Genomic DNA, 55,383 nt, shown 5'->3' on the forward strand with positions numbered 1-55,383 from the left:
CATCAGGAGCTTTCGACATAGTCGTACTCATAGGCGGATGCCTATGCCTTATCGGCTATGCCACCTGTCCGGTCAAAACGGGGTGCGCTCCACCAGCTACGTGACGCTCGCACGCGGAGGCTACCTAGTTTGGGAGCGATTCCAAGCTTTCGTGTGAGCCCTACGCTACCGCTCGACCAACTCCACCACGACCCGCCCATGCCCATCAGGCTGGACGCTAACGACTTCGAAGCGCTGTGGAGGGGATCGGTCGATAAGGTCGACCCGATCGCCCTGATGGACCCTGGTGGCGCCAAGCTCGCGCTCTGCAATCGAGATCCGTGGGGCCGGCGCGGTGGAGATCAGGCGGAGGTCGTTCCGCTTCCGATTGAAAGACCTGTTGCCCAGCTGTACGCCGCCGGCTTGGCCGGCGCGCAACTCGAATACTCCGCGGGCTCGGACGACCTCGCGGTCTGGATCCGGCATCGGGTGGCCGTTGGGCGTGCGAACCTGGGGGTGCAGGACGAAGGCTTCAGCTGCCGTCGCTGTGATGGCCCCGTCGGCGATGGCGAGGAGGTCGTCAAAGATCGTCATGTTGGTGTTCCGGTGGAAGTGGCAGGAGGCGCTTTCGGAGCGCGCATATCGCGCGCTTCGAAAAGGTCTCTGGATGAGGTGGCGATCGGGATGACTCCCGACCGCCGCACCGTCGCCGCAGGCGAACGCAAGAAACGGTGCTTTGCGGACGGTGATCCCGTCCTCTCGCGTGGCGTCGGACCACGTTAGTGTGCCGGCGCCTCGCGGCGCTGGCATGCCGGCCCGTCAAGGAAGCCGGTCTTTTCGGGCGGGGAGAACGCCACCCTAGCCCGCGGATCAGTGGGCCGCGGGAATCGTTTTAGACGCCCGGGTTCTTGAACCAAGCGCGGTAGTCGACCCAGCCGGCGCCATAGTCGAGGCGGACCTTGATCTCGACACCGTCCACGTCCCATCCGGCCTTCGACTCCATCACCGGCCCCTCCTGGCCGGCGAGATGGGCGAACTCGAGCCCGTCAATCTGCGCCGGGTCGGCGGCGAGGTACCAAGCCGCCTTGTCGGCGAGGCGGTGCTCGACGATGAGCACGAGCTTCCCGGCGAAGGGATTCACATCGCTCACGGCGCGCGCTGCGATTTCTGCGAGGACCTGTTCCGCCACGGTCTCCAACTCAGCGGGAACGATGAGGAAGCGCGGGCGGACGCCGATGGCCTCGCCAGCCAAGCCGATCTGCCGACGCATGGCGAGGCGCGCAGCCGAGAGGCTGGCGACCGACAAAGCTGCGCCGGCACCGAGGTTGTTGTGCTCCGGCGAGAACACGGCGAAGCCATCCGACATTGTGGGATTGCCCTCGATGAAGGCGACGAGGCTCGCGAGTTCGAACTCGCGGGCTGACTGCCCTAGCCGCTGCGGGATGCGGGAAAAAATGTTGGTGTCATCATTGATCAGCAGCTGACGGGTGACGCCAATGATGCGACCAAACGTCGACAGCCCGTAGCCCTCGGCGTTCTCCCGGAACGTGCCGCGCTTATACTCACCATGCTCGTTCACCTTCAGGAGGCGGGGAGCGGACGAGAGATTGACGCTGTGATGCGTCTTAAAGTTCTCCAGAGTCGTCGGACGCGCGGTCTGCCGGATCTCGGTGTCGAGTTGCGCATAGCCCTCGCGCACGGCCATGCTGCCCGCTGCGACAATTATCGCGGGAAAGTCCGACGTCGCGTGGAGTGCGCGGGTGATGAGGCCCGCATGACTCAGGCCCGTCACGCTCTCGCCCCTTGCCCTCAGGAGGTCGCGCGCGTGTTCGGCCGGCAAAAGGTTGGCGTGCCGCCGCGCCCGTTCACTCAGCCGGTGGCCGGGGTTGGCGCGAGCGAACAGCGCTTCGCCCCGCGCCTCCAGGTCGCTGGCGCCGTCAGACGACGTGCGAGCCGGCGAGTGTGGGAAGGACGGCGTCTGCTCCTGGCGCGTCGCCATAGCTTCGAAGGCCGCGGCCCGGAAGTCGGCGATCGTCGTGTTGCCGTTGACGGCAGCCTCGATCGTAGCCGCATCCATGCCGGCGCGACGACCGATAAGGCCGATCTCGATGCCGCGCTGGCGCTCGGCGGCGACGGCGGGTGAAGCGGTCGAGGGGGCGGCGGTTACGTCGTTCATTGCAGTAGTCCTTTCGTGTGAGCGCGTGCGCGCAGCCGCGTCGGCCGGGATGGCGACGATCGACAGTTCCATCGGCAACCATCGCGTCGCCGTGAGCGTGGGAATTGCGTCGCCGGAGCCCTCGTCCCAAGTGTAGGTGTCCACCCGGTAGCCGACCGAGACGCTGAAGCCGTGACCGTCGCGGAGATCCTGCGCGAGGCTTTCGCCAAGGGTATTGCGAGACAGCTTCACGGTCCCGATTAGATTGCCGCCGGAAATGCGGGCCGATCCGGGCACTACAGTGCCGACGCGGTTTTCGATGGTGAAGGGGGCGTGCGAGTCGAGCACCGACATTCCATCGCAGCGCGACAGGTCGACAGCCGACGCGGATATCTCGAGGATTTCGGTATAAGCGCCTTCCGACCAGGAGCGCCGCGCGACCGCGGCGCCGCTGGACATAATCACGTCGACGGTTCTGGCGTCGTCGTTCCAGGTGCCGGTTCCGGTCGTGCCGGCGCGAGTGAAGGTGCCGGCGAGCGGCGGTCGCGTGGCGGTGGTGACGCTCAATTTGGCCTCCTCATTTTCGCTTTCAGGAGCGCGGCGTCGACTGCCGCAGTGGCGGCTGCCTCGATCCGGTCGGCGGCCTCGGTGATGGCGTTGGCGAACTCGCGCATCTCGATCGGCGACATTCCGAATTCGACTATGCCGAACTTGCTGGCGACCGCGATGCGGTCGAACTCGTTGACGAACATGCCCTCTGCGACCTTCGGCTGCTTGCGGTTACGCATGCGCCGCCGCCTTCGTGCACCGCTTCGCCTCGAGGAGGCGCGCCATTGCGACGCTGACCAACTGCGCGATGTCGACCGCCGTGCAGAACTTCCGGGCCTTCACGACCCGCAGCGCCGAGTCGGCGCTTTCGACGATCCGATGGTCGAAGCCGACTTCGGCCGGCCAAACGCAAACCCAGGGCTGGAAAGACCCCTCTTCGAGCACGATGCGCTCTAAGAGACTGGCGACGTCGGCGACGATCGCAAGGGCGACCTTTTGCGGGAGGTTCTTCCGAACCAGCGCGTCGGCGACGAGAAGCGCGACGGCGTCGCGCGTTGTGAACAAGCGCGGCTGTCGCTCCACGGCGACGCTTTGCATCGGCAGCGCCGATGCGAAGTTGCGGACCGCGTGCTCCGACTTTCCAATAACGTCACAAATCGATTTGGTGTCGAACATGAAGACCCCTGCGACCACGGTTGTCGCAGAAGTTCTCTCGCTGCCGGTCTGAATTTACAACGGGAAAGAACCCCCTATTTTGGCAGAAAAGTCAGTATATATAAAATATTTTCTCTATTATCAACTGAAAATAGGCGCGCGGACAAGGCGCGCGCCTCCTTATTTGGGGAATTACTTCTCGCTTACACAACTGTGGATAACCTGCTGATCGATCGAAGCCTGTCCCGACCGGCCGACGTTTCGCGAGAGTTTCGCCAGGACACGATGGGCAAGGGCATTCGCATCGCTAGCGATGTACGATCCGCGCCGCGCCGCCACCGGCGCGCGTTCCCGAACTACTTGCCGGTCCGCAACGTCGACGCCTTTGCAGAAAGACCGTCCGCAAGCTCGCCACGGATCGCGTCGCACACTGCCTGAATCTTCAGCTGCGCCGACCGATCGCTGGTCGCGCGGCGCGGCAACGCTTCGAATGCCTCCACAACAAGTGCGATGACCTCGTCCAGCGTCTCGGTCGCTTCCTCGATGTCGACAAGCTTCCGATCATCCCTCGCCATGTCGCGCTCGAGCGCGAGCCGGCGTTGCTCGCGGAGCCGGTCGCCAGAGGTGTCCGCCGCCTTTCGGCGCTCGCCGTCGACGGCATAGGCGATGTATCGACCGACGTTGGCCGTGACCGGATACGAGCCGTTTTCGTTGCGGATCACGATGTCCGCTTTCGACAAGCGCGAGAGGTGGCGGACGGAGACATCGAGAAGGGCAGCAAGCCCCTTCGCGGAAACGCTTTCAGGGATTTCGGCGGTCGGCATCAACTTGTTCCAATCGTTGGAGGATTCGGACGTGGACAGGCGATTCAGAAAGCTGAAAAAATGCTTCGATATCGCGCTGCGCGGTCCCCGCGGCTTCGTGCCAGACCCGGGGAAGGACCCAACGTGCCCCCCCCCGGGTGCCTCTCCCCGTGCGGTGCCCCTCACGACCGGTCGGGGGCGGGCTGGGCCCGACCCTCCGACAGCCCGCACGTCGTCGACCTTGGCGCGTAGCGCGTGTGACGGGGGCGGTCATGGATCGCCGCCCTCAGTTGCCGTCTCCGCTTCGACGCGATTGAGGAGACGCCGCACTACGGCCTCGAGTCGCGCTCTCGTGTTGAAGGCACGCAAGGCCGCCGCGACCTCGTCCTCCTCCAGGCCGTTCTCATAGAGCTTCCGCGCCATTGCGGCGCGACGCTTCAGCCAGAAGGCACGGCGCTCCTCCTCGGGCAGGGCGAGGGCGAGGCGCACGTTCCGCCGGACGAATGTCTCGGTTATCAGGTGCGGCGGCCCGTATCGGGCCAGCGGGCGTCCGCTGTCGTCGCAGGGGGCCCAGGTTTCGACGAGTGTCATGGCTTGAATTCCTCAACCCTGGCCTGGAATGCGCGTTCAAACTTCGCTGTCGCCTTGTGCTCAGGATCGCCCGGGAACCGGAGGATTTCCGCCGGCGAAGTCGGAGCCGCGTCTGTCAGTTCGAACGGCCATGCGATCGCCTCTGCCACCACGGCGTCGCGCGCCGCCATGATTTTTCGAACGTCGGCCGACAGGAGATCCAGGCCGCGCGCGACGAGATCGGGAGCCGCCCGTTCCAGCTTCGCGCGATCGCGAAACTTCTGGACGATGCCCTTCCAAATGATCAGGCGGTCTCCGTAGGAAGCGAACTCGCGAACTCGATTGACGACGTCATCCGCCAGTCGCGCGCGGCAGGCGTCGTCGAGCAGTGCGGCAACGACGGTGGCCGGCCTCTTGCGCGTATCGGCCTTTCGACCTTTCGGCTTCAACTCCACGATGCTCATGACGCCATCCTCCTCGTGCTGCTGGCAGGCTCCGGCCTGTCTGCGGCGTGTCGCGGCTTCTCGACGATCTCACGCCCGTTCTCGTCCTCGCGGTAGTCGCCGGAGCGCCAGAGGCGGTGCAGCGACACCAAGCGATCCAGTTCGGTCGGCGAAGGGTCCTGGTTGCGAGCGGCAAATCGAAGAAGGTCCAGCGGAAGCTCTGGGTCATCCTCGCGTTGCACGACGATCTCGAGCGCCTTGATCTGGCGGTCGTGACGCTCTTTGGGGTCGGTGACCGACTCGAACTCGAGGAGGTCATCCTCGATCACATCGAGATCCAACGATCTCCACCCGTCTACGCGCTCATAGAACTGGACGAGATCGCTGCTACAATCCACCGGCAGATAGCCGAAATTCGCATCCGCGATTTTCTCGAGTCGGGCGTAGAGGACGTCGACGCGATCCGACTCGTCGATTGGTTCTGGCTCGACGCGAGACGATGGATTCACTGGCTCGTTTGTGGGGCTCTCTCCGACGACGCCGACAGGCGAGGAAGGAGGAGAGAGCCCACCACATACAAGCGCGCCCGGCAGCGTATCGGCGGGTCCCGCGAATGCGGGCCCGCCTACAGCTCTGTGTACAGCTCTTTCGGCGGCAGGATTCTGCCGGTCATCGTAGGCGAGATCCTGCCGGTCAAAAGCATTTTCTCCGCTGTTTTGATCGGCGAGATCCTGCCGGTCAACGAAGTGCGGGATGTAGCGGTTCGCGTGCCCTTTGCCGCCGCGTCGATGGGTGAGGAACCCCGCGTCTTCGAGTTCTCTCAGCGCGTCGCGGACCGTCCGTGGCGAGGCGTTTGCGAGGCGACCGATCGTGTCCTGCGACGACCAGCACTCCTCATTTCCGCGGAAGAGGAAGGTCTCGACCAGGACAAATCCAACCGCGAACGCTCGCGGGCTCACAGCTTTAACAATCTGGCGATACCATGCATTCTTGTTGAATCCGGTCATTTCACCCAACCACCACCACGAGCGCCGACGCGATGACGATCCAAGCTACCGTTCGGTCGCGAAGTGAGGTAGCTTCCCACGTGAAGTGCTTTGCGAGGCCTTCCTTGCGGTCGGCCGCCCCTGCCCGGGCGCCGGCCGCATCCGTTTTGGGGGCGGCCATTAAGCGACCCTCTGCGGGCGTGCAGCGGCACGTGCGGCGATCCAAGCGTCGAGCTCGGTGGCTAGGAAGGCCTTGCGGCTCGTGCTGACCATGACCGGCACCGGAAATCCCGGTTGCTTCATTAGCTCCCAGAGAAGCGTCCTGCCGATACTAAGACGTCGGCAAGTATACTTGAGCGAAACCAGTTCCATTCGTTCGTTCCTTTTCGGTGACGTTCGAATGCCTAATTTCACCATCAGCAACTTGTTGGATAGGTGGAGTTTCGCGTCTCGTTCTCAGTCCGAAACTCCACCTTGCCGCAACGCCGGGCGGACGTGGTCGGCGAGGAACGTCAGGACGACCTTTGGTTCTGGTCGATCAGCGCCGAGCGCGTGCAGCATCATGGCGTCGATGAACCGCAGCAAAGGGCTCGTTGGGTTTGGATCACGTCGCGGGAGAGCAAGATCTGGATCTATGTGAGCAACCCAGGACCGAGCAAGCGCTTCGATAAGCGTGACCGTCTTATGCTCTAGCTTCCGCGGTGTGCGCGCTGTGGAAGGATCAACTTTTCGCAGAAGATTGCGTGAAGCTGCGGCATCAGACGACACGTCGTTCCAAATCTCTAACAGCTGCGCGAGGATCGGATCCCCTACCCCGTTCGGTGCATCGTCCTCGAAATTTTGGATGAGCCGAAGGCCGTTGACACCTACTCGCGCGACGATCGCTGCTTCGACACCCGCAAGCGTGCCTTCGGCTTTCTCAGCCATCGTCAGCAATTTCCGACGACGATCCGTCATGGCGGTCGCAACTGCATCCATGACTTCCTGTTTGAACGTGTTGTAGCGCTCATCGGTCATCAGGAATTTGGAGCGAGCCAGCGCGGCAAGCCACGCCTCACGCACGTCGGATCAGGGCGACGACGTTGCCCCCTCCTGCTGCTTTCCGGCCGGTCACGATCTCGCCTAGCCGTAGAGCCCAGGCGTCCAGTGCTGCGCGCTTCTCGGGCTCGTAGGCGTTGCGATTGTAGACTCCTGCGACGCCGCTTTTAAAGCCCGACACATGGTTCAGAACCGCCTCTATGATGTGGGGCAGGATGCCGATCTCCGCCATCTGCGTCGCAACCGTGCGCCTGAGATCGTGCGTGGTCCAAGGGTCCTCGAGCACCTGGAGCTTTAGGCGACAGGCGTGCGCCAGCGCGTTCGACGGCATGGGCTCACCGGTGTGTGCGAATAGTGGCGCCGCTCGATCGTCGTCGATCGCTGCGAGGCGGCGCTCGACGATCGCCAGGGCCGACGCGCTTAGAGGCACGACATGCGCCCGAGCATTCTTGACCCGCTCGGCCGGGATGGTCCACGTGCGTGCGGCGACGTCGATCTCCTGGCGCCGCATCCCCGACACTTCGCCGGATCTCTGCCCGGTCAGAAGGAGGAGGCGGAAACAATCGCGGGTGATGTCGCGCACTGCGGCGCCTGGGAGGGCGTTCCAGACCTTTCCGATCTCGGCCGGCGCGAGGACGCGATCGCGCGACACGGGCTTCGAGCGAGGCTTCACGCCAGCCGCTGGCGAGATGGCGAGGTAGTCCTCTGCGACTGCCCAATTCCCCAACTTCCGCACGACGGCCAGGAGCCGGTTCGCCGATGTCAGATGGCCGGCTTCCGCCTTCTTTTCGATGATGTCGAGGACGTCGCGCTTTGTCACCGCGGCCATCTTCTTCGAGCCGATCGCCGGGAGGACGTCGACGCGGAGAAGGCGGTCGTCCTGTTCCCACGACTTCTTCTGCCGTTTGGCGTAGCGCTCGATGTAGAGGTCAGCCAAGTCGGCGAACGTCATCGCCTCTTTTCGAGCGCGCTTTTCCGAGGACGGATCGTTCCCGTCCGCGATCGCCATCACAGCGTCGAGCGCCTTTCGGCGAGCCTTCTCCAATGGAACTGCTGGAAACTGGCCGATGGTGAGGCGACGCTTCTCGCCGTCATCCTCTGAAGTGTAGACGACGGTCCATGACTTCGCTCCAGTTGGCGAAACCCGCAGGACGAGACCACGCACCGTCTCGTCCCAAAAGTCGGTACGCGCTTCGACCTTCACGGTCTCTACGAAACGAGCGGTTAAGTTCTTCTTCGGCACGGACCACCTGACAAAAACGTCACTTCAAGGTGCCGGGGTTCCCAGGGGGTTCCAGAATGAGAGAACTCATGCGAACAGCGGCGAATGAGAGAGAACACTCAAAGCGCTTCTACGCAAGGGCTTGATGGATTTAAACGTGTTCGGTAGTGTCCGCTGAGATCCGACAGGAGGCCACTTTTAATCATGTGGTCGTGGGTTCGAGTCCCACCGCGCTCACCATTGTCCGTTGTGATGCTTCCCATTCCCAGTCGAGCGCCGCGACGTTCGGCATCGAAGTCTCCCGTCTTCGCATCGGGCCCAAACGCATCGTCGACAGTGATCACGTCTCGCCGATTTAATTTGACTTCGATGCTCATCTTTGCGACCCGATCACGCGTCGGTGATCCCTTCGGGTCGCGGTTTTGAGGGTTGGAACGTCCATGTTTTCCTTATCGCGCGTCCTGTCGAGTTCGGCTCTGATCGCCATCGTGCTGCTCCCGGCAATCGGTCGGTGTGACGACGGGATCGTCGTCTACAATGCCCAGCATGAGAGCCTGACGAAGGCGTGGGCGGAGGGCTTCACGAAGGAGACCGGCATTGCGGTGACGCTGCGCAAGGGCAGCGACACCGAGTTCGCGAACCAGATCGTGCAGGAAGGCAAGGCCTCACCCGCCGACGTCTTCGTCACCGAGAACTCACCGGCCATGGCGCTGGTCGATCGCGCAGGCCTGTTCGAACCGCTGTCGAGCGAGACGCGCGCCGAGGTGCCGGCCGCCTTCCAGCCCGCCAACGGACACTGGATCGGCGTGGCCGCGCGTTCCACCGTCTTCGCCTACGACAAGACCAAGCTCAAGGAGGCCGACCTGCCTGCCTCGATCGTGGACCTGTCGGACCCCATCTGGAAGGGCCGCTGGGCCGCGTCGCCCTCGGGCGCCGATTTCCAGGCCATCGTCGCCGCGATGCTGACCCTGAAGGGCGAGGACGCGACGCTCGCCTGGCTGACCGCGATGAAGACGAATGCCGTGCCCTACAAGGGCAACAGCACCGCGATGAAGGCCGTGAACGCCGGCGCGATCGAGGGCGCGGTCATCTATCACTACTACTACTTCGGCGATCAGGCGAAGACGGGCGAGAACAGCGGTAATGTCGGCCTGCATTATTTCCGCCATCAGGACCCCGGCGCGTTCGTCAGCATTTCTGGCGCCGGCGTGCTCGCGTCCAGCCAGCATAAGGAAGAGGCCGAACGCTTCGTGAAGTGGATCGCCGGCAAGGGCGGCCAGAGTGTACTGCGGGATGGCGACTCGTTCGAATATGCGGTTGGCGTCGACGCGGTATCGAACCCGGCGCTGACCCCGCTGGCCGATCTCCAGGCGCCGACGGTGACGCCGGATGCGCTCGATAGCGCGAAGGTCAGCGAGTTGATGACCAAGGCCGGCCTTCTCTAGCGTCGCCCGCGATCGACGGGCGGTTCGACGTCGGCCCGTCCGATCGCCACTGGCTCAGGGGCCGGCATGACCGCCATCTTCGACCTTTCCAAGCCTGCGAGCGATGCCGGAACGGTCCGCAGCGAACCGCTCGTGCGTCTGCGTCGTTCCGGCACGTCGCTCCTCCTGATGGCGACGCTGATCTCGGTCTTCGCGCTCGTTCCCCTCGGCTTCGTCGTCTGGATCGCAATCCAGAGCGGCTGGGAGACGATCGCGACGCTGGTCTTCAGGCCGCGCGTCGGCGAACTCCTCATCAATACGCTTCTCCTCGAAATCTGCACGCTGCCGCCGACCATCGCGCTCGCCGTGGCGCTCGCCTGGACGACGGAGCGCAGCGACCTGCCAGGACGTCGCTTCTTCGCCTGGCTCGCCGTGGCGCCGCTGGCCGTGCCGGCCTTCGTCCATTCCTATGCCTGGGTCTCGCTGATCCCCGATCTGCACGGCCTCGGCGCCGCGACGCTCCTCTCGGTGCTCGCCTATTTCCCCTTCCTGTTCCTGCCGATAGCCGCGCAGATGCGCCGTCTCGACCCCGCCCTCGAAGAAGCGGCCGCCGCGCTCGGCCACGATCCGTCTGCGGTATTTCTTAAGGTCGTGCTGCCGCAACTGCGCCTGCCGATCTGCGGCGGTGCGCTCTTGGTGGGCCTGCATCTCCTGTCGGAATACGGGCTCTACGTTATGATCCGGTTCGACACGTTCACCACCGCGATCGTCGATCAGTTCAAGTCCTCCTTCAACGGGCCGGCCGCCAACATGCTGGCTGGCGTGCTCGTTCTTTGCTGCCTCGGATTGATCGGCCTGGAATGGCTAGTGCGCGGCGACGAACGCTATGCGCGCGTCGGCTCGGGAGCGTCGCGCGCGCACCGCGCCGTCCGCCTCGGCCAGAGCGCTGGCGCGTGGCTCGCCTTGCACGGCGGTGTCGCGGCGCTCTCGCTCGGCGTGCCCGCGGTCACGCTTGGTCGCTGGCTCGGGCGCGGCGGATGGGAGATCTGGGCCGACGCCGCGCTCCTTTTGTCGCTCGGCTCGACGCTGGCGCTCGCCGTCGCCGGCGCGGCGCTGACGACGGTCGTGGTGGTACCCATGGCCTGGCTTTCGGTGCGGGCGCCCGGCCGGCTGCAGCGCGCGATGGAAGCCTGCCATTCCTATGTCGGATCGCTGCCGGGCGTCGTCATCGCGCTGGCGCTCGTCACCATCACCGTGCGCGTCGCCCTGCCCCTCTACCAGAGCGTGGCGACGCTTCTCGCGGCCTATGCCCTGATGTTCCTGCCGCGTGCCCTCATCGGGCTTCGCGCCAGCATCGCGCAGGCGCCGGTGGAACTGGAGCAGGCGGCGCGCTCGCTCGGCCGGACGCCGGGTCAGGCGCTCCGCCAAGTCACACTGCGCCTCGCCGCGCCCGGCGCCTGCGCTTCCATGGCGCTGGTCGCGCTGGCGATCACCACCGAACTCACGGGCACGCTGATGCTGTCTCCCAACGGCACGGAGACGCTGTCGACGCGCTTCTGGGCGCTCACGTCCGAGATCGACTATGTCGGCGCCGCGCCCTATGCGCTGCTGATGATCCTGTCGTCGCTTCCGCTCACAATTCTGCTCCATCGCATGTCGAACCGGGCGGCGCCGCGATGACGTTTCTTCGCCTCGAGGCTCTCGGCAAGCGATACGGATCGGTGCAGGCGCTCGGCGATGTGACGCTGGCGGTGGCCGCGGGAAGCCGGACCGCGATCGTCGGCCCTTCCGGGTCGGGAAAGAGCACGCTGCTGCGGCTCGTTGCCGGGTTCGACGCCCCCGACAGCGGCCGCATCGTGCTCGACGGACAACCTCTCGCGGAAGGCGCGCTCGTCGTGCCCGCCCATCGCCGTGCGATCGGCATGGTGTCGCAGGACGGTGCCCTGTTTCCCCATCTCAGCGTCGCCGACAACGTCGGCTTCGGCCTCGAACGCCGCGATCCCGGTCGGGCCCGGCGGATCGACGATCTGATGAACATGGTGGAACTGCGCCGTGAGCTGCGCGAGCGCCGGCCGCATGAATTGTCGGGCGGCCAGCAGCAGCGCGTCGCTCTGGCGCGAGCGCTGGCGCGCTCGCCGCGCCTGATGCTGCTCGACGAACCCTTCTCGGCCCTCGATACGGGACTTCGCGACACGATGCGCCGGGCGGTGGCAGATGTGCTCCAACGCGCCGGCGTGGCCTCGCTTCTCGTGACGCACGACCAAAGCGAGGCCCTGTCCTTCGCCGATCAGGTCGCGGTGCTCCGCGAGGGGCGGCTTGCGCAGGCGGGATCGCCGCAGAGCCTCTATTTCCAGCCGATGGACTCAGCGACCGCGTCGTTCCTTGGCGAGGCGGTCGTCCTCGACGCGACGATCCGGGACGGGCACGCCGATTGCCGGCTTGGTCGTCTGCCGGTGCACGGGGCGATCACCGACGGCCCGTCGCGGATCATGCTGCGTCCCGAGCAACTTCACCTCCGCCGAGGGAGCGACGCATCGGCTCCTCGGGGCCGGGTGACGGCCGTGGAGTTCGCCGGCGCCCATTCGCTCGTTCACCTCAGCTTGATGCGCGGAGAAAGCGGTACGGTGGAAACCGAGATCCGACTCCGCCTGCCGAGCCTCGACGCGCCCTCCGTCGGCGAGGTCCTCGGTCTCGCCGTCGCCGGCCGCTGCCACGTCCTGGGCACAGCAGCGGGCTAGATAGCACCTCGCGTCGTGCGGGGCGGATCGCGCGCAGGCGACGCACCACGCTCGCCGTCAGTGCCGGAAAACGAGTTCCATCCGGTCGGCGTGAAACCGGGTTCGTAGGAGCTGGACCGGCCGGTCGTCCGCGTCCACGTCGATCGCGAAGGAGACGAGGACGGTTCCGTCCGGCGAGGCCGCGAGATGCTCGGCGTCGACCGGCGACAGGCGCTCGGCCGTGACGCGGGTCTCGCGCCGCCGATAGTCCTCCAGCCCCTGCTGGCGCAGCGCCTGCGTCACCGACCCGCATTCCGCATAGGCCTGCACGATGCCGGGAAACCGGTCGGCGGAGAACCAGGACGTCGCCACCGACAGCGGCACGCCGTCCGCGACGTGCAGCGTTTCGAGCCGGTGCAGGGTATCGCCGGGCCGGCAGTCGAGGTGGCCGGCGGTGGTGGCATCTGCGCGCACCCGGTCGGCCCGAATCAGGCGGCCGCCGGGCTCGCGCGACTGGGCCAGCACGTTTTCCGAAAAGCGCGTGCGCGCCCCCACCGGATAGACGAGCCGTGCCGGCGCGGCGTTGACGAACGTGCCGCGACCCTGCTCGGCCCGCAGCAGGCCGTCGCGCGCCAGGGTCGCGATCGCGCGGCGCAGCGTGTGGCGATTGACCCCGAATCGTTCGGCCAGTTCGAGTTCCGGCGGCAGCCGGCCCGCCAACGATCCGTCGCGGATCCCGGCGCGCAGCAGATCGGCGACGCGCCGCCAGCGCGCCATACCGTCTTCGATCGTTTCCATCGGCCCTCGCGAATCGTCGTCCGTCATCATTGCGTCATCGGACGTGTCGTAACACAGTGCCCATAGAACTGGTTGTCTACACCATTATACCAATAAGGTTCTGAACATGGATGGTCTGGGCACCGATCCGATGCGTCGAAAGCGGCAGATGGAAGCCGTGGCCCGCTTCCCGGCCGCCGAGTTGCTCTCGGCCTATGCGGCGATGGCGGCCGGCGCGCCTGCCGCGCGAGCGGTGCGAGGCCCGGAGGTGGGGCTGGTGATGGTGCGTGGTCGGGCGGGCGGCGGCGGCCAGCCCTTCCACCTCGGCGAGGCCAGCGTCGTGCGCGCCACCGTCATGCTGGACACCGGCGAGGTCGGACACGCGACGATCCTCGGCCGCGACTCCGAGCGGGCGCGCGTGGCGGCCCATCTCGACGCGCTCTGGCAGCGCGACGACTGGCGTGATCGCATAGAGCAGGACGTCGTGGCCCCGGCCGAGCGCCTTCGCGCGCAGACCGAGCGGCGCGAAGCCGAGGAGGCGGAAGCCACACGCGTCGACTTCTTCACCCTTGCGCGCGGAGAAGACTGATGGCCGCCACCGATCGCAACAGCGTTCTCGGCGGGCTCGCCGACCCCACTTTGCAGTCGCAATTCATCTTTCGCGCGCTGATGCAGGCCTTCGCGGAGCCGGGAACGATCGCGGATTTCGGCCCGCTCGTCGCACCCCCGGGCGCGATCGAGCCCGGCGCAGCCTCGATTCTCGCTGCGCTGGCCGACGCCGATACGCCGATCTGGCTGGAAGAGCCCGACGCGGCGGCCGCGGGCTGGCTTCAGTTCCAGACTGGCGCTCCGATCACCGATGATCTCGCCTGCGCTTGTTTCGCGGTTCTCTCACGAACATCCGAGGTCTCGCGATGGGCCGAGCTTCCGGCGGGAACGCCCGACTATCCCGACCGCTCCGCCACCCTGATCCTGCCCGTCGAAGCGCTGGAGGGTGGATCGCCGCTCACGCTCTCGGGCCCCGGCATCGAGACGGCCCGCATCCTCGCGGCCCAAGGCCTGCCCGACGAGTTCCCTGAGGCGCTCGCTGCCAACCGCCGTCGCTTTCCGCTCGGCTTCGATCTCGTTCTCGTCGCCGGCACGCGCGCCCTCGCGCTGCCGCGCACCACCCGCATCCGGGAGGCCTGACCCATGTACGTGGCCGTGAAGGGTGGCGAGACCGCCATCCGCAATGCTCATGCGCTTCTGGCCGATCGCCGGCGCGGCGACCGGTCGGTGCCCGCGCTGACGCTGGAGCAGATCGCCGGGCAGCTCGCGCTCGCCGTCGACCGGACGATGGCGGAAGGTTCGCTCTACGATCCCGAGCTGGCCGCGATGGCGGTGCGCCAGTCGCGCGGCGATCTCATCGAGGCGATCTTTCTCATCCGCGCCTACCGCACCACGCTGCCGCGCTTCGGCGCGACCCGGCCCGTCGACACCGCGCGCATGCGCATCGAACGGCGCGTGTCGGCGACCTTCAAGGATCTACCGGGCGGCCAGCTGCTCGGCCCGACCTTCGACTATACGCACCGGCTCATCGACCCCGCCATGGCTGGCGACGAGCCGGTCGCCGAGCCCGAACGCCGGGCGTGGGACGAGACCGCCGGCACGCCGCGCGTCACCGACATTCTCGGCGACGAGGGGTTGATCGAGCCGGACGGCGAGGCAACAGGCGAGCCGGGCGACCTGACGCGCGATCCCGTCGCCTATCCGGTGGACCGCGACATCCGCCTGCAGGCGCTGGCGCGAGGCGACGAGGGGTTCCTTCTCGCGCTCGGCTATTCCACGCAGCGCGGCTACGGGCGCAACCACCCGTTCGTCGGCGAGGTTCGCATCGGCATGGTCGAGGTCGAGATCGACATGCCCGAGCTCGGTTTCGCGGTGTCGATCGGCGAGATCCGGCTGACGGAATGCCAGATGGTAACACAATTCCACGGCTCGGGCGACGAGCCCGCCCGTTTCACCCGTGGCTACGGCCTCGTCTTCGGCCAGAGCGAGCGCAAGGCGATGGCGATGAGCCTCGTGGACCGGGCGTTGCGCGCCGACGAGTTCGGCGAGGAGCGGACCGCCCCGGCGCAAGACGAGGAGTTCGTGCTGGAGCACTGCGACAACGTCCAGTCCACCGGCTTCGTCGAGCACCTCAAGCTGCCGCATTACGTGGATTTCCAAGCCGAACTCGCGCTGGTGCGCCAGCTCCGCCGCGAGCAGGCGGAAGCAGCGCACGGGCTCGCCCCCTCCCTGGACGAAACGCGAAAGGAGGCCGCGGAATGAACGCCCTGCCCGCCTACAATTTCGCCTATCTCGACGAGGGCACCAAGCGGATGATCCGCCGCGCGCTTCTCAAGGGCATCGCCATTCCGGGCTATCAGGTGCCCTTCGCCTCGCGCGAGATGCCGATGCCCTACGGCTGGGGCACCGGCGGCGTGCAGGTGACCGCCGCGATCCTCGGGCCGGACGACGTATTGAAGGTCATCGACCAAGGCGCCGACGACACCACCAACGCCGTCTCCATCCGCGCCTTCTTCGAGAAGACGGCCGGCGTCGCTACCACGACGCGGACGCACGAGGCGACGATCATCCAGACCCGGCACCGCATTCCCGAGGCGCCGCTGAAAGCCGGCCAGACCATCGTCTATCAGGTGCCGATCCCCGAGCCGCTGCGCTTTCTGGAGCCGCGCGAGACCGAGACGCGCACGATGCACGCACTGGAGGAATACGGGCTCATGCATGTGAAGCTCTACGAGGACATCGCCCGCCACGGCCACATCGCCACGAACTACGCCTACCCGGTGAAGGTCGAGGGCCGCTACGTGATGGACCCCTCGCCGATCCCGAAATTCGACAACCCGAAGATGCACCGCTCGCCGGCGCTGCAGCTTTTCGGCGCGGGCCGCGAGAAGCGCATCTACGCGCTGCCCCCTTTCACCGACGTCGCCAGCCTCGACTTCGAGGACCATCCGTTCGCCATCCAGCGCTTCTCGCAGCCCTGCGCGCTCTGCGCGGCCACCGCCGTCTATCTCGACGAGATCGTCACCGACGATCGCGGCGGTCGAATGTTCGTCTGCTCCGACACCGACCATTGCGAGACGCGGCGTGCCGAGGGCCACCACGGTCCCGGCCTGCCCGTCGGCGAGGAGACCGTCCGATGAGCGGCGAGCCCATCCTCTGCGTCCGCGCGCTGGAAAAGCGCTACGGCGCCCGGGTCGGCTGCACGGACGTCTCGTTCGACGTCTGGTCCGGCGAGGTCATGGCAATCGTCGGGGAGTCCGGGTCTGGCAAGACGACCCTTCTGAACTGCATCTCAGGCCGCCTGCCGCCCTCCTCGGGCGGGGTTTCCTACCGCATGCGGGATGGCACCTTGCGCGATCTTGCCGAACTCGGCGAGGCCGAGCGTCGCTTCCTCATGCGCACCGACTGGGGCTTCGTGCATCAGAACCCGATCGACGGGCTGCGCATGCGCGTCTCTGCCGGCGCCAATGTCGGCGAGCGCCTGATGGCGGTCGGCGAGCGCCATTACGGCCGCATCCGCGGGGCCGCCACCGACTGGCTCGGCCGCGTCGAGATCGACGCCGGGCGGATCGACGATCAACCGGTGTCCTTCTCGGGCGGCATGCGTCAGCGCCTGCAGATCGCTCGCAACCTCGTGACGCACCCGCGCCTCGTCTTCATGGACGAGCCCACCGGCGGGCTCGACGTCTCCGTGCAGGCGCGCGTGCTCGATCTCCTGCGTGGACTCGTCGCCGATCTCGGCCTCGCCGTCATCATCGTCACGCACGACCTCGCCGTAGCGCGCCTCCTGTCGCAGCGGATGATGGTGATGAAGAGCGGCCGCGTCATCGAGGCCGGTCTCACCGATCGGGTGCTCGATGATCCCCGCCATGCCTACACCCAGCTCCTCGTCGCCTCGATCCCGGAGTCCTGAGCCCATGTCCCCGGTTCTCCTGTCAGTCTCCGGCGTCGCGAAATCCTTCCGCATGCATCTTCGCGGCGGCGTCGAGCTGCCGGTGGTGCAGGGCGTCGCCTTCGAGGTCGCCGCCGGCGAATGCGTGGTGCTCGGCGGCCCCTCCGGCGTCGGCAAGTCGTCGATCCTGCGCATGGTCTACGGCAATTACGGCATCGATCGCGGCATCATCCTCGTGCACGACCGCGACAGCGGCGCGATGCGCGATCTCGGCGCCGGCGATCCGCGTTTGGTGCTGGATCTCCGCCGTTCCAGCATCGCCTATGTCAGCCAGTTCCTGCGCGCCGTGCCTCGCGTCTCCGCGCTCGACGTGGTGGCCGAGCCGATGCTGGCCGCGGGGCTGGGGCGAGAGCCCGCCCGCGAGGCGGCGCGCGGCCTGCTGCGTCGGCTGAACCTGCCGGCGGCGCTCCACGATCTCCCGCCCGCCACCTTTTCGGGCGGCGAGAAGCAGCGCGTCAACATCGCGCGCGGCTTCGCCACCGGGCATCCGGTGCTGCTACTCGACGAACCCACGGCCTCGCTCGATGCCGAGAACCGCGAGGTCGTCGTGGCGATGATCGGCGAGAAGCTGGCTGCCGGCACCGCCATTCTCGGCATCTTCCACGATGACGTGGTGCGCGAGCGCGTCGCCACGCGCCTCGTCGATGTTTCGCACTTTTCCGCTCGGCAGGCCGCGTGATGACCAAGCTTCGCGAGCACGAGCCCCTGATCCACCCGAGCGCCGAAGTCACCGCGTCGTCGCTCGGCCGCTTCACCGAGGTCGAGGCCCGCTCGCGGCTCTCGGAAATGTCGCTCGGCGACTATTCCTACGTGCAGCAGGACTGCTCGATCTGGTCGTCCACGATCGGCAAGTTCGCCAACATCGCCTCGATGGTGCGCATCAACGCGCCCAACCATCCGACCTGGCGCGCGACGCTGCATCATTTCACTTACCGCGCCGGCGACTATTTCAAGGGCGCGGAGGACGAGACGGAGTTCTTCGCCTGGCGCCGCGCCCACTCGGTGACGGTCGGCCACGACGTGTGGATCGGCCACGGCGCGACGGTGCTGCCGGGCGTCACGGTCGGCAACGGCGCCGTGATCGGCGCGGGCGCGGTGGTCAGCCGCGACGTCGCGCCCTTCACGATCGTCGGCGGCGTGCCGGCTCGCCTCATCCGCGAGCGGTTCGACGTCGGGGTGGCCGGAGGCCTAGAGCGGATCGCATGGTGGGACTGGCCGCACGACCGGCTGTTCGAGGCGCTCGCCGACTTCCGGTCGCTCGACGCCGCCGCCTTCGTCGCCCGTCATGCGGCGTGACGTGCGCGCGTCATACAACCTTCATCCAGCGGTCACCCACCGAACATCCGCAATGGTTACAACGCGTTGTGACAGAGTTGAGGAGACCGCGATGACCGCGATTCAGGTGTCGAACCTCTCGAAGCGCTTCGGCCGTACGCAAGCTTTACGAGACGTTTCGCTGTCGATCGGCAAGGGCGAGATGGTCGCGCTGATCGGCGCTTCGGGCTCGGGCAAGAGCACGCTGATCCGCCATCTGGCGGGGCTGGAGATGGGCGACGGCGCGGCCAGCCGCATCGAACTCTTCGGCCGCGTCGCGCAGTCGGGCGGCCGGCTCGGACCTCAGGCGAAGGAGCTGCGCGGCCGCGTCTCGGTGATCTTCCAGCAGTTCAATCTCGTCGGCCGCATGTCGGTTCTGACCAACGTCCTGCTCGGTCATCTCGGCAAGATCTCGCGCTTTCGCGGCACGTTCGCCCTTTTCAACCGCACCGAGAAGGCCGCTGCGAGCGCGGCGCTGGAGCGCGTCGGCATCGCCAAGACGGCACGCCAGCGCGCGTCCACCCTGTCCGGCGGCCAGCAACAGCGCGCCGCCATCGCCCGAACGCTCGTGCAGCGGGCCGAGATCCTCATCGCCGACGAGCCGATCGCCTCGCTCGATCCGGCCTCCGCGCGGCGTGTGATGGACGTGCTCGCCGACGTGAACGCGCGCGACGGCATCACCGTCATCGTATCGCTGCATCAGGTCGAGTTCGCCCGCCAGTACTGCCCGCGCACGGTCGCGATGCGTGACGGCGCGGTGATCTGGGACGGCCCGTCCTCGGCCCTGACCAACGCCTTCCTCGGCGAGCTCTACGGCGCCAGCGCGGGCGAACTCGTCCTCGCCGATGGCGCCGTTCCGCAACCGGCGTCCGCAACGGCACCGGCGCATAGCCCCAAGCAGCCGGTTCTCGAACCGGCCTGATCTTCCAGCCAACATCCCGGAGACGACATGAACGCGATCCTGAAAAGCCTGGCGGCGATTTCGCTCGCCTCGACCCTTCTGGCCGGCACCGCGCAGGCGGCCGATCCCCTCAATTTCGGCATCATCTCGACGGAGTCGCAGCAGAACCTGCGCTCCCATTGGGAGCCGTTCCTAGCCGACATGGAGAAGCAGACCGGCCTCGAGGTGAAGCCGTTCTTCGCGTCCGACTATGCCGGCGTCATCGAAGGCATGCGCTTCGGCAAGGTGCAGATGGGTTGGTTCGGCAACAAGTCGGCGATGGAGGCCGTCGATCGCGCCAAGGGCGAGATCTTCGCGCAGACTGTGCCGGAGAGCGGCGAAGCCGGCTATTATTCGGTGATCCTCGCGCCTAAGTCCTCGTCGATCAATTCGCTCGACGATCTCCTGACGTGCGACCACTCGCTGAACTTCGGCCTCGGCGACGTGAACTCGACCTCGGGCTACCTCGTGCCGATGACCTTCGTCTTTTCGGCCAAAGGCATCGACCCGAAGACCTGCTTCAAGAACGTGACGAACGCCAATCACGAGACCAACGCGATGGGCGTCGCCAACGGCCAGCTCGACGCCGCCGCCAACAACACCGAGAACATGGCGCTGATCGAGAAGAATCAGCCGGCCGCGTTCGAGAAGCTGAAGATCGTCTGGAAGTCGCCGCTCATCCCGTCCGACCCGATCGTCTGGTCGGCGGACCTGCCGGCCGAGACCAAGGAGAAGGTGAAGACGTTCTTCCTCACCTATGGCACGCCGCAGTCGAAGGGCGACGTGGCGGAGGAGACCAAGGTTCTCGCCGGCCTGCAGTGGGCGCCCTTCCGCGCCTCCACCGACGACCAACTGCTGCCGATCCGCGTGATGGAGACGTCGAAGTCGATCGCGCAGACGCAGAGCGATACGAAGCTCTCGGTCGAGGAGAAGGCTGCCAAGCTGAAGGATCTCCAGGCGAAGAAGGCGGCCTACGAGACCAAGCTCGCCGCGACGCCGCAGGGCTGACGCGACCGGTGCAAGACCCGGCAGCGCCGATCCTTCCGGGTCCGGCGCTGCCAAACCCTCGAGATCAGCCGCCACGACGGACGGACCGCCAGCCATGAGCCAAGCCACGAGCGTAGCGCAGGACGAGCGCAGACGAGATGCCGCACAGGGACGCAGCGAGGCCTCCGGCCGCGCCGCGACCTGGGCGACCTGGCTCGGCCTCGGCGCCGCCCTCGTCTGGGCGTGGGGCCCGGCCGAAATGGGGCGCTGGACCTACCTCTTCACCGATTCCGGCAACATGGCCGAATACGCGAAGGGCTTCCTCCGGCCCGACTTCGCGGACTGGCGCTTCTACGCCGAGGAGATGATCGTCACCATCCAGATCGCCATCTGGGGCACCGCGCTCGCGGTGGTCCTGTCGATCCCGTTCGGCATCCTCTGCTCGCACAACATGGTGCCTTGGTGGGTGCTGCAGCCGGTGCGCCGCCTGATGGATCTCTGCCGCGCCATCCACGAGGTGGTGTTCGCCGTGCTCTTCGTGGTGGCCGTGGGTCTCGGGCCCTTCGCCGGCGTCATGGCGCTCTTCGTCCACACCACCGGCGTTCTCGCCAAGCTCTTTTCCGAGGCTGTCGAAGCGATCGATCCGCGTCCCGTCGAGGCCATTCGCACCACGGGTGCCTCGCGTCTGCAGCAGATCATCTATGGCGTGATCCCGCAGGTGCTGCCGCTCTGGATCTCCTATTCGCTCTATCGCCTCGAATCGAACGTGCGCGCCGCGACCGTGCTCGGCCTCATCGGCGCCGGTGGCATCGGTCAGGTGCTGTTCGAGACGATCCGCGGCTTCTACTATCCGCAGGCCGCCGCGATTCTCCTGATCGTCGCGCTCACCGTGACCCTGATGGACCTCCTGTCCCAGCAGTTGCGCCGCCGGGTGATCTAGCATGCGCTATGCCGTCTACTACACGCCGCCTTCGGGCACTGCCCTCGCCCTCGCCGCCGCTGACTGGCTCGGTCGCGACGCTTTCGGGGAACGTGTCCCCCGCGCCCCGGATGCCCGCCACGGCGCGATCGTCGCCGAGCCGGCGCGCTACGGGTTTCATGCCACGCTGAAGGCGCCGTTCCGATTGGCAGAAGGGCAAACGGCGGAGGCTCTCGACCACGCGCTCGCGACGTTCTGCGCCGTCCGTTCCGGCCCCCGCATCGGTTCGCTGGCGCTCGCGCGGCTCGGTTCGTTCTTCGCTTTCGTACCCGAGACGCCGGACGCCGGCATCGCCGCGCTCGAAGCCGATGCGGTCGAGCGCTTCGAGCCGTTTCGCGCGCCGCTCACCGAGGCGGAAACCGCGCGTCGCCGCCCGGATCGGCTAAACGGCCGCCAGCGCGACCATCTCGCGCAGTGGGGCTATCCTCATGTTCTCGACCAATTCCGGTTCCACATGACGTTGACCGGCCCGTGCGACGACACGAACGGTTCGATCGAAGCCGAACTCACCGCACGGTTTGCCGGCTTCCTCGGTCGTGCTTACGTGCTCGAAGGGCTCGCGCTTTTCGTCCAACCCGATCCGGATGCGCCCTTCCGCTTCCACCGCTATCATTCCTTCGCGGCCGAAGCCGCTTCAGAGCCCGCGACATGACAGAACAGATCTTCCGCAACGCCTCGATCGTCCTCGACCGTGAGGTCGTTCGAGGCTCGCTGGTGGTGCGCGACGGGCGGATCGCCGCAATGGACGACGGCATGTCGAGCCTCGGCGTGGATCTCGACGGCGACGTCCTGATTCCCGGGCTTGTCGAGTTGCACACCGACCACCTCGAAGGCCACTACCTACCTCGGCCGAAGGTTCGCTGGAACATGATGGCGGCCCTGCAGGCGCATGACGCGCAGGTCGCGGCCTCCGGCATCACCACGGTGTTCGACGCGCTGCGCGTTGGCATGGACGAGGACGCGCATCTCGACTCGTCCGACATGCGCGCCATGGCCGACACGATCGAGGCGGCCTCGGTGGGCGGACGGCTGCGCGCCGAACACTTCATCCATCTGCGCTGCGAGGTTTCCGCGCCCGACGTTCTCGACGCGTTCGAGGCGATCGCCGGCGGTTCACGCATCCGGCTGGCTTCGCTCATGGACCACGCGCCCGGTCAGCGTCAGTTCGTCGATCTCGACACCTATCGCTCCTACTACCAGCGCAAGATGAAGATGACGGACGTCGAGTTCGAAGCCTTCTGCCGGCGCCGCATTGGCGAGTCGCAGGCGCATTCCGAACCCAACCGCCGGGCCATCGCCGCTCGCTGCCATGCCGACGGCATCGCCGTCGCCTCGCACGACGACGCCACCGCAGATCATGTGCGCGAGGGGCTGGAGATCGGCATCTCGCTCGCCGAGTTCCCGACCACGATCGAGGCCGCGCGCCTCTCGCACGAAGCCGGCCTCAAGGTTCTGATGGGCGCGCCCAACATCGTGCGAGGCGGGTCGCATTCGGGAAACGTCTCGGCGGCGGAGCTTCTGGCGAGCGGGACGCTCGACATCCTCTCTTCCGACTACGTGCCGTTCAGCCTCGTCCAGTCGGCGTTCCATCTGGCCGATGGCGGCGCGATCGATCTCCCCGGCGCCATCCGCCTCGTCTCCACAAATCCGGCCGAAGCGGCGGGCCTGCACGATCGCGGTCGGATCGAGATCGGCCGTCGCGCCGATCTCGTGCGCGTGCGCAAGGAGCCGGACCAGCCGCCCCTGGTGCTCGGCGTATGGCGGGAGGGTGCCCGTGTCTGCTGATCCCCGAGGGGGCGATGGAGCCGGGCGGCTCGTCGCCGTGGTCGGGCCGAGCGGCGCCGGTAAGGACACGCTGATCGCCGCCGCCGCCCGGCACTTCGCGGGGGATCTCGATGTTCGCTTCGCACGGCGCATCGTCACGAGGCCCGCCGACCGCACTGCCGAAGATCATGACACTCTCGACGAAGCCGGCTTCGAAAACGCCGATCGGAGCGGCGCCTTCTGCCTGACATGGATCGCACACGGATTGCGCTATGGTCTGCCGTGTTCGGTAGAAACCGAGATGGACGAAGGACACGTCGTCGTCGCCAACCTTTCGCGGCGGGCCCTGCCCATGGCCTTGGCCCGGTTTCGAAGGGTCGACATCGTCGAGGTGACGGCGCGCCCCGACATCCTTCTCCAGCGCATTCTCGCCCGCGGCCGCGAGAGCGCGGAGGTGGCGGCGACGCGGCTGGCGCGTCAGGTGCCCCTCGACTATCCCGCCAGCCTTCGGATCGACAACTCCGGCGACCTCGACGCCGCCATGTCGCATTTCGCCGCCTTCATCGAACGGGTCCGCGCGGATGGCCGGCGGGCTTCGGCGAACGGCTGACGCGATCAGCCGCCGAAGAATGCGAACTCCTCGCGCAGGCGCGCCATGTCGGCGCCCTCGCCAAGCAGCACGGCGGCCAGCAGCCGTGCCTTGATGCCCGCGAGGTCGCCCGCGAAAATGGCGCCCGCGCGCTCTGCATCCCTCCCACCACCGTTTCCGTAGACCGGCTTGGTGCGCCCTTCCGGACAGCGCGAGCAGATAATGACGGGAATGCCCGCCGCCACGATCTCGCCGATCGCCTGCGTGATCGCCGGCGTCGGGTTGCCGCGGCCGAAGCCCTCGACGACGATCGCCTTGGCGCCGGCGCTCGCGACGTGGCGGATCAGACGATCCGAGACGCCCATCGTCAGCTTCAGAAGCTCGACCTCCGTTTCGATGCGCGCGGGCGCATAGCCGCGTCGCAGAAGCGGGCGTCGATGGACGGAGACGACCGACCCGTCGACCTCGCCGAGCTTGCCGTGCTCGCCCGAGCGGAACGTGTCGGTGCGCGACGTGTGCGTCTTGGTCACGTCGCGCGCTGCGTGGATATCCTCCTCGAAGCAGATCACGGCGCCGAGCCCATGCGCCTGCTGCGACGCAGCCAGACGTACGGCATTCGCGATGTTGCGAGGGCCGTCGGTGTCCGGCGCGTCCGCCGACCGCTGGGCGCCGGTGAACACGACGGGTTTGTCCGAGCGCACGAGGAGATCGGCGAGAAACGCGCTCTCCTCCATCGTATCCGTTCCATGGGTGACCACGACGCCGTCGCAGTCGGCGCGACCCAGATGCTCGTTGATGCGCCGGGTCAGCGCGAAGGCGAGCGGCAGGTCGATCGCGGAGGAACCGACCTTGCAGAAATCGTCGACCTCCAGCGCGATGCCGTCGAGCGGATCGTGCAGCGTCGCCCGGAGGTCGGCACCCGACATCCCCGCGACGACATCGCCGCTCGCGCCTGCGGGCCGCGAGGCGATGGTGCCGCCGGTGGTGATGAGCTGGATCGTGGTCATGCGAAAGAATCCTGCGAGGAACGGGAGCGTACGGCTCGTTGCCGACCGGATCGGCGCGTCGGAGATGGGGCCCAAGATGCGTCGGCCGCAGCGCGACCGCAACGATCTTCATGGGTGCAATGAACTGGTGTCGCCAGGAGTTTAAATGATTCAGCGGCGTCTGCGCCGCCGCTTCATCGAGTGGATCGACGCCTATAGACGGCGGCCTCTCAGTTCCCTGCCTTTCAGGCCCTTTTTCGTGGGCGCACCGTGAGCGAGCAGGTAAAGAGCGTCAGAGCGTCGGCGAGAGCACGCCGGGCGCCTCACTCCTTCAACGACCTCCCGGGATGCCCGCATGGCCTTTGCGAAGATCGTGGTCCTCAACGGACCGAACCTCAATCTCCTGGGTTCGCGCGAGCCCGGCGTCTACGGCTCCAAGTCGCTCGCCGACATTGAGGTGGACCTGCGGAATCGTGCGGGCGGACGGGTCGAGCTGGAGTTTCGCCAGTCGAACCACGAGGGCGATCTCGTGACCTACGTGCAGGAGGCGGGACTCGCCGGCAGCGGCGTCATCCTCAATGCCGGCGCCTATACGCACACCTCCATCGCCATTGCAGACGCGATCAAGGCCTCGAAGGCGGTGGTCGTAGAGGTTCACCTCTCGAACGTCCACGCCCGCGAATCCTTCCGCCACCATTCCTACCTGTCGCCGGTGTGCAAGGGCGTCATCGCGGGCTTCGGCGACAACTCCTACCATCTGGCGCTGGAGGCCCTGCTGACGGGCTAGCGCCGCAGCGTCGTGCCGAGTTCACGGACCAGCACGTCGGCGGACCCTTACCGCGATAGGCTTCGACGCTGTGGATCAGGGCGAGAGCCGAGCCTTCGCGCCCTCTGCGAGAACCGTTAGAATCATCGCGCAGAAGGTGGCGCCGGCGTCGAGCACGCCACGCGAACGCTCGCCAAGCCGACCTGCGCGGCCGCTGCAGGCGACGAGATCGATCGTCGAGTCGCGCCCGACCTCGGCCGCCGCGGTCAGCGCATCCAGCGCTTCTGCGAAGGAGCGGCCCTCGGCCAGGGCCGAGTCGAAGGCCTCCACCGTAGGCGCGAGCGTATCGACCAGCGTCTTGTCGCCGATCTCCGCCGAACCAATCGACTGGACCCCCTCCAGCCCCCTGTGCGGCATCGTGGAAAAGGCGGCGGGATCGATCATGTCGCGCCCTTCGATCGCCTCGGCGAACTCGGTGACCATCATGCCGTAGAGCGGCCCCATCGAGCCGCCGATCTCGCCCATCAGCACCTTGCCAAGGGTCGTCATCGCGGCGTCGAACGTGGTGTCCGCCTCGCACAGGCGCTCGGCCGCCATGCCGAAGCCCTTGGCCATGTTCACGCCATGGTCGCCGTCGCCGATCTCCGACATGCAGGCCTTGTTCTCGACGATGCGCGCCGCCATCGCGAGAACGATCTCGCCGCCGCCGGCACTAAGAAAGGTCTGCATGGATCATGTCCTCGATCGGAGGTGTCGGCGCAGCGCGGGCGACGCGGCGTCCGCGTCGAGCAGCGATTTCAGTGAAACGCTGTATGGGAGACGGCCCGTTCTTCGGAAAGGTCAGAGGATCGTGTAGCCTCCATCGACCAGAAGGTCGGCGCCGTTGATCATGTCGGCGCCGCCAGAGGCAAGAAACACCGCGGCGGCGGCGATCTCGCCGGGATAGGCGAACCGCCCCACGGGAATGCGCGCCTTCGCCGCCTCGCCCTTCGCGCCGCCCCAGGCCGCTTTGCCGAGTTCCGTCAGGACGATCGTCGGCGAGATCGTGTTGACGGTGATGCCGTGCCGGCCCCATTCGGCGGCGAGCGTCTTCGACAGGCCGATGACGCCGAACTTCGAGGCGCAATAGGCGGCGTGCTCCTCAATGGCGACCGTGCCGGCCTGCGAGGCGAGGTTGACGATCTTGCCCCCCTTGCCGCGCGCGATCATCGCCCGGCCGGCGGCCTGCGAGACGAGGAAGGTGCCTTTCAGGTTGACGGCGATCGTCCGGTCCCAGGCGTCGAGCGTCAACTCGTCCGCCGGCGCCAGTGCGACGATGCCGGCGCTGTTGACGGCGATGTCGAGCCCGCCGAGTGCCTCGACCACGGCCGCGAGCGCGGCCTCGACGGAAGCGGGATCGGCGACGTCGCAACGAAGCGCGATGGCGCCGCCGCCGATCCGTCGCGCGGTGGCCTCGGCGGCTTCGGCCTGAATGTCGAGCACGGCGACGCGCGCGCCCTTCTCGGCATAGGCGGTGGCGATGGCGGTCCCGATACCCGAGCCTGACCCGGTGACGAGGGCCGACTTGCCGGCCAGCGAGAACGAGAGGTCGATGGAAGACGGTGCGTCGGTCATGGCAACCTTTCGGAAGCGGGTCGGAGTGGGAGCGGATAATCGCGAAGGCTTACGGAAACGGGACGAAGGCTCTCCCGCCATCGCACGACGCCGAGCCGAAGCGGCTTCGGCGGAGGGAACCTCCGGACGGACACGACCCGCCCATACGCTGCGCGCGAGGCCCGGTTTGGCTTCCGACTAATCTGACGGGGAAGCGACCTCGCGGATCGCGATGGCTGCAGGAAAGGGCTTCGGGCATGCAGGAACTCGGCGTCGGTCCGCGGCCGCGCGACGGGGGAGCGCTGTCGAACCAAACGCGGTTTCTATCGAAGGGGATGGACGACCGGCGGGGGGCGCACCGGCCGGCATCAAATGAAACCGACCTGCGACCTCGGCATGCTCGAGCCGCGTGGTATCTCCACGCGGCGCGCGCAGGCAGTCCTCCCGGGGGCGCGAGGTCGGCATCGTCGTTTCCTCCCGAGAAAGACCCGGACCTTCCGTCCCTTTGGCTTCCTGTTCGCGCCGTGCTCGACCGGCGTCCTTCGCGAGAGCTTCGAGCGCGGTCGAACGAATGTCAACGCTGCGGGAACGCCAGCATGCGACACCGGCAAGCGCCCGTGGTCGGTCGTCCCGTCCCCTCTGCCAGCAAGCCTCGAGCACACGCGCGATTGACCACCGGGGCATGGGGCTGGCACAGGTCGCAGATGACCATCAGCAGCGAGCGCGCGATCATGCAACCCTCTCGGGACGTCCGGCGATTGGTGGAGATCATGCGGGCGCTGCGCGATCCCGAGACGGGATGCCCGTGGGACGTCGCGCAGAGCTTCGACACGATCGTGCCCTACACGATCGAGGAGACCTACGAGGTCGTCGATGCCATCGAGCGGCGCGACCCGGAGGATCTGCGCGAGGAACTCGGCGATCTGCTGCTGCAGGTCGTCTACTTCGCGCAACTGGCTGCCGAGGAAGCGCTGTTCGACTTCGAGGACGTCGTGGAGACGGTGACGCGCAAGATGATCCGCCGGCATCCGCACGTGTTCGGCGACGAGACCGCGCGCACCGCCCGTTCGGCCAAGGGCCAGTGGGAGCGCATCAAGGCCGAGGAAAAGTGCGAGCGTCTAGAATTGCGGCAGCGCCGGCAGGCCGCATTGGAGACTGGCGTGTCGCTGCCGGGCGACTGGACTTCGACCATGGACGCAAGTTCGCACGACGGCCTGCTCGACGCCGTGCCCGGCGCGTTCCCCTCGCTGCTGTTGGCGCGCAAGGTTCAGGAGAAAGCGGCCACCGTCGGCTTCGACTGGACCGAACTTGCGCCGATCGTCGCCAAGCTCCGCGAGGAGACCGACGAGTTCGAAGCCGCAGCCGCTTTGGGAGACCGCGACGCGCAGGAGGACGAACTCGGCGACATTCTCTTCACGGCGGTCAATCTCGCCCGGCGTGCCGAGATCGATCCCGAAAAGGCGTTGCGCCGCACCGTCGCGAAGTTCCGCGGTCGATTCGCCGCCATGGAGGCGGCGGCCAAACGCGCGTCGTGTGAACTCAAGGATCTGTCGCTCGACGAGCAGGAAGCGCTTTGGGTGTCCGCCAAAGGCACCGCCGGCCCGCCGATCTAAACGCTCAATCCATCCGCACGTTGGGATAACGCGCGCCCATGCGCTGCAGGTCGGTGCGGGCCTGCTGGGTGACGTCGAGCACCAGATGCACGCCCCCGTCCTCAAGATCCTCGCGCTCGCGCACGATCGAGTTCTCGTAGAGCCAGGGCAGAAGCTGCATGCTGTCCGAGGGGATGTCGAGTTCCACCTGATCGGCGCGACCGGCGATGCGCCGCTCGATGTCGGCCAGCAGGGGTTCGAGCCCCTCACCGGTCAGCGCCGAGACCATGTGCACGGTTCGCCCGCCCGGCTGCGAGGCAGCCGACGCCTCCAGATGAGCGCGTCCGGTCTCGTCCAGCCGGTCGATCTTGTTCCAGATCTCGACCACGTGCTCGGCATCGCCGGTGTCGATCTCGAGATCGGCCAGGATCTTCTCGACGTCGGCTGCCTGTGCCCGCGCGTCGGGGTCCGACATGTCGCGCACATGCAGCACGATCTCGGCCTCCATCACCTCTTCGAGCGTGGCACGAAACGCCGCCACGAGATGTGTCGGCAGGTCGGAAATAAAACCCACCGTGTCGGAGAAGATCACCTCGGTGCCGTGCGAGAGCGCGATCCGCCGCAAGGTCGGGTCGAGCGTCGCAAAGAGCAGATCCTTGGCCAGCACGTCGGCACCGGTGATCTTGTTGAACAGCGTCGACTTGCCGGCATTGGTATAGCCGACGAGGGCGATCACCGGATGCGGGGCCTTCTTCCGCTTGGCTCGGTGCAGCGTGCGAGTGCGACGCACCTGCTCCAGTTCCTTCTCCAGCTTCTTGATCTTGTCCTGAAGCTGGCGACGATCCGACTCGATCTGCGTCTCGCCGGGACCGCCGAGGAAGCCGGCGCCACCGCGCTGGCGCTCCAGATGGGTCCACGAGCGGACCAGACGGCCGCGTTGGTAGTTGAGATGGGCCAGTTCGACCTGCAGCCGGCCTTCCTTCGTGCGGGCACGCCGACCGAAGATCTCGAGGATCAATCCGGTGCGATCGAGCACCTTGGTGTTGAGTTCCTTCTCGAGATTGCGCTGCTGCACCGGCGTCAGCGGATGATCGACGATGACGAGGCCGATCTTCTGCTCCTCGACGAGCGCCTTCATCTCCTCGACCTTGCCCGAGCCGAAGAGCGTCGCTGGCTGCGCCTTCGATACCGTGATGACGGCGCGCGCGACGATGTCGAGATCGATCGCCGCGGCGAGGCCCTCGGCCTCGATCAGGCGATCTTCGTCGGAGCGCTTCACGCCCTCCGCGACCTCCGCCGCGCTGTTGCGCTGCCGGAGAACGGGAACGAAGACCCCCGCCCTCGTTACCGCTTGACTGTGTTCGATCGGGCCTCTCGGCGCGCTGTCGCTATCGTGGTCGGTCAATCAGTCTTTCCCGGGCTCGTCCCCGCCTTCGTTCATGTTGACGGGCTGCGACGGCATGATCGTGGATATGGCGTGTTTGTAGACGAGTTGCGAGTGCCCGTCGCGGCGCAGCAGGACGCAAAAATTGTCGAACGACGTGACGACGCCGGTCAGCTTGACGCCGTTGACGAGAAAGATCGTCAGCGAGATCTTCTGCTTGCGGACGGTGTTGAGGAAGAGATCCTGGAGATTCTGGGCGCGCTCGGCCATGCGGGACGTTCCGATCTTGTTCTTGGCTTGCCCCGTCGATGACCGGCGGGATCCTGCTTGTTTCTTCTCGCGAGGCGATACCGCCCCGCGACCGTCGAACGATCTCCTCGATTCTCGCGAGGCGATGCATCCGTCGTCGTATATCTCGACCACGTCCCGCCCGGGCTTTCAAGCGAGGCGACCGCGCTCAGAAGAATTCGAGCCGCACCCGGAAGAACTGCTCGACCTGCCGCACCGATCCCGACAGCATGAAGATGACGACGCGGTCCTTTGGGCGTATGCGCGTCTGTGCGTTCGGACGCATGAAGACGCCGTTTCGCGAGACGGCGCCGATCCGCATGCCGTCGGGCAGGTTGAGGTCCTTCAGCGGCTGGCCGACCAGCGGCGAGGTTTCCAGCGCCTCGATTTCGATGACCTCGGCCAGCCCATTCTGCACCGAATGGACGGCCCGGATGCGGCCGCGGCGAACGTGCTGGAGAATGCGCGAGATGGTCACCGACTTCGGGCTGATCACCGCGTCGATGCCGACGCTCTTAGCCAGCGCCTGGAACGGGCGCCCGTTGAGCAGCGCCATGTTCGACTTGGCGCCCAGGCGCTTCGCCATGGCGCTCGACAGGATGTTGACCTGATCGTCGTTGGTGAGGCTGACGAGAAGGTCGGCGTCGCCGATTTCCGCTTCTTCGAGAATGGCGGGGTCGAGCGCGCTGCCGTGCAGCACGATGGTCTTCTTTAACTCGTCCGCGACATGCAACGCGCGGGCGCGATCGGCTTCGATGATTCGGAGCTTCGACGCGAGGCGCTGCTTCTCCATCGCCCGCGCCACCGCGACCCCGACATTGCCGCCGCCGGCGATGACGATGCGGCCGACGTCGGGCTCCTCGTGGCCGAACAGCGTCAGGGTGCGCCGGACGCGGATCTGCTCCACCACCACATAGGCGAGATCGTCGGCGTAGAGTTGATCGACCGAGTTGGGAATGAAGATCGCATCGTCCCGCATGATACCGACGACGGTGGCGCCGAGATCGGGAAACAGTTCCGACAGTTGGCCGAGCGGCGTCGCCAAGATCGGACAATCCTCCCGGCATTCGATCGCCAGCAGCGTGATCGCCTCGTCGGAAAAGCGCACGGTGTCGAGCGCACCCGGCAGGGCGATCCGGCGCAGCACCATCTGCGCGACCTCGAGTTCCGGCGAAATCACGACGTCGATCGGCAGGCTATCGCTTGAGAAGAGCGATTCGTGGCGGGTGTCGAGATAGGCCTGCGACCTGATGCGAGCGATCTTGGTCGGCACGTTGAAGAGCGAGTGCGCGACCTGGCAGGCCACCATGTTGACCTCGTCGTGCAGCGTCACGGCGATCAGCATGTCGGCTTCCGCCGCGCCCGCCTCGGTCAGCACCTCGGGAAAGGCGCCGTGGCCGACGATGCCGCGCGCGTCGATGGTCTCACGGATGCGCGCGATCAGCGTCGGCGACGTGTCGATCACCGTCACGTCGTTGCCCTCGGCGGCGAGGCTTTCGGCGATGCCGTAGCCCACCTGCCCCGCGCCGCAGATCACGATCTTCACGGTTGCCGTCCCTGCGCCGCGCTCAGATACCGAGCGATTTCAGCTTGCGGTGGAGCGCCGAGCGCTCCATGCCCACGAACTCGGCGGTGCGCGAGATGTTGCCGCCGAACCGGTTGATCTGCGCCACCAGATACTCCTTCTCGAACACCTCGCGGGCGTCGCGCAGCGGCAGAGCGAGGATGCGCCCGTCCGACTGGCTCGGCGTGCGCGGCAGCATGTCGCCCACCTCGTGCGGCAGCATGTCGGCCGAGATCGCCTCCGATCCGTCGGAGCGTGACAGGATCATCAGACGTTCGATGTTGTTGCGCAGCTGACGGATGTTGCCGGGCCAGTCGCTCGACTGCAGCACGGCCAACGCCTCGGGGCTCAGCGCCTTCGGCCGAATGCCCGTCTGCTCGCCGATCTGGCGCATGAACGCGTCGATCAACATGGGAATGTCCGCCCGGCGCTCCGAGAGCGGAGGCACCATGATCGGCACCACGGCGAGACGGTGGAAAAGGTCCTCGCGGAACGTGCCCTCGGCCATCAACGACTCGAGGTTCTGCGCCGTCGATGAGACGATGCGCACGTCCACCTTCACCTTCTTGGCGCCGCCGACGCGCTCGAAGGTCTGCTCGGTCAGGACGCGCAGGATCTTGTTCTGCGTCTCGCGCGGCATGTCGCCGACCTCGTCGAGATAGAGGATGCCGCCATGGGCCTCCTCCAGCGCGCCGACCTTGCGCTCGACGCCCGGCGGGGTCTCGGTGCCGAAAAGCTCGACCTCCATGCGCTCGGGCGTGATCGCCGCCGCGTTCAGAGCCACGAACGGTCCCTTGGCACGAGCGGAAGCGGCATGGATGGCGCGCGCCACCATCTCCTTGCCGGAGCCGGAGGGCCCGAGGATCATGACGCGGCTGTTGGTCGGCGCCACCCGCTCGATGGTCGAGCGCAGCTGGTTCATCGGGTGCGACTTGCCGAGGAGCTCCGGCGAATCGGACGAGCGGCGGCGCAGGTCGGAGACCTCGCGCTTGAGCTTGGAATTCTCCAGCGCCCGCTCGGCGACGATGACGAGGCGATCGGCCTTGAAGGGCTTCTCGATATAGTCGTAGGCGCCCCGGCGAATGGCCGACACGGCGGTCTCGATGTTGCCGTGGCCGGAGATCATCACCACCGGCACTTCCGGGTGCTGCGCCTTGATCGCGTCGAGGAGATCCAACCCGTCGAGCCGGCTGCCCTGAAGCCAGATGTCGAGGAAGATCAGCCGCGGCACGCGGTCGGCGATCGACTGCAGCGCGGTGTCCGAGCTCCCGGCGGTGCGGGTCTCGTGGCCCTCGTCCTCGAGAATACCGGCGACGAGGTCCCGAATGTCGGCCTCGTCATCGACGACCAGAATGTCCGATGCCATCAGCGTTCACCATCTTCGTTCGTGCGTGTTCGTTTCGCATCGGCAAGCCCAGTCTCGGACGTTCCGGTTGCGGGGAGTCGGATCCGGACGAGCGCGCCTTGCGGCTCGTTCGGGTTGTCGTCGAGCTCGATCGTGCCGCCGTGTTCCTCGACGATCTTGCGCACGATCGCGAGGCCGAGGCCCGTGCCCTTTTCGCGCGTCGTCATATAGGGCTCGAGCAACCGATCACGATCCTCCTTCGGGAAGCCACGACCATTGTCGGCGATCTCGACCACGTGGAGGCCGCCTTCGGTGCGGGCGAGGATCGCAATGCGACCGGCATGATCCTCCAGCGATTCCATCGCCTCGACCGCGTTCTTCACGAGGTTTCCGAAGGCTTGGCTCAGAAGGCGGATGTCGAAGGAGCCGAGCATCGGCTCGTCGCCGTAACGCGTCTCGAACGTGACGCCATGGTCGCCCATCTCGCGCATGAAGACCGCCTCGCGAAGAGCCTCGCGCAGGTCGCGGTCCTCCAGCTTGGGCTTGGGCATGCGGGCGAAGGTCGAGAATTCGTCGACCATCCGCCCGATGTCGGAGACCTGCCGGATGATCGTGTCGACGCAGCGATCGAAGACCTCGCGATCTCCCTCGATCATCTTGCCGTAGCGTCGTCGGATCCGCTCGGCCGAAAGCTGGATCGGCGTCAGCGGGTTCTTGATCTCGTGGGCGATGCGGCGGGCGACGTCGGCCCAGGCAGAGGAGCGTTGCGCGTCCACGAGATCGGTGATGTCGTCGATCGTGACGACGCTCGGATGGGCGCGCTCGCCGACATCCTGCGAGGTGACGCGGATCGTCAACACCCGCTCGCGCTCGCGCGCCCGCAGCTTGATCTGCTCCTGGTACTCGGGATGGCGGGACTGACGCGCGGCATCGTAGACGCCGGCAATCATCGGGAAGAGCGCCGCGAGCGGCTGGCCCATCGCCTCGTCCGAGGATTTCGCGAGAATGCGCTCCGCCGAAGGGTTCAGCATCGAGATCCGCGCGTCCTCGTCGACACCGATGACGCCCGCCGTCACGCCCGACAGAACCGCCTCTGTGAAGCGACGGCGCTCGTCGATCTGATCCTTGGCGTTGACCAGTTCATGGCGCTGGCTGCGAAGCTGCCGGATCATGGTGTTGAACGTGTTCGACAGCGATCCGACGTCGCCGTCCGAGGCGCGCACCGGCACGGAAACACCCAGATTGCCCTCCGATACTTCGTCTGCCGCCCCGATCAACAGGCGGATCGGGCGCACCAGACGGTCGGCGACGCCGATGCCCGTCCAGATCGCCGAGAGCAGCACGATCAAGGTGATGCCGAGATAGAGGAGCGCGAAGGCGATCTGCAGGTTGAAGCGGTTGGCCTTGAGGCTCGAATATTCGGCGGTGCGATCCTCCATCAGCCGAAGCGCCGAGATCACCTCGGGATCGACCACGCGCACCGTGTAGAGATAGACGTCGCCGAAAGCGCGCAGGCGCGTCACCGCGCCCACGAGATTGGTCACGCCCGGTGGAATGAAGACGAGATTGCCCTCCGCCGCCTGCTCCAACGCGTCGGTGGGAGGGGCTGGAAGGGGCCGCTCGACCGGCACTTCGGCTCTGAGGAAAGGCACGCCGTCGCTGGCGAGGAGTTGCGCGCCGAGGAGCGAACGCCCCTTGGCCTGCTCGGTCATCAACTGCTGGAACCCCGTGCGGTCGAGGTCGAAGAGTTGGCGCTGCGCCCCGAGGTCGAACGCCATCGACATGGTCGAGCCCTGCAGGTTGCGGGCGTTCTCGTTGACATAGGCCTTGGCGACGCTGATCGACGAATCGACGATCGTGCGCGTGCGGATCTCGAACCAGCGGTCGAGACCGAGGTCGAGCGTGATGCCGGCGACCACGGCGACGAGCAGCGCCGGCAGCGCCGCGACGATGGCGAAGAGCACGACGATCCGCACATGCAGCCGCGAGGCCGCCTTGCCGTGCTGCCGCGCCCGGGTCATCCGCAGCACTTCGCGCCCGATCAGCGTGCAGAGCAGCAGCACGAACAGGCCGTTGGCCGTCGAGGCGATGGTAACCACCCGGTCGGTCGGCGCGATCGGCGTCAGCCCCATGAGGACGACGAAGGAGATCGCACCGGTGACCAGCGCGCCGACCACGGCGAGAATGCCGGGCACCAGCATGAAGCGCCGGCGCTCTCCCCGCACCGGCATCTCTCCGTCCGTTGTCGTCGCCTGTACCGTCATTCCATGCCCACCGTGAATCACGTGGCATGATTGCAACTCATTGTGTCTAAAATGCAACGAAAAATTTCGTCGATCTTAACGAATTGAGCGAACGATGGAAATGTCGAGGTCGCGGATCTTCTTGCGCAGCGTGTTGCGGTTGACCCCGAGCAGATCTGCCGCCTTCACTTGGTTGCCCCGCGTTGCGGCCAGCGCGGCGGCGATCAGTGGATATTCGACCTCGCGCAAGATACGGCCGTGCAGTCCGGGCGGCGGCAGGTCGTTGCCGAAGGATGCGAAATAGTCCGACAGATAGCGCTCGACCGAGGCAGACAGGTCGATCGGCTTCGTCGCGTCGTGCTCGCCGCTCAGTGACTTCGCGTGGTCGTTTGCCAGTTCGTGCTCGATCAGTTCCGCCGAGATCTCGTCCTGCGGATAAAGCGCACTCAGCCGCCGCACGAGATTCTCGAGCTCGCGCACGTTGCCCGGCCAGTTGTAGCGGCGCATCACGTCGAGCGCGCCCGGCGTCAGCGTCTTGCGCGACAGACCCTCGCGCTGGACGATCGTGAAGAAGTGGTTCGTCAGATCGACGAGATCCTCGATGCGCTCGCGCAGCGGCGGAAGCCGGAGCGGCACGACGTTCAGCCGGTAGAACAGATCCTCACGGAACAGACCGCGCTGGATCAGCTGGCGCAGATCCTTGTTCGTCGCCGAGACGATGCGCACGTCGGTCGCGATCGGGGTGCGCCCGCCGACCACGGTGTATTCGCCCTGCTGCAAAACGCGCAGCAGGCGCGTCTGCGCCTCCATCGGCATGTCGCCGATCTCGTCGAGAAACAGCGTGCCGCCCTCAGCCTGCTCGAAGCGCCCGCTCGTTCGGCTCTGGGCGCCGGTGAAGGCGCCCTTCTCGTGGCCGAACAGTTCGGACTCGATGAGGTCGCGCGGGATCGCCGCCATGTTGATGGCGACGAACGGCCCCTTGCGGCGGCGGCCGTAGTCGTGGAGCGCGCGCGCCACGAGCTCCTTGCCGGTGCCGGACTCGCCGGTGATCGTCACCGTCAGGTCGGTCTGCATCATGCGGGCGAGAGCCCGATAGATGTCCTGCATCGCGGGCGATCGCCCGACGAGAGGAATGGCCTCGGCGCCCTCGTCCGGCCCGGCCAGCCGCGCCGGCGATTTCGGCTCGGCCAGCGCACGGCGCACGATCGAGACGAGTTCGGTGAGGTCGAAGGGCTTCGGAATGTAGTCGTAGGCGCCCTTCTCCGACGCCTTGATCGCCGTCATGAACGTGTTCTGTGCGCTCATGACGACCACCGGCAGATCGGGCCGGGTGTTCTTGATCTTCGGCAGCATGTCGAAGATGTTGCCGTCGGGCATGAGCACGTCGGTGATGGCGAGATCGCCGTCGCCCGAGCTGATCCAGCGCCAGAGGGTGGCGATGTTCGAGGTGACGCGCACCTCGAAGCCGGCGCGCATCAGGGCCTGCGAGATCACGGTCCGGATCGCGGCGTCGTCGTCCGCCACGAGAATCTGAGACGTCGCCATCAGCGGGGCCGCCTTCCCTGAATTTGGTTGGCCGGCTCGTCCGGCCGTTTCGGATCGGTCCAGGCCGGCATGAGGACGCGAAAGCTCGTGTGCCCCGAATGCGAGTCGCATTCGATCACGCCGCCATGGTCGCCGATGATCTTGGCGACGAGCGCGAGGCCGAGCCCGGTTCCGCTCGGTTTGGTGGTGACGAAGGGATCGAAGATGTGCTCGCGAATGTCGTCGGGCACGCCGACCCCGTTGTCCTCAACGATGAACTCCAGCGGCAGCGTGACGCGGGTCTTCGTGCCCGGCACCGACAGGCGCACGCCCGGCCGGAAGGCGGTGGAGAGGCGGATCTCGCCATCCTCGCGCCCGGCCACAGCCTCGCTGGCGTTCTTCAAGAGGTTGATGAACACCTGAACGAGCTGGTCGCGGTTGGCGTAGACCGACGGAAGCGAGGGGTCGTAGGTCTCGTGGATGCGAATGCCGCGCGCGAAGCCGCTCTTGGCCAGCGTCTTCACGTGTTCCAGCACCGAATGGATGTTGACGGCCGAGCGCTCGATCGGCCGCTGGTCGGAAAAGACCTCCATCCGATCGACGAGCTTCACGATCCGGTCGCTCTCCTCCTGAATCAGCCGCGTCAGCACGCGGTCGTCGTCGCTCGCCGCGGTTTCGAGAAGCTGCGCCGCGCCCTTGATCCCCGACAGCGGATTGCGGATCTCGTGGGCCAGCATCGCCGCCAGACCCGTGACTGTGCGCGCCGCCGAGCGGTGCGTCAGCTGGCGATCCATCTTGTCGGCGATCGAGCGAAGCTGGATCATCACCACGACATGCTCGGGACGATCCGTCATGCCGGACACGTAGACATCGACCAAGCGCTCGCCGCCGAGCCGCGGCGACGAGACGTCCACGCGGTACTCGCTGATCCGACCGTGGTTCAGGCGAACCTGGTCGATGAGCGCGAAGATCGGGCTGTCGAGCGGAATGAAGTCGCCGAGCTTGCGCTTGGCCAGGCTCGCCGCACCGGCCGAGAAGAACTGTTCGGCGTCGGAGTTCACGAAGGCGAACTGGTTGTCGGGGCCGAGCACAAAGACCGGATGGGGAAGCGCGTTGAGAACACCGGTCTCGGTGGGCGAGAAGCGCGCGTCGTCTGAAGGGGGCATCGCGTCAGGCAGCCTTTCGATCGGTCGCGTCGGGCCGCTCGACATCGGCAATGGTGCTTCGGCCGAAGAGAGCCTTCAGGCGGCGAGCCACGAGGGTCGGGTCGCCTTCGCGCAGAAGTGCCGACCGGTCGGCGGCGAGATCGCTCCCCGTGGCATCGGCGAACCCGTCGAGATACCAGCCCAGGTGCTTGCGGGCATGACGCACGCCCACCGTCGCGCCGTAGTGGCGCAGCATCGCCTCGTAATGTGCGGCGACGAGGTCGGCGAGGCTCCGACGCCAACTCGCTTCGCTCATCTGCCCGGCGAGAACGGCCGGAAACCACGGACGCCCGCAGGCGCCCCGGCCGACCATGACGGCATCCGCGCCGCTCGCTTCGCGCATCGGTGCGAGTTGCTCCGCCGTCACGAGATCGCCGTTGGCGACCACGGGAATCGACACTGCCGCCTTGACGGCCCGGATCGCAGTCCAGTCCGCCGCGCCCTCGTAGAACTGGTCGCGGGTTCGCCCGTGCACCGTCACCAGCCGGATGCCGGCGCCTTCCGCTCGGCGGGCCAGTTCGGGTGCGTTGATCGAGGTCCGATCCCAGCCAAGCCGCATCTTCAGTGTCACCGGCACGGTGCCGGCGCCGCGCACGGTCGCCTCGATCAGGCGTGTCGCCTGATCGAGATCGCGCATCAGCGAGGCGCCGGAGAGACCTCCCACCACCTTCTTGGCTGGGCATCCCATGTTGATGTCGACGAGATCGGCGCCCTCGCCCGCGACGAGCCGCGCGGCGGCTTCCATCGCATCGGCGTCGCGTCCGGCGAGCTGAACGGCATGAAGCCCCTGCCCGTCCGCGCCCGCCCGCATCCGGCTCTCCGCATCGCCCTTCAAGATCTCGCCGCTCGCCACCATTTCGGAATAGACCATCTTCGTTCCGAACGAGCGGACGAGCGTTCGAAACGGCACATCGGTGATGCCCGAGAGTGGCGCCAGAAAGACCTGCGCAAGCGGCTCACCCGCGAGGTGAACGACCCATGACTCCGCATGTGACTTGGACTCGCTCAATTGCGCGTCACCTCGAGCAGATGGCGATAGATTCGTCAGCATGGATGTACCATATCGAGGCATGCCCATCTGACAAGCAAAATGGCGTCATCTGCACAAAAATTGCTGCGCTGCGTCGTCGCCTGCCGGAGGCTTCGCCGTTTGGAAAAGGTCGCCGCGCAAGCTTGTTCGATCCTTTGGTTTGTGGTCTTCGCAGGGCCGCACAGAGGGAATGCGATGCGGAAGGCGGACATCGGGGTGATCATCGTGGCGGCCGGGCGCGGCGAGCGGGCCGGCGGACTGGTGGGCGGGCCGAAACAGTACCGTCCGATCGGCGGGCGCCCCGTCATCGCCCACACGGTTGCGGCCTTTCTCCCGTCGGAGCGGATCGGCCGCATCGTGGTCGTCATCCACGCCGACGACGGCGCCCTCGCCGCCGACGCGCTCGCCGACCATCTCGACCGGATCGAGTTCGTCGTCGGTGCCGCCACGCGTCAGGCGTCCGTGCGCTGCGGTCTTGAGGCGCTCGCGTCCGATCCGCCGGGCGTCGTCCTCATTCACGATGCGGTTCGCCCGTTCGTCACGCCGGACCTCATCGAAGCCGTGGCGCTCGGCGCCGAGACGGACGGTGCCGCGCTTCCCGTTCTGCCGCTCGCCGACACGATCAAACGAGGGGTGAATGGTCTGGTGGAGGGAACCGTCGATCGCGCCGGCCTCTTTGCCGCACAGACTCCACAGGGCTTCCGCTATGATCTGATCCGCGACGCCCATGCTCGCGCGTCCGTCGAGGCCGATGCCACCTTCACCGACGACGCCTCGATCGCGGAATGGATCGGCCAACCCGTCAGCCTGATCCCTGGTTCGTCCGACAACGTGAAACTGACGCTCGCCAGCGAAATCGCCGCAGCCGACCGCCATCTGAAGGAGACCGCCTTGATCGACGTTCGAACCGGAAACGGATACGACGTGCACCAACTCGTGCCCGGCGACCATGTGACCCTCTGCGGTGTCCGCATTCCCCACGATCAGACGCTCCTCGGCCATTCCGACGCCGACGTCGGTTTGCATGCCCTCACCGACGCACTGCTGGCGACCTGCGGCGCCGGTGACATCGGCACGCATTTTCCGCCGAGCGATCCGCAATGGCGTGGTGCGTCGTCGGACCGTTTCGTCCGGCACGCGGTGTCTCTGGTGACGGCGAAGGGCGGCCGGATCTGCAACGTCGACATCACGCTGATCAGCGAAGCCCCGAAGGTCGCGCCGCACCGCGAGGCCATGGTCCGAGCGATCGGCGACATGACGGGCCTGTCGCCCGATCGTATCTCGGTCAAGGCGACGACGAACGAGACCATCGGCTTCGTCGGCCGCCGCGAGGGTATCGCCGCGATCGCGACGGCCAGCGTCGTCTACGGAGACTGAACCCATGGCGGGGACGATCGATGAACTTGCAGGGAAGGTCGTGCGGCGTCTGCAGGCGGGCGGGCTGATGCTCGCGACGGCGGAGTCCTGCACCGGAGGCCTCGTCGCAGGCGCGGTGACCGGCATCGCCGGATCCTCCGCCGTCCTCGATCGCGGCTTCGTCACCTATTCGAACGCGGCGAAGACCGAAATGATCGGCGTTCCCGCCCCTCTCATCGAGTCGGAGGGGGCCGTCTCCTGTTCCGTCGCCGAGGCGATGGTAAAAGGCGCGTTGGCTCACTCGCGAGCCGACGTCGCAGTGGCGATCACCGGGATCGCCGGTCCCGGCGGCGGATCGACGGCCAAGCCGGTCGGCCTCGTTCACTTCGCAGTTGCAACCGATCGAGCGATCCTTCATCGAGAATGCCGGTTCGGCGACATCGGGCGAAACGCGGTGCGGGAAGCGAGCGTCCGGCAGGCGCTGGAATTGATCCTGGAGATCACCCCGTCCGCAACTGACTAGCGCTGCAGACGGGGCGGCCCTATCCAACCTCGACCCGTGCCGATAACCGCTAAGCGCCCGCAGCGGTTTTCGGATAGATCCGATCGGCGCGCTCCTCGAAAGCCGTTGCAAAACGCCGGAACGCATAGTCGAACATCGAGCCCATCAGGAGACCGAGCGTCCGGCTCTTGAATTCGTAGTCGATGAAGAACCCGACTTCGCAACCAGAAGGATGCGGGCGGAAGGTCCAGCGGTTTTCGAGATAGCGGAACGGCCCGTCGACATACTTGACGTCGATCTCGTGATCATCCGGCCGCAAGAGAACCTGCGAGGTGAACGTCTCGCGGATCATCTTGTAGGCGACCGTCATGTCGGCGATGAGCAGCGTCTTGCCCTCGCGCTCCCGTCGCGACCGCACGACAAGGCGTTGGCAGAGCGGTAGAAACTCCGGATAGGACTCGACGTCCGCAACGAGCGCCAGCATCTCGTCGGGCGAGTGATGGACGATGCGAGTGTTGTTGAATTTCGGCATCCCGAAACGTCAGCTCACGCCGCCACGGACGGCCGCGCCAACCGCGCCGCCTTCAACTTCTCGAAATCCTCGCCGGCATGATGAGACGAGCGGGTCAGCGGGCTCGAAGCCACCACGAGAAACCCCTTGGTGTAGCCCACCGTCTCAAAGGATTTGAACTCCTCGGGCGTCACATACCGAATGACCGCGTGGTGCTTGCGGGTCGGCTGAAGGTATTGACCGATCGTGAGGAAATCGACGTCCGCAGTCCGCAGATCATCCATGAGCTGCAGCACCTCGTTCCGCTCCTCGCCGAGCCCGACCATGATGCCGGATTTCGTGAAGATCGTCGGATCGAGTTCCTTCACCCGCTGCAGCAGGCGAATGGAATGGAAATACCGAGCGCCCGGACGAACCGTCAGATAGTTGGACGGCACCGTTTCGAGATTGTGGTTGAAGACGTCGGGTCTTGCGGCGACGACCGTTTCGAGTGCTCCCGGCTTACGCAGGAAATCCGGCGTCAGAATCTCGATCGTGGTTCCAGGCGCCGAAGCGCGGATCGCACGGATCGTCTCGACGAAATGCTGCGCGCCGCCATCGGGGAGGTCGTCGCGATCGACCGATGTGATGACGACGTGGCTGAGGCCCATCTTCGCCACTGCTCGACCGACGCTCGCCGGCTCGTCGCGATCCAGTGCGTTGGGCATGCCCGTGGCGACGTTGCAGAACGCGCAGGCACGCGTGCAGATGCCGCCCATGATCATGAAGGTTGCGTGCTTCTTCTCCCAACAACCGCCGATGTTGGGGCAACCGGCTTCTTCACACACGGTGACGAGATTGCCGGCCTTCACGATCTCACGGGTTTCTTGATAACCCGCCGAGACCGGAGCCTTGACCCGAATCCAGTCGGGCTTCGGGAGAACCACCGAGTCGGGCTTGCGAGCCTTTTCGGGATGACGTGGACGGGGCGGAGCCCCGGCCACGGAGCGACTGTCCAGAACGGTGACCATGAAGCCTACTTAGGATAGGCCACCGCCGGACGCAACGCGGACTACGCGCGGCCGCGAATGGCACGCCACAGGAAGATAAGGATGCACGCGCCGACGATGGCGACGATGAACTGCACGACCAGCGACGGAGCGGTGTAGACGCCCAGCAGGCCGAGAATGAAGTTTAGGAACAGCGCACCCACGATGCCGAGAATGATGTTGGTGAGAAGGCCGACATTGGCCTTCATGATCTTTTCGGCGATAAACCCGGCGAGACCGCCAAGGATAATCGACATGATAATTCCGACGCCGTTCATACCCAACTCCTATTCAACCTGCGGCACTTTTGCTCGCCCGAAGGGTAGATGGACGAAAATATGGCGGGTCAAGGTAGCGTGATGAGAGAATCCGGCATCGACAGCTCAAAATGCAACGAGGCCGACGTCTCTACATGTGAATGACCTTGCCGTAGGCGTCGAGAACGCTCTCGTGCATCGTTTCCGACAGGGTCGGATGCGGGAAGACCGTGTGCATCAGCTCTTCTTCCGTCGTCTCCAATCCCATGGCGATGACGAAGCCCTGGATGAGTTCGGTGACCTCCGCCCCCACAATGTGAGCGCCGAGCAATTCGCCGGTCTTGGCATCGAACACGGTCTTCACCATGCCCTCGGGCTCGCCGAGCGCGATCGCCTTACCGTTGCCGATGAAGCGGAAACGACCGACTTTGATCTCCCGCCCCGCCTCCTTGGCCTTGGCCTCCGTCAGGCCCACCGAGGCGATCTGCGGCTGGCAGTAGGTGCAGCCGGGGATCTGCGTCTTCTTCAGCGGATGGGCGTCCAGACCCTTGATCGCCTCGACGCAGATCGTGCCCTCGTGCTCCGCCTTATGTGCCAGCATCGGCGCGCCTGCGACGTCGCCGATGGCGTAGACGCCCTCGACATTCGTGCGGCCGAACGCGTCGATCTTCACCAGACCACGCTCGACCGCAACGCCGACGCCTTCGAGGTTCAGACCCTCGGTATTGCCCTGAACGCCGACCGCCGAGATCAGTCGCTCGGCGTTCAGCACCTGTGTCTTGCCGCCCTGCTCGATCGTCACTTCGACGCCATCAGCGGACTTCGAGACCTTCGCCGCCTTCGCGTCGACGAGGATCTTCATCCCCTGCTTCTCGAATTGCTTGCGCGCCGTCGCCGCGATCTCGGCATCCTCGACCGGCAGGATCTGCGGCAGCAGCTCCACCACCGTCACCTCCGCGCCCATCGTGCGATAGAACGAGGCGAACTCGATGCCGATCGCGCCCGAGCCCATGACGATCAGCGACTTCGGCATTGCCGCCGGCTTCATCGCCTCGAAATAGGTCCAGATTCGATCGCCGTCGGGCTCGATGCCGGGCAGCACGCGCGGCCGGGCACCGGTCGCGACGATGACATGCTTGGCCTTGTAGGTTCCGTGGCCGAGCACACCCTTGGGCACGGGGTTCTGCGGCTGGACCGGGGGCTTCGACGGATCGCCGACGGAAACCTCGACGGGCCCGCCCTTGCCGGCCTTGGTCAGCTTCGCCTCGCCCCAAATGATGTCGATCTTGTTCTTCTTCATCAGCATGGCGACGCCGCCGTTCAGCTGCGCCGAGACGCCGCGCGACCGCTTCACCACCGCTTCCATCTGGAACGACGGCCGGGCGATCTCTAGGCCGTAATCCCCGCCATGCTCCGCGTAGTGGAAGACCTCGGCCGAGCGCAGCAGCGCCTTCGTGGGGATGCAGCCCCAGTTGAGGCAGATGCCGCCCATGTGCTCGCGCTCGACCACCGCCGTCTTGAAGCCCAACTGCGCCGCTCGGATCGCCGCGACGTATCCGCCTGGTCCGCCGCCGATGATGAGGATGTCGTAGGTGTCGGCCATGGCTGGAAGTCCACTTGGGTTCGAGCAATTCGAAGGTCGCGCGCTCGCGGCGGGCGACCTCAGGAAATCGGCAGCAGCATCGGGCGCAAGGCCTCGGCGATGGCGCGCCCGAGCTTGGCGGTGTTCTCGGCGTCGAGATGGATGCCGTCGAGAGGAGTCGCGGTGCAGATGCGGGACGCGGCGACGTGATCGCAACCCTTTTCGGCCGCGAGCGCCGCATAGGCTGCGTCAAAGCGCTGCGACTCCTCGAGGGCGAACCCGAACATGGCATCGAAGGCCGCGTCGGCGGTCGGCACCAGAGCCGGCGGCGAGACGAGCAGGATCTGCGGTGAGTCGTAGGCAAAGGACGACGCAAACGAGCGCACGATCTCGATCAGCCGAGCGATGCCTTCGCTCGCCTCGAAGGCCCGTCCGCCGCCGGTATGGCGCTTGAGGTCGTTGCTCCCGAGCGCGATGACGAGAATGTCGACGGGCTCGTGCGTCGCCAGAAGCGTCGGGAGGACACGTCCGCCATTCCGGTCCGCTGCGGCAAGCGGGTCGTCGTAGACGGTCGTGCGCCCGTTCAGCCCCTCCGCGATGATCCGCACCTGCGAACCGAGCTCGGCTTCCACGACGGACGGCCAGCGGTCCGCATAGGCATGGCGCCCCGGACCTGCGGCATCATAGCCCCAGGTCAGAGAATCGCCGTAGCACAGGATGGTCTTCATCCCCGGATCTCCCAGTCGGCCGAGCGGCGCGAAGGTTCGTAGGGTCAGACGAGCATGCTCATCGGGTTCTCGATGAGCGCCTTGAACGCCGAGATCAGTTCGGCCCCCAGCGCTCCGTCCACCGCGCGATGGTCGGTCGAAAGCGTCACGGTCATCACCGTCGCCACCGTCACAGCACCGTTCTTCACCACGGCCCGCTCCTCACCGGCGCCGACAGCCAGAATGGTCGCATGCGGCGGGTTGATGACGGCTGAGAAGTCCTTGATCCCGAACATGCCGAGATTGGAGACCGCGGTCGTGCCGCCCTGGTACTCCTCGGGCTTCAGCTTACGCGCGCGCGCCCGCTTGGCGAGATCCTTCATCTCGTTGGAGATGGCCGACAGCGTCTTCTCCTCGGCGCGCCGGATGATCGGCGTGATCAGCCCGCCGTCGATCGACACGGCCACGCCGACATCGGCGTGACGATGCTTGAGCATGGCGTTCTCGGTCCACGAGACGTTGGCGCTCGGCACGGCCTTCAGCGCGCCTGCCATGGCCTTGATCACCATGTCGTTGACGGACAGCTTATAGGCCGGGCGGTCACCCGCTTCGGTCTTCACGATCGGAGCGGCCGCGTTCAACTGCTTGCGCAGAGCCAGCAGCGCGTCGAGTTCGCAGTCGACGGAAAGGTAGAAGTGCGGGACCGTCTGCTTGGACTCGACGAGGCGCTTGGCGATCGTCTTGCGCATGCCGTCGTGCGGGATCTTCTCGTAGGATCCGTCGGCGAAGAGCTTGAGCACGGCGTCGTCGCTCGCAGCCTTCGGCGCGGGTGCGGCCTGGGGCGCTGCGGGCTGGGTCTCGCGCGGCGCCTCGGTTGTCGCTTTCGACGCAGGTGCCGCGGCACTCTTGTCGAAGCCTTCGACGTCGGACTTCACGATCCGCCCGTGCGGACCGGATCCCGTCACCACCTGAATGTCGACGCCCTGCTCGCGGGCAATGCGACGCGCCAGCGGAGAGGCGAAGACACGGTTGCCCTTGTCCCCGTCCTTCGGCGTCGCGTCCGAAGCACCGGCGGTCTTGGCCGTCTCGGCAGGCCGCTGGTCACCGCGCGCGCCGACGTTCTTGGCATCGGCGGTCGTGCCGACCACGGCGGCGTCGGCCTTCGGCGAGTTGGCGGCCGGTGTCGCGCCGCCTGCGGTCGCTGCATCCGCGCTCTCACCCTCGGCCACGAGGATTGCGATCACCGCGTTGACCTTCACGCCTTCGGTACCGGCGGGAACGAGGATCTTCGCCACGGTCCCCTCGTCCACCGCCTCGACCTCCATGGTCGCCTTGTCGGTCTCGATCTCGGCGATGATGTCGCCGGAGGAGACCTTATCGCCCTCCTTAACCAGCCACTTGGCAAGGTTGCCTTCTTCCATGGTCGGGGAAAGAGCGGGCATCGTGACGTTGATGGGCATTAGATGCCTCCCGATAGGTCTGGTCCCTTGACCAACTCAAGACGATATTGACCGAACTGGACACCAATGGTCCGGGCAAAGACATAGTTGAAGGCAGCGAAGCCGTAGAAGAGACCGATGATCCAGAACGCCGCAAGGGCGGCAACCGACTTATGAAGGTCCACGTAGCCGACCATCGTGCCGAGAAAGCCGAGCAGGAACCCGATCGTTGCGGATGCGATCACCGCGGCCAGAAGCCCTAGAAGCGTGCCTTTCCAGTAGATGGAGAAGGCGATGCGCCAAGTATCCGCTGCTCTGGCCATCTCCTCCTCAGCGGTAGCAGACGGCTTTGACCGCCTCGACCACTTCCTTGGCCGAGGGCAGCGCCAGCTTCTCGAGGTTGGCGGCATATGGCATCGGCACGTCCTTGCCGCAGACCTTCAACACCGGTGCGTCCAGATAGTCGAAGGCGCGGACCATCAGTTCCGAAGCGATGTGCGAGCCGATCGAGTTCTGTGGCCAGCCTTCCTCGACAGTGACGCACCGGTTGGTCTTCTTCACCGAACGCACGATCGCGTCGATATCCATCGGGCGGATGGTGCGCAGATCGATGACCTCCGCGTCGATCCCCTCGGACGCCAGCTGCTCGGCCGCGGCGATCGCATAGGTCATGCCGATGCTGAAGGAGACGATCGTCACGTCCTTGCCCTTGCGGTGAACGCGGGCCTTGCCGATCGGCACCGTCCAGTCGTCGCTCTGCGGCACCTCAAAGGACTGTCCGTAGAGGATCTCGTTCTCGAGGAAGATGACGGGGTTGGGGTCGCGGATGGCCGACTTCAGCAAGCCCTTGGCATCGGCCGCCGTGTAGGGCTGAACGACCTTGAGGCCAGGGATGTGGCTGTACCAGGCGGCATAATCCTGGCTGTGCTGTGCGGCGACGCGCGCGGCGGCGCCGTTGGGGCCGCGGAACACGATGGGACAGCCCATCTGCCCCCCCGCCATGTAGAGCGTCTTGGCGGCCGAGTTGATGATCTGGTCGATCGCCTGCATGGCGAAGTTGAAGGTCATGAACTCGACGATCGGACGCAGGCCGCCGAAGGCCGCGCCGACGCCGAGACCGGCAAAGCCGTGCTCGGTGATGGGCGTGTCGACCACGCGGCGGGCGCCGAACTCTTCGAGTAGGCCCTGGCTGATCTTGTAGGCGCCCTGGTACTCGGCGACCTCCTCGCCCATGAGGAAGACGGCCTCGTCGCGGCGCATTTCCTCGGCCATCGCGTCGCGCAGAGATTCGCGCACGGTCTGCGACGCCGTCTTGGTGCCGGCCGGCATTTCCTCGGCATAGTCGCCATCGGCATCGTCGGGCTCGGGATGCGACATGCCCTGCGCCGGAACGGGTGCCGGCTTCGACTTGTCGCCCTCGGCGGCAGTCGGCTTGGCCTCTGCCGGCGCCTCTGCCTTCGGTGCTTCGGACTTGGCAGCCGAGCCGATGTCGGAGGCGGTCTCGCCCTCGGCAAGCAGGATCGCGATGACCGCGTTGACCTTCACGCCTTCGGTGCCCGCGGGAACGACGATCTTGCCGAGAACGCCTTCATCGACGGCCTCGACTTCCATCGTCGCCTTGTCGGTCTCGATCTCGGCGATCACGTCGCCGGGTGCGACGCTGTCGCCTTCGTTCTTGACCCATTTGGAGAGGGTTCCCTCTTCCATCGTGGGCGAGAGGGCGGGCATCAAAATCTCGGTCGGCATGGCGCCCTCTTACTCTGCTGCCTGGGGGATCGCGTCGGCGTAGATGTCGGTCCACAACTCCGACACGTCCGGCTCGGGATCGTTCTGGGCGAATTCGGCTGCGTCGGCGACGATGTCGCGGACTTCCTTGTCGTAGCCCTTCAACTCGTCTTCGGTCATCCCGTGGCCCTCGACGAGACGCTGGCGCACCTGCTCGATCGGGTCATGATCGGAGCGCATCTTCTGCACTTCGTCGCGCGTGCGATACTTTGCGGGATCGGACATCGAGTGGCCGCGATAGCGGTAGGTCATCATCTCGAGGATCATCGGGCCCTCGCCCTCGCGGCAGTGCTTCATCGCAAGGTCGCCCGCAGCCTTCACGGCGCGAACGTCCATGCCGTCCACCTGAATGCCCGGGATCTTGAAGGAGATGCCGCGATGGGCGAAGTTCGTCTCGGCCGAGGCGCGGTTCACCGAGGTGCCCATGGCGTAGCGATTGTTCTCGATCACGTAGATGACCGGCAGCTTCCACAGCGAAGCCATGTTGAAGCTCTCGTAGACCTGCCCCTGGTTCGCCGCGCCGTCGCCGAAATAGGTGATGGCGACCGAGTCGTTGCCCTTGTAGCGGTTCGAGAAGGCAAGCCCGGTGCCGATGGAGACCTGCGCGCCGACGATGCCGTGGCCGCCGTAGAAGTGCTTCTCCTTCGAGAACATGTGCATGGAGCCGCCCTTGCCCTTCGAGTAACCGGAGCGGCGACCCGTGAGCTCGGCCATGACGCCGCGCGATTCCATGCCGGTGGCCAGCATGTGGCCGTGGTCGCGATAGCCGGTGACGACCTCGTCGCCCTCCTTCATCGCCATCTGCATGCCGACGACGACCGCCTCCTGACCGATGTAGAGGTGGCAGAAGCCGCCGATGAAGCCCATGCCGTACAGCTGACCGGCCTTTTCCTCGAAGCGACGGATCAGCAGCATGTCGCGATAGGCGCGCAGCTCCTCGTCCTTCGAGAACTCCGCCGGCGCCGGCGGATCGAAGCTCTTCAGGGTCCTGACGATTTCGGCGGAGGATGCGGCGTCCTGCGCGGCGACATCGACGCCGCCGCTCTTCTGCTTGCCCGAGGCCATGGAGGCTTCCTATCCCTTGACGCCCACTCTCAGTGGACCAATTTTCGCCAACTATACCGGCGGCTATTGGGTCGGCAAGGACAGGAACTCACATTAACTGGAAAACGGTTGATATGCTGCTTTGCAGCATTTTTGAACCGCAATCCGGTTATTCGGCTGCGTAGCCTTTCGGCATCAAGATGGTGATCTCGTCGTCGTTGGACATATTCAGCGCGCGTCGTGCACGCTCGTCGATCATATCACGTTCGAGCGTCCCGTCGCTGAGGAGACGTACGCGCTGCTCCAGGCCTTTTCTGTTCGCCACGAGCCGATTGTACATCTGCGTCTTCCGGGTCAGCTCCGCCGCCATCTGGGCACCAGCTTCCACACCGTAGCGCCCACTCTGCGATTGCTGCGTGAAATAGACGAGACACGGCAGCGTAATGGCCGGGACGATCAGCGGCTTGAGCCACGATTTGCGCTTCTGGCGGGTCTGCATCGGCGTTCTCCTGCCGTATCAATCTACCCGCGCGTGGTTTACGCCGTGTTAAGGCTACCGGACGTTCCCCAGCCGGCACGCTATCGGCGGGAGCAACGCAGCCAAGCCGACCAGCGATTTGAGCTGGTTGAAACCGATCGGGCGAACATGGGTTTACCGGGCCGATCTTCGGCCTTTGCTTGCCGCATTGTCCGAACGCGAAAGCCGACCCGGCTGTCACTGGAAATGCTCCATCAGGTAGCAAACGAGGACGCCGCCGAATGGCCGAACGAAGCGAGCACACGAACGAGGAAACGCAGCGGCGGCACGACGAGGAGCCGACAGGCCTGACGAGCCGCGAACTCGACGAGGTGGACGAGCGCCACAGGCTGCGGCCGCTGGCGGTCTACGAGCTCGTTCGCCAGGAGGGCGAAGACGAGCTCAGCCGTCCGGCCGCCAGCTTGTGGTGGTCTGGTCTCGCCGCCGGTCTGTCCATCGGGTTCTCCGTGCTGACGCAGGCCGTTCTTCGCGTGAATCTACCGGACGCTTCCTGGACGCCGCTCGTCACCAGCTGGGGCTACTCGGTCGGCTTCCTGATCGTCATCCTCGGTCGGCAGCAATTGTTCACCGAGATCACCCTCACCGCGACCCTTCCCGTGCTCGCGGCGCCACGATACGCGCTTGTCGTGTCGCTGCTTCGCCTCTGGGCGATCGTCCTTGCGGCGAACTTCGTGGGAACGGCGATCTTCGCGGCCGGCATCGCATGGGACGTCATCGCCATGCCCGAGATCCGCGAGGCGGCACTGGCCATCTCGCGCGAGGCCGTCTTCGAGGGATGGGCGACGCTGTTTCTGCGGGCGATCGTCGCGGGTTGGCTGATGGCGACCGTGGTATGGCTGCTCCCGTCCGCGCAGCATTCGAGCTTCGTGACCGTCGTCCTCGTCACGACGCTGATCTCGATGTTTCATCTGGCCCATGTCGTGGCCGGATCGGTCGAGGCGATGGCGCTCGTCTGGAACGGCGAGCTCGGCTTCGGGGCGGCGCTGGCGAACTTCTACATGCCGGTGCTGCTCGGGAACGTCATCGGCGGTGCCGCGCTCTTCGCGCTGCTGACCTACGCTCAGGTCGCGACCGAGATGGTCGAGGAAAACCCATCGAAGATCAAATAAAAAGGGGCGCCGCGGGACGCCCTCTTTCCCGATCGTCGGTGGTTTGTGATCAGCGCGTGCGCAGGATCGAACGACCGGCATAGACCGCCTGGTCGCCGAGTTCTTCCTCGATGCGCAGAAGCTGGTTGTATTTGGCGAGCCGGTCCGAGCGTGCCAGCGAACCGGTCTTGATCTGCCCGCAATTGGTCGCGACGGCGAGATCGGCGATCGTCGAATCCTCCGTTTCGCCCGAGCGGTGCGACATGACGGCCGTGTAGCCGGCGCGATGCGCCACGCTCACCGCATCCAGCGTCTCCGACAGCGTGCCGATCTGGTTGACCTTCACGAGGATGGAATTCGCCACCTTCTTCTCGATGCCCTCGCGCAGGCGCGTCGAGTTGGTCACGAACAGATCGTCGCCGACGAGCTGGACCTTCGAGCCGATCTTGTCGGTCAGGCTCTTCCAGCCCGCCCAATCGTCCTCGCCCATGCCATCCTCGATCGAAATGATCGGATAGGCGCCGGCGAGCTCGGCAAGGTAGGACGCCATGTCCTCGCCCGACAGCTTCCGTCCCTCGCCTTCGAGGTCGTAGACGCCGTTCTTGAAGAACTCGGTCGAGGCGCAGTCGAGCGCGAGGTAGACGTCCTCGCCCGGCTTGTAGCCGGCCTTTTCGATCGATCCGAGCACGAAGTCGAGCCCGGCCTTAGCGGAAGCGAGATTGGGCGCGAAGCCGCCTTCGTCGCCCACGTTGGTGTTGTGGCCGGCGTCCTTCAACGCTTTCTTCAGCGTATGGAAGATTTCGGCGCCCATGCGCAGGGCTTCGCGGAAGTTCTCCGCGCCGACCGGCATGATCATGAATTCCTGGAAGTCGATCGGGTTGTCGGCATGCGCGCCGCCGTTGATGATGTTCATCATCGGCACGGGCAGGACATGCGCCGAGGCGCCGCCGACATAGCGGTAGAGCGGCAGACCGGCCGAATCGGCCGCGGCCTTTGCCACCGCCAGCGACACGCCGAGAATGGCGTTGGCACCGAGCCGGCTCTTGTTCGGCGTGCCGTCGAGCGATCGCATCACCGAATCGATGCGGATCTGGTTCTCGGCCTCGAAGCCGACGACGGCTTCCAGGATCTCGTTGTTGACGGCCTGCACCGCCTGCTGGACGCCCTTGCCGGCATAGCGCTCGTCGCCGTCGCGAAGCTCCACCGCCTCGTGCGCGCCGGTGGAAGCACCGGAGGGAACGGCCGCGCGGCCCATTGAGCCGTCCTCGAGGAAGACGTCGACCTCGACCGTCGGATTGCCGCGACTGTCCAGGATCTCCCGGCCGATGATGTCGATGATCGCCGTCATGCTCGTCTCCCGTTGGATATGGGGCTGCGTTGCCGCCTTCTAGAGCATCGGGCGCCGAACGGAAACCGCCCGGCGCCTGCGTTCAGAAGCCTTTCGCCACCGCGTCGAACGCCTGCAGGCGGCGCAGCAGTTCCGGCATCGCGTCGAGCGGCACCATGTTGGGTCCGTCCGACGGCGCGTTGTCGGGATCCTCGTGTGTCTCGATGAAGAGGCCGGAGACGCCGACGGCGACGGCGGCGCGCGACAGCGTATCGACGAAGCGCCGCTCGCCGCCGGAGGAGCCGCCCTGCCCGCCCGGCTGCTGCACCGAATGCGTCGCGTCGAACACGACCGGCGCGCCCGTCTCGGCCAGGATGGGAAGCGCGCGGAAGTCCGAGACCAGCGTGTTGTAACCAAAGGAGGCGCCGCGCTCGGTCAGCAGAACGTTCGGATTGCCGCTTTCGGTGACCTTCGCCAGCACGTTCGCCATGTCCCAAGGCGCGAGGAACTGACCCTTCTTGATGTTGACGACGCGGCCCGTACCAGCCGCCGCGATGAGGAGATCCGTCTGACGGCAGAGGAAGGCGGGGATCTGCAGGATGTCACAGACCTCGCCCACGACCCGGCACTGTTCTTCCGTGTGGACGTCGGTCAGCACGGGCACGTCGAAGGTCGATGCCACCTCCGCGAACACGGGAAGCGCGCTTTCGAGACCAATGCCGCGCCGACCCTTCAGGCTGGTGCGGTTGGCCTTGTCGAAGCTCGCCTTGAACACGTAGTCGATGCCGAGATCGCCGGTGATGCGCACCATGCGCTCGGCGATCATCATCGCGTGGTCGCGGCTCTCCATCTGGCAGGGGCCGGCAATGAGCGCGAACGGACGGTCGGCGGCGAAGCTCGCGCGCTTGGCGCGGACGGTGGTGTTCGGGGTCATGGGATGTCCTCGAAGATGAGGAACGGGCCGGCGCCCGATCCGAGAATGGAATGCCGTGTGGCACTGTCGCCGTATGAGTGAGCCGCGGCCTCGCTCTGCGCGACGGAGAAGACGAGACCCGACCGCGCGTCGCCCTGGGGCGTCTGATCGCTGGGGTCGAAGCGGAATGGCGAGTGATCGTATGTGCCGCCACGGACGGCATCCAGCTTGCCCGGCGAAAGGCGCTCGGGATCGAGCACGATTCCGGCGAGCCCGCATGCGCCGTTGGGATGGCGCGTCAGCACCGAGCGGTCGGGACGGTCTCCGGTCGGTTGGCAGAAGAAGAGCAGCGGCTCGGCGGGGCCGGACTGCGCGAAGGCAAGGCTGAAGGACACGCGGCCGCGTGTGCCGTCCGGCTGCTGGAAGTCTCGGCCGAAGTCGAACAAGTCGCCTTCCGAAAGGCCTTTGGCAACGAGCCTGTCCCGATCCGCCGCCGCATCCTCGGACCGCAAGGCTATGCCCGAGAGACAGGGCATCGCACGGTCGGCTCGCACGCTCGCATCGTGGCGCACGAACGTCGCGCCTTCGCGCAGCGCCCGTTCGTAGGCCTCGGCGTCACCGACCGCCAGAAGCTCGACGTAGCAGCCGTCCGCCAGAAAGATGCAGGCGTTCGCCGTGCCGAACGGGTGCAAGGCATCGGGCGCGACGAGAAAGCCGAAGTTCTCGAACCAGCGGCGTGCCTCGTCAAGCGAATCGACGGCCAGCACGACGTGGTCGACCTCCCGCCCTTCCAAGCCCGATTCAAACGTCATCAGACGAGCCGGGACCGCTCCATCGCCGCCTCGATGAAGGAGGCGAAGAGCGGGTGCGGCTCGAAGGGCCGGGACTTCAGCTCGGGATGATATTGCACGCCGATGAACCACGGATGATCCGGCAGTTCCACCGTCTCGGGCAGCAGACCATCCGGGGACATACCTGCGAACGTCATGCCGGCCGCCTCCAGCCGCTCGCGATAGGTGCGGTTGACCTCGTAGCGGTGGCGATGGCGCTCGTTGATGACGGTGTCGCCGTAGATCGCGGCGATGCGTGAGCCCGCCTTCAGACGCGCCTCGTAGGAGCCGAGCCGCATCGTGCCGCCGAGGTCGCCCTCGCTGGCGCGCTGCTCCAGCTCGTTGCCCTTCATCCATTCGGTCATGATGCCGACCACCGGCTCGGGGGTCGGACCGAACTCGGTGGAACCAGCCTCCGAGACGCCCGCCAGCGAGCGCGCCGCCTCGATCACCGCCATCTGCATGCCGAAGCAGATGCCGAAATATGGCACGTTGTGCTCCCTGGCGAACTTCGCTGCGAGGATCTTACCCTCCGAGCCGCGCTCGCCGAAGCCGCCGGGCACCAGGATGCCGTTGACCCGCTCCAGATAGGGGGTCGGATCTTCCTTCTCGAAGACCTCCGACTCGATCCAGTCGAGCTTGACGCGCACCTTGTTGGCGATGCCGCCATGCTGCAGCGCCTCGATCAGCGACTTGTAGGCGTCCTTCAGCCCCGTGTACTTGCCGACGACCGCGATCGTGACTTCGCCCTCGGGATTGGTGATGCCGTCCACCACCTGGTGCCAGCGATCGAGCTTGGGCTTCGGCGCGGGGTCGATGCCGAAGGCCGCGAGCACCTCCGTGTCGAGCCCCTCCTGATGGTAGGCGATCGGCACGTCGTAGATCGTCGCGACGTCCAGCGCTTGAATCACGGCGGATTCTCGCACGTTGCAGAAGAGGCTCATCTTGCGACGCTCCTCCTTCGGGATCTGCCGGTCGGCGCGCACGAGCAGGATATCGGGCTGGATTCCGATGGACCGAAGCTCCTTCACCGAATGCTGCGTCGGCTTGGTCTTCAGCTCGCCGG

At 66.2% G+C, this 55,383-nt stretch carries 58 protein-coding genes (1 of these 58 only partly in view); 22 read left to right on the forward strand and 36 right to left on the reverse strand.

Annotation, left to right across the window (positions count from 1 at the left end; all coding sequences use genetic code 11):
• The first annotated feature begins 198 nt into the window (after positions 1–198).
• Positions 199–762 carry a hypothetical protein gene (locus GGR04_RS12130; protein WP_183200159.1) on the forward strand — a complete coding sequence of 188 codons (564 nt, stop codon included), beginning with the start codon at positions 199–201 and terminating at the stop codon, positions 760–762.
• A gap of 109 nt (positions 763–871) precedes the next feature.
• Here GGR04_RS12130 and GGR04_RS12135 read toward each other — a convergent pair whose 3' ends face one another.
• The 10 genes from GGR04_RS12135 to GGR04_RS12180 form a co-directional block, all read right to left on the reverse strand.
• Positions 872–2,701 (reverse strand): prohead protease/major capsid protein fusion protein, encoded by a 1,830-nt coding sequence (locus GGR04_RS12135; RefSeq protein WP_183200160.1) that lies wholly within the window; start codon positions 2,699–2,701, stop codon positions 872–874.
• Positions 2,698–2,886, reverse strand: a complete 189-nt coding sequence (locus GGR04_RS12140; RefSeq protein ID WP_183200161.1) for a hypothetical protein — start codon at positions 2,884–2,886, stop codon at positions 2,698–2,700. The genes GGR04_RS12135 and GGR04_RS12140 overlap by 4 nt, the downstream gene beginning before the upstream one ends.
• A gap of 28 nt (positions 2,887–2,914) precedes the next feature.
• Positions 2,915–3,358: a hypothetical protein gene (locus GGR04_RS12145; RefSeq protein ID WP_183200162.1), complete on the reverse strand. Its 444-nt coding sequence runs from the start codon at positions 3,356–3,358 to the stop codon at positions 2,915–2,917.
• A 335-nt stretch (positions 3,359–3,693) separates the two neighbouring features.
• The gene (locus GGR04_RS12150) at positions 3,694–4,161 is read right to left on the reverse strand and encodes a hypothetical protein (RefSeq protein ID WP_183200163.1); all 468 of its coding nucleotides are present in this window, start codon (positions 4,159–4,161) and stop codon (positions 3,694–3,696) included.
• Positions 4,162–4,410: 249 nt separating this feature from the next.
• Complete coding sequence (locus GGR04_RS12155) at positions 4,411–4,731, reverse strand: hypothetical protein (RefSeq protein ID WP_183200164.1); 321 nt, start codon at positions 4,729–4,731, stop codon at positions 4,411–4,413.
• Positions 4,728–5,174: a hypothetical protein gene (locus GGR04_RS12160; protein ID WP_183200165.1), complete on the reverse strand. Its 447-nt coding sequence runs from the start codon at positions 5,172–5,174 to the stop codon at positions 4,728–4,730. The genes GGR04_RS12155 and GGR04_RS12160 overlap by 4 nt, the downstream gene beginning before the upstream one ends.
• The gene (locus GGR04_RS12165) at positions 5,171–6,160 is read right to left on the reverse strand and encodes a helix-turn-helix domain-containing protein (protein WP_183200166.1); all 990 of its coding nucleotides are present in this window, start codon (positions 6,158–6,160) and stop codon (positions 5,171–5,173) included. Before GGR04_RS12165 ends, GGR04_RS12160 begins: the two co-directional genes overlap by 4 nt.
• A gap of 159 nt (positions 6,161–6,319) precedes the next feature.
• A complete protein-coding gene (locus GGR04_RS24740) occupies positions 6,320–6,556 on the reverse strand; it encodes an AlpA family phage regulatory protein (protein WP_512698878.1) in 237 nt (78 codons plus the stop codon).
• A 39-nt stretch (positions 6,557–6,595) separates the two neighbouring features.
• Positions 6,596–7,201, reverse strand: coding sequence for a hypothetical protein (locus GGR04_RS12175; protein WP_210291773.1), 606 nt, complete (start codon positions 7,199–7,201; stop codon positions 6,596–6,598).
• Positions 7,194–8,420 carry a tyrosine-type recombinase/integrase gene (locus tag GGR04_RS12180; RefSeq protein ID WP_183200169.1) on the reverse strand — a complete coding sequence of 409 codons (1,227 nt, stop codon included), beginning with the start codon at positions 8,418–8,420 and terminating at the stop codon, positions 7,194–7,196. The genes GGR04_RS12175 and GGR04_RS12180 overlap by 8 nt, the downstream gene beginning before the upstream one ends.
• Before the next feature lie 401 nt (positions 8,421–8,821).
• Here GGR04_RS12180 and GGR04_RS12185 point away from each other — a divergent pair, with 401 nt between their 5' ends.
• From GGR04_RS12185 to GGR04_RS12195, 3 genes are all read left to right on the forward strand, one after another.
• Positions 8,822–9,844 carry an iron ABC transporter substrate-binding protein gene (locus GGR04_RS12185; RefSeq protein ID WP_210291774.1) on the forward strand — a complete coding sequence of 341 codons (1,023 nt, stop codon included), beginning with the start codon at positions 8,822–8,824 and terminating at the stop codon, positions 9,842–9,844.
• A 66-nt stretch (positions 9,845–9,910) separates the two neighbouring features.
• Positions 9,911–11,503, forward strand: a complete 1,593-nt coding sequence (locus GGR04_RS12190) for an ABC transporter permease (RefSeq protein ID WP_183200171.1) — start codon at positions 9,911–9,913, stop codon at positions 11,501–11,503.
• The gene (locus GGR04_RS12195; RefSeq protein WP_183200172.1) at positions 11,500–12,561 is read left to right on the forward strand and encodes an ABC transporter ATP-binding protein; all 1,062 of its coding nucleotides are present in this window, start codon (positions 11,500–11,502) and stop codon (positions 12,559–12,561) included. Before GGR04_RS12190 ends, GGR04_RS12195 begins: the two co-directional genes overlap by 4 nt.
• Before the next feature lie 57 nt (positions 12,562–12,618).
• Here GGR04_RS12195 and phnF read toward each other — a convergent pair whose 3' ends face one another.
• Positions 12,619–13,338 carry a phosphonate metabolism transcriptional regulator PhnF gene (gene phnF / locus GGR04_RS12200; protein WP_183200173.1) on the reverse strand — a complete coding sequence of 240 codons (720 nt, stop codon included), beginning with the start codon at positions 13,336–13,338 and terminating at the stop codon, positions 12,619–12,621.
• A 106-nt stretch (positions 13,339–13,444) separates the two neighbouring features.
• Here phnF and phnG point away from each other — a divergent pair, with 106 nt between their 5' ends.
• The 13 genes from phnG (at position 13,445) to phnN (ending at position 23,911) form a co-directional block, all read left to right on the forward strand.
• The gene (phnG, locus tag GGR04_RS12205; RefSeq protein WP_183200174.1) at positions 13,445–13,906 is read left to right on the forward strand and encodes a phosphonate C-P lyase system protein PhnG; all 462 of its coding nucleotides are present in this window, start codon (positions 13,445–13,447) and stop codon (positions 13,904–13,906) included.
• A complete protein-coding gene (gene phnH, locus GGR04_RS12210) occupies positions 13,906–14,505 on the forward strand; it encodes a phosphonate C-P lyase system protein PhnH (RefSeq protein ID WP_183200175.1) in 600 nt (199 codons plus the stop codon). Before phnG ends, phnH begins: the two co-directional genes overlap by 1 nt.
• Before the next feature lie 3 nt (positions 14,506–14,508).
• Entirely contained in the window at positions 14,509–15,627 is a 1,119-nt protein-coding gene (locus tag GGR04_RS12215; RefSeq protein WP_183200176.1) for a carbon-phosphorus lyase complex subunit, read from the forward strand.
• On the forward strand, positions 15,624–16,505 hold the full coding sequence (locus GGR04_RS12220) for an alpha-D-ribose 1-methylphosphonate 5-phosphate C-P-lyase PhnJ (protein WP_183200177.1): 882 nt from the start codon (positions 15,624–15,626) through the stop codon (positions 16,503–16,505). Before GGR04_RS12215 ends, GGR04_RS12220 begins: the two co-directional genes overlap by 4 nt.
• Positions 16,502–17,278, forward strand: a complete 777-nt coding sequence (phnK, locus tag GGR04_RS12225; RefSeq protein ID WP_183200178.1) for a phosphonate C-P lyase system protein PhnK — start codon at positions 16,502–16,504, stop codon at positions 17,276–17,278. Before GGR04_RS12220 ends, phnK begins: the two co-directional genes overlap by 4 nt.
• Before the next feature lie 4 nt (positions 17,279–17,282).
• Positions 17,283–17,996, forward strand: coding sequence for a phosphonate C-P lyase system protein PhnL (gene phnL / locus GGR04_RS12230; RefSeq protein ID WP_183200179.1), 714 nt, complete (start codon positions 17,283–17,285; stop codon positions 17,994–17,996).
• Positions 17,996–18,613 carry a DapH/DapD/GlmU-related protein gene (locus tag GGR04_RS12235; RefSeq protein WP_183200180.1) on the forward strand — a complete coding sequence of 206 codons (618 nt, stop codon included), beginning with the start codon at positions 17,996–17,998 and terminating at the stop codon, positions 18,611–18,613. The genes phnL and GGR04_RS12235 overlap by 1 nt, the downstream gene beginning before the upstream one ends.
• Positions 18,614–18,704: 91 nt before the next feature.
• Complete coding sequence (gene phnC, locus GGR04_RS12240) at positions 18,705–19,553, forward strand: phosphonate ABC transporter ATP-binding protein (RefSeq protein WP_183200181.1); 849 nt, start codon at positions 18,705–18,707, stop codon at positions 19,551–19,553.
• Between the two features lie 27 nt (positions 19,554–19,580).
• Positions 19,581–20,579, forward strand: a complete 999-nt coding sequence (gene phnD / locus GGR04_RS12245) for a phosphonate ABC transporter substrate-binding protein (protein WP_183200182.1) — start codon at positions 19,581–19,583, stop codon at positions 20,577–20,579.
• Between the two features lie 94 nt (positions 20,580–20,673).
• Positions 20,674–21,498 (forward strand): phosphonate ABC transporter, permease protein PhnE, encoded by an 825-nt coding sequence (gene phnE / locus GGR04_RS12250; RefSeq protein WP_183200183.1) that lies wholly within the window; start codon positions 20,674–20,676, stop codon positions 21,496–21,498.
• 1 nt (position 21,499) lies between these two features.
• A complete protein-coding gene (locus GGR04_RS12255) occupies positions 21,500–22,189 on the forward strand; it encodes a DUF1045 domain-containing protein (protein WP_183200184.1) in 690 nt (229 codons plus the stop codon).
• The gene (locus tag GGR04_RS12260) at positions 22,186–23,322 is read left to right on the forward strand and encodes an alpha-D-ribose 1-methylphosphonate 5-triphosphate diphosphatase (RefSeq protein ID WP_183200185.1); all 1,137 of its coding nucleotides are present in this window, start codon (positions 22,186–22,188) and stop codon (positions 23,320–23,322) included. Before GGR04_RS12255 ends, GGR04_RS12260 begins: the two co-directional genes overlap by 4 nt.
• Positions 23,312–23,911 (forward strand): phosphonate metabolism protein/1,5-bisphosphokinase (PRPP-forming) PhnN, encoded by a 600-nt coding sequence (gene phnN, locus GGR04_RS12265; protein WP_312857446.1) that lies wholly within the window; start codon positions 23,312–23,314, stop codon positions 23,909–23,911. Before GGR04_RS12260 ends, phnN begins: the two co-directional genes overlap by 11 nt.
• Positions 23,912–23,916: 5 nt before the next feature.
• Here the strand turns inward: phnN and GGR04_RS12270 are convergent, their stop codons facing one another.
• Positions 23,917–24,897 carry an asparaginase gene (locus GGR04_RS12270; protein ID WP_183200187.1) on the reverse strand — a complete coding sequence of 327 codons (981 nt, stop codon included), beginning with the start codon at positions 24,895–24,897 and terminating at the stop codon, positions 23,917–23,919.
• A 334-nt stretch (positions 24,898–25,231) separates the two neighbouring features.
• On the opposite strand from GGR04_RS12270, the gene aroQ reads away from it, so the two are divergent.
• Positions 25,232–25,663, forward strand: a complete 432-nt coding sequence (gene aroQ / locus GGR04_RS12275; protein WP_183200188.1) for a type II 3-dehydroquinate dehydratase — start codon at positions 25,232–25,234, stop codon at positions 25,661–25,663.
• 75 nt (positions 25,664–25,738) lie between these two features.
• On the opposite strand, the gene dhaL is transcribed toward aroQ, so the two are convergent.
• Together dhaL and GGR04_RS12285 are read right to left on the reverse strand one after the other, a co-directional pair.
• Entirely contained in the window at positions 25,739–26,371 is a 633-nt protein-coding gene (gene dhaL, locus GGR04_RS12280) for a dihydroxyacetone kinase subunit DhaL (protein ID WP_183200189.1), read from the reverse strand.
• Positions 26,372–26,482: 111 nt separating this feature from the next.
• A complete protein-coding gene (locus GGR04_RS12285) occupies positions 26,483–27,256 on the reverse strand; it encodes a GolD/DthD family dehydrogenase (RefSeq protein ID WP_183200190.1) in 774 nt (257 codons plus the stop codon).
• 710 nt (positions 27,257–27,966) lie between these two features.
• Here GGR04_RS12285 and mazG point away from each other — a divergent pair.
• Positions 27,967–28,848, forward strand: a complete 882-nt coding sequence (gene mazG / locus GGR04_RS12290) for a nucleoside triphosphate pyrophosphohydrolase (protein ID WP_183200367.1) — start codon at positions 27,967–27,969, stop codon at positions 28,846–28,848.
• Between the two features lie 4 nt (positions 28,849–28,852).
• Here mazG and hflX read toward each other — a convergent pair whose 3' ends face one another.
• From hflX to GGR04_RS12330, 8 genes are all read right to left on the reverse strand, one after another.
• Entirely contained in the window at positions 28,853–30,193 is a 1,341-nt protein-coding gene (gene hflX, locus GGR04_RS12295; protein ID WP_183200368.1) for a GTPase HflX, read from the reverse strand.
• Positions 30,194–30,232: 39 nt separating this feature from the next.
• The gene (hfq, locus tag GGR04_RS12300) at positions 30,233–30,481 is read right to left on the reverse strand and encodes an RNA chaperone Hfq (RefSeq protein ID WP_183200191.1); all 249 of its coding nucleotides are present in this window, start codon (positions 30,479–30,481) and stop codon (positions 30,233–30,235) included.
• Between the two features lie 187 nt (positions 30,482–30,668).
• Complete coding sequence (gene trkA / locus GGR04_RS12305; RefSeq protein WP_183200192.1) at positions 30,669–32,045, reverse strand: Trk system potassium transporter TrkA; 1,377 nt, start codon at positions 32,043–32,045, stop codon at positions 30,669–30,671.
• A 22-nt stretch (positions 32,046–32,067) separates the two neighbouring features.
• Positions 32,068–33,429 carry a nitrogen assimilation response regulator NtrX gene (ntrX, locus tag GGR04_RS12310; RefSeq protein WP_183200193.1) on the reverse strand — a complete coding sequence of 454 codons (1,362 nt, stop codon included), beginning with the start codon at positions 33,427–33,429 and terminating at the stop codon, positions 32,068–32,070.
• The gene (locus tag GGR04_RS12315) at positions 33,429–35,639 is read right to left on the reverse strand and encodes a sensor histidine kinase NtrY-like (RefSeq protein WP_246393138.1); all 2,211 of its coding nucleotides are present in this window, start codon (positions 35,637–35,639) and stop codon (positions 33,429–33,431) included. Before GGR04_RS12315 ends, ntrX begins: the two co-directional genes overlap by 1 nt.
• A gap of 108 nt (positions 35,640–35,747) precedes the next feature.
• Positions 35,748–37,196: a nitrogen regulation protein NR(I) gene (ntrC, locus tag GGR04_RS12320; protein WP_183200195.1), complete on the reverse strand. Its 1,449-nt coding sequence runs from the start codon at positions 37,194–37,196 to the stop codon at positions 35,748–35,750.
• Positions 37,196–38,341, reverse strand: coding sequence for a two-component system sensor histidine kinase NtrB (locus tag GGR04_RS12325; protein WP_183200196.1), 1,146 nt, complete (start codon positions 38,339–38,341; stop codon positions 37,196–37,198). Before GGR04_RS12325 ends, ntrC begins: the two co-directional genes overlap by 1 nt.
• A 4-nt stretch (positions 38,342–38,345) precedes the next feature.
• Positions 38,346–39,431, reverse strand: a complete 1,086-nt coding sequence (locus tag GGR04_RS12330) for a tRNA dihydrouridine synthase (protein ID WP_183200197.1) — start codon at positions 39,429–39,431, stop codon at positions 38,346–38,348.
• A 174-nt stretch (positions 39,432–39,605) separates the two neighbouring features.
• Between GGR04_RS12330 and GGR04_RS12335 the strand changes: the two genes are divergently transcribed.
• Together GGR04_RS12335 and GGR04_RS12340 are read left to right on the forward strand one after the other, a co-directional pair.
• Positions 39,606–40,787, forward strand: a complete 1,182-nt coding sequence (locus GGR04_RS12335; RefSeq protein WP_183200198.1) for a bifunctional 2-C-methyl-D-erythritol 4-phosphate cytidylyltransferase/2-C-methyl-D-erythritol 2,4-cyclodiphosphate synthase — start codon at positions 39,606–39,608, stop codon at positions 40,785–40,787.
• Positions 40,788–40,791: 4 nt separating this feature from the next.
• Positions 40,792–41,289: a CinA family protein gene (locus GGR04_RS12340; protein WP_183200199.1), complete on the forward strand. Its 498-nt coding sequence runs from the start codon at positions 40,792–40,794 to the stop codon at positions 41,287–41,289.
• 49 nt (positions 41,290–41,338) lie between these two features.
• Here the strand turns inward: GGR04_RS12340 and GGR04_RS12345 are convergent, their stop codons facing one another.
• From GGR04_RS12345 to GGR04_RS12390, 10 genes are all read right to left on the reverse strand, one after another.
• On the reverse strand, positions 41,339–41,800 hold the full coding sequence (locus GGR04_RS12345; protein ID WP_183200200.1) for a type II toxin-antitoxin system RatA family toxin: 462 nt from the start codon (positions 41,798–41,800) through the stop codon (positions 41,339–41,341).
• Between the two features lie 14 nt (positions 41,801–41,814).
• Positions 41,815–42,789, reverse strand: coding sequence for a lipoyl synthase (gene lipA / locus GGR04_RS12350; protein WP_183200201.1), 975 nt, complete (start codon positions 42,787–42,789; stop codon positions 41,815–41,817).
• Positions 42,790–42,830: 41 nt separating this feature from the next.
• Positions 42,831–43,085 carry a GlsB/YeaQ/YmgE family stress response membrane protein gene (locus GGR04_RS12355; RefSeq protein WP_183200202.1) on the reverse strand — a complete coding sequence of 85 codons (255 nt, stop codon included), beginning with the start codon at positions 43,083–43,085 and terminating at the stop codon, positions 42,831–42,833.
• A 130-nt stretch (positions 43,086–43,215) separates the two neighbouring features.
• Positions 43,216–44,667 carry a dihydrolipoyl dehydrogenase gene (gene lpdA / locus GGR04_RS12360; protein WP_183200203.1) on the reverse strand — a complete coding sequence of 484 codons (1,452 nt, stop codon included), beginning with the start codon at positions 44,665–44,667 and terminating at the stop codon, positions 43,216–43,218.
• Positions 44,668–44,726: 59 nt separating this feature from the next.
• Positions 44,727–45,374 carry an SGNH/GDSL hydrolase family protein gene (locus GGR04_RS12365; RefSeq protein WP_183200204.1) on the reverse strand — a complete coding sequence of 216 codons (648 nt, stop codon included), beginning with the start codon at positions 45,372–45,374 and terminating at the stop codon, positions 44,727–44,729.
• Between the two features lie 44 nt (positions 45,375–45,418).
• Positions 45,419–46,813: a pyruvate dehydrogenase complex dihydrolipoamide acetyltransferase gene (locus GGR04_RS12370; protein ID WP_183200205.1), complete on the reverse strand. Its 1,395-nt coding sequence runs from the start codon at positions 46,811–46,813 to the stop codon at positions 45,419–45,421.
• Positions 46,813–47,115, reverse strand: a complete 303-nt coding sequence (locus GGR04_RS12375; protein ID WP_183200206.1) for a hypothetical protein — start codon at positions 47,113–47,115, stop codon at positions 46,813–46,815. The genes GGR04_RS12370 and GGR04_RS12375 overlap by 1 nt, the downstream gene beginning before the upstream one ends.
• A 7-nt stretch (positions 47,116–47,122) precedes the next feature.
• Positions 47,123–48,538 (reverse strand): pyruvate dehydrogenase complex E1 component subunit beta, encoded by a 1,416-nt coding sequence (locus GGR04_RS12380; protein WP_183200207.1) that lies wholly within the window; start codon positions 48,536–48,538, stop codon positions 47,123–47,125.
• Between the two features lie 9 nt (positions 48,539–48,547).
• Positions 48,548–49,492, reverse strand: coding sequence for a pyruvate dehydrogenase (acetyl-transferring) E1 component subunit alpha (gene pdhA / locus GGR04_RS12385; RefSeq protein WP_246393146.1), 945 nt, complete (start codon positions 49,490–49,492; stop codon positions 48,548–48,550).
• A gap of 298 nt (positions 49,493–49,790) precedes the next feature.
• On the reverse strand, positions 49,791–50,120 hold the full coding sequence (locus tag GGR04_RS12390; RefSeq protein ID WP_183200208.1) for an FtsB family cell division protein: 330 nt from the start codon (positions 50,118–50,120) through the stop codon (positions 49,791–49,793).
• A 260-nt stretch (positions 50,121–50,380) separates the two neighbouring features.
• Here GGR04_RS12390 and GGR04_RS12395 point away from each other — a divergent pair, with 260 nt between their 5' ends.
• The gene (locus GGR04_RS12395; RefSeq protein WP_183200209.1) at positions 50,381–51,268 is read left to right on the forward strand and encodes a formate/nitrite transporter family protein; all 888 of its coding nucleotides are present in this window, start codon (positions 50,381–50,383) and stop codon (positions 51,266–51,268) included.
• Positions 51,269–51,317: 49 nt separating this feature from the next.
• Here GGR04_RS12395 and eno read toward each other — a convergent pair whose 3' ends face one another.
• From eno to pyrG, 4 genes are all read right to left on the reverse strand, one after another.
• A complete protein-coding gene (eno, locus tag GGR04_RS12400; RefSeq protein WP_183200210.1) occupies positions 51,318–52,595 on the reverse strand; it encodes a phosphopyruvate hydratase in 1,278 nt (425 codons plus the stop codon).
• Positions 52,596–52,677: 82 nt separating this feature from the next.
• Positions 52,678–53,508: a 3-deoxy-8-phosphooctulonate synthase gene (gene kdsA / locus GGR04_RS12405; protein ID WP_183200211.1), complete on the reverse strand. Its 831-nt coding sequence runs from the start codon at positions 53,506–53,508 to the stop codon at positions 52,678–52,680.
• A complete protein-coding gene (locus GGR04_RS12410; RefSeq protein WP_183200212.1) occupies positions 53,505–54,299 on the reverse strand; it encodes a VOC family protein in 795 nt (264 codons plus the stop codon). The genes kdsA and GGR04_RS12410 overlap by 4 nt, the downstream gene beginning before the upstream one ends.
• Positions 54,299–55,383, reverse strand: the 3' portion of a protein-coding gene (gene pyrG / locus GGR04_RS12415) for a CTP synthase (RefSeq protein WP_183200213.1). It continues 544 nt past the right edge of the window; only the last 1,085 of its 1,629 coding nucleotides appear in the window; its start codon lies beyond the right edge, outside the window — the gene reads right to left on this strand; it ends in the stop codon at positions 54,299–54,301. Before pyrG ends, GGR04_RS12410 begins: the two co-directional genes overlap by 1 nt.

The organism is Aureimonas pseudogalii, assembly GCF_014196835.1.
Classification (GTDB): Bacteria; Pseudomonadota; Alphaproteobacteria; order Rhizobiales; family Rhizobiaceae; genus Aureimonas; species Aureimonas pseudogalii.

Coding starts and splice junctions, on each gene's coding strand:
- pdhA (WP_246393146.1), bottom strand. CDS start 49,492: ATGCTGCTGATCCGTCGCTTCGAGGAAAAGGCCGGTCAGCTGTACGGC.
- GGR04_RS12155 (WP_183200164.1), bottom strand. CDS start 4,731: ATGACACTCGTCGAAACCTGGGCCCCCTGCGACGACAGCGGACGCCCG.
- mazG (WP_183200367.1), top strand. CDS start 27,967: ATGCAACCCTCTCGGGACGTCCGGCGATTGGTGGAGATCATGCGGGCG.
- phnC (WP_183200181.1), top strand. CDS start 18,705: ATGACCGCGATTCAGGTGTCGAACCTCTCGAAGCGCTTCGGCCGTACG.
- GGR04_RS12390 (WP_183200208.1), bottom strand. CDS start 50,120: ATGCAGACCCGCCAGAAGCGCAAATCGTGGCTCAAGCCGCTGATCGTC.
- phnE (WP_183200183.1), top strand. CDS start 20,674: ATGAGCCAAGCCACGAGCGTAGCGCAGGACGAGCGCAGACGAGATGCC.
- GGR04_RS12340 (WP_183200199.1), top strand. CDS start 40,792: ATGGCGGGGACGATCGATGAACTTGCAGGGAAGGTCGTGCGGCGTCTG.
- GGR04_RS12355 (WP_183200202.1), bottom strand. CDS start 43,085: ATGAACGGCGTCGGAATTATCATGTCGATTATCCTTGGCGGTCTCGCC.
- GGR04_RS12395 (WP_183200209.1), top strand. CDS start 50,381: ATGGCCGAACGAAGCGAGCACACGAACGAGGAAACGCAGCGGCGGCAC.
- GGR04_RS12325 (WP_183200196.1), bottom strand. CDS start 38,341: ATGCCCCCTTCAGACGACGCGCGCTTCTCGCCCACCGAGACCGGTGTT.
- lipA (WP_183200201.1), bottom strand. CDS start 42,789: ATGGTCACCGTTCTGGACAGTCGCTCCGTGGCCGGGGCTCCGCCCCGT.
- GGR04_RS12410 (WP_183200212.1), bottom strand. CDS start 54,299: ATGACGTTTGAATCGGGCTTGGAAGGGCGGGAGGTCGACCACGTCGTG.
- GGR04_RS12380 (WP_183200207.1), bottom strand. CDS start 48,538: ATGCCGACCGAGATTTTGATGCCCGCCCTCTCGCCCACGATGGAAGAG.
- GGR04_RS12150 (WP_183200163.1), bottom strand. CDS start 4,161: ATGCCGACCGCCGAAATCCCTGAAAGCGTTTCCGCGAAGGGGCTTGCT.
- lpdA (WP_183200203.1), bottom strand. CDS start 44,667: ATGGCCGACACCTACGACATCCTCATCATCGGCGGCGGACCAGGCGGA.
- GGR04_RS12345 (WP_183200200.1), bottom strand. CDS start 41,800: ATGCCGAAATTCAACAACACTCGCATCGTCCATCACTCGCCCGACGAG.
- hfq (WP_183200191.1), bottom strand. CDS start 30,481: ATGGCCGAGCGCGCCCAGAATCTCCAGGATCTCTTCCTCAACACCGTC.
- GGR04_RS12195 (WP_183200172.1), top strand. CDS start 11,500: ATGACGTTTCTTCGCCTCGAGGCTCTCGGCAAGCGATACGGATCGGTG.
- GGR04_RS12130 (WP_183200159.1), top strand. CDS start 199: ATGCCCATCAGGCTGGACGCTAACGACTTCGAAGCGCTGTGGAGGGGA.
- GGR04_RS12255 (WP_183200184.1), top strand. CDS start 21,500: ATGCGCTATGCCGTCTACTACACGCCGCCTTCGGGCACTGCCCTCGCC.
- GGR04_RS12160 (WP_183200165.1), bottom strand. CDS start 5,174: ATGAGCATCGTGGAGTTGAAGCCGAAAGGTCGAAAGGCCGATACGCGC.
- GGR04_RS12330 (WP_183200197.1), bottom strand. CDS start 39,431: ATGCTGACGAATCTATCGCCATCTGCTCGAGGTGACGCGCAATTGAGC.
- kdsA (WP_183200211.1), bottom strand. CDS start 53,508: ATGACCCCGAACACCACCGTCCGCGCCAAGCGCGCGAGCTTCGCCGCC.
- phnF (WP_183200173.1), bottom strand. CDS start 13,338: ATGGAAACGATCGAAGACGGTATGGCGCGCTGGCGGCGCGTCGCCGAT.
- ntrX (WP_183200193.1), bottom strand. CDS start 33,429: ATGGCATCGGACATTCTGGTCGTCGATGACGAGGCCGACATTCGGGAC.
- GGR04_RS12335 (WP_183200198.1), top strand. CDS start 39,606: ATGCGGAAGGCGGACATCGGGGTGATCATCGTGGCGGCCGGGCGCGGC.
- GGR04_RS12365 (WP_183200204.1), bottom strand. CDS start 45,374: ATGAAGACCATCCTGTGCTACGGCGATTCTCTGACCTGGGGCTATGAT.
- phnD (WP_183200182.1), top strand. CDS start 19,581: ATGAACGCGATCCTGAAAAGCCTGGCGGCGATTTCGCTCGCCTCGACC.
- GGR04_RS12145 (WP_183200162.1), bottom strand. CDS start 3,358: ATGTTCGACACCAAATCGATTTGTGACGTTATTGGAAAGTCGGAGCAC.
- aroQ (WP_183200188.1), top strand. CDS start 25,232: ATGGCCTTTGCGAAGATCGTGGTCCTCAACGGACCGAACCTCAATCTC.
- GGR04_RS12270 (WP_183200187.1), bottom strand. CDS start 24,897: ATGACCACGATCCAGCTCATCACCACCGGCGGCACCATCGCCTCGCGG.
- dhaL (WP_183200189.1), bottom strand. CDS start 26,371: ATGCAGACCTTTCTTAGTGCCGGCGGCGGCGAGATCGTTCTCGCGATG.
- phnL (WP_183200179.1), top strand. CDS start 17,283: ATGTCCCCGGTTCTCCTGTCAGTCTCCGGCGTCGCGAAATCCTTCCGC.
- GGR04_RS12315 (WP_246393138.1), bottom strand. CDS start 35,639: ATGCCGGTGCGGGGAGAGCGCCGGCGCTTCATGCTGGTGCCCGGCATT.
- ntrC (WP_183200195.1), bottom strand. CDS start 37,196: ATGGCGACGTCTCAGATTCTCGTGGCGGACGACGACGCCGCGATCCGG.
- eno (WP_183200210.1), bottom strand. CDS start 52,595: ATGACGGCGATCATCGACATCATCGGCCGGGAGATCCTGGACAGTCGC.
- phnH (WP_183200175.1), top strand. CDS start 13,906: ATGGCCGCCACCGATCGCAACAGCGTTCTCGGCGGGCTCGCCGACCCC.
- phnG (WP_183200174.1), top strand. CDS start 13,445: ATGGATGGTCTGGGCACCGATCCGATGCGTCGAAAGCGGCAGATGGAA.
- GGR04_RS12190 (WP_183200171.1), top strand. CDS start 9,911: ATGACCGCCATCTTCGACCTTTCCAAGCCTGCGAGCGATGCCGGAACG.
- phnK (WP_183200178.1), top strand. CDS start 16,502: ATGAGCGGCGAGCCCATCCTCTGCGTCCGCGCGCTGGAAAAGCGCTAC.
- GGR04_RS12215 (WP_183200176.1), top strand. CDS start 14,509: ATGTACGTGGCCGTGAAGGGTGGCGAGACCGCCATCCGCAATGCTCAT.
- GGR04_RS12285 (WP_183200190.1), bottom strand. CDS start 27,256: ATGACCGACGCACCGTCTTCCATCGACCTCTCGTTCTCGCTGGCCGGC.
- GGR04_RS12165 (WP_183200166.1), bottom strand. CDS start 6,160: ATGACCGGATTCAACAAGAATGCATGGTATCGCCAGATTGTTAAAGCT.
- GGR04_RS12140 (WP_183200161.1), bottom strand. CDS start 2,886: ATGTTCGTCAACGAGTTCGACCGCATCGCGGTCGCCAGCAAGTTCGGC.
- GGR04_RS12370 (WP_183200205.1), bottom strand. CDS start 46,813: ATGCCCATCAACGTCACGATGCCCGCTCTTTCCCCGACCATGGAAGAA.
- GGR04_RS12260 (WP_183200185.1), top strand. CDS start 22,186: ATGACAGAACAGATCTTCCGCAACGCCTCGATCGTCCTCGACCGTGAG.
- GGR04_RS12375 (WP_183200206.1), bottom strand. CDS start 47,115: ATGGCCAGAGCAGCGGATACTTGGCGCATCGCCTTCTCCATCTACTGG.
- GGR04_RS12220 (WP_183200177.1), top strand. CDS start 15,624: ATGAACGCCCTGCCCGCCTACAATTTCGCCTATCTCGACGAGGGCACC.
- GGR04_RS24740 (WP_512698878.1), bottom strand. CDS start 6,556: ATGGTGAAATTAGGCATTCGAACGTCACCGAAAAGGAACGAACGAATG.
- GGR04_RS12235 (WP_183200180.1), top strand. CDS start 17,996: ATGACCAAGCTTCGCGAGCACGAGCCCCTGATCCACCCGAGCGCCGAA.